Genomic DNA, 52,735 nt, shown 5'->3' on the forward strand with positions numbered 1-52,735 from the left:
CGAATCCCCGGGGCCCTCGGCCGTTTCGTCGTGGCCGGTCGTCAGCCGCTCAGCAGCTCAGCCGCCGACGGTGTAGCTCTTGGCCGCGTCCGACATCTCCGCGTCGCGGACCACCTTCATGCCTCCCGTGGCGCTCTTGTCGGGCTGGAGGACGACCGTCTGGCGCGAGGAGGGCTGCTTCGGGTCGGTGAAGTCGTGCGTGGTGCCGAAGCCCGAGTCGTACGCGTCGATCTTCAGCAGCGCCTCCCCGACGCCCTCGCGGGTGAGGTCCTTCGCCGAGCACGCCTTCTTCAGGGCCTCGCCGAAGACCGACGCGGCCGTCCAGCCGGCCACCACGCCGTTGTCCAGCGCGTCCGAGGGGTACGCCGCCTTGTAGTCCGCGACGAGCTTCTTCGCGGCGGCGGAGTCGGTGCCGATGGGCTGGGTGGGTGAGGCCACGTAGTAGTTCTTCGCCAGCGCGGGGCCGGCCTGGGTGGCGAGGAGCTGCGGCGAGAACGCCGAGTTGTTGCCGATGATCGGCGCCTGGAGCTTGACGGCCGCCGCGACTCCGACGAACGAGGCCGCCTGGCGCGGTCCCGCGCTGATGACGACGCCCTTGACGCCGGCCTTCTTGAGCGCGGCGACCTGCGCCGTCATGTCGTTGTCGGTCGGCTTGATCTTCTGCTCCACGACGGTGAGCCCGGCCTCCTCGGCGGCGTACTCGGCCCCCGCGAGAGCGTTCTCGCCGTAGTCGCCCTCGAAGTACACGTGGCCGAGCTTGTCGCCCTTCTTGAGTCCCTTCTCCTTCATCAGGAAGTCGACGGCGTTGATCGTCTCGACGTCGTACGTGTTGCCGACGACCCGGATGTACGGGCTGCCCAGCAGCGAGGCGGACCACGCCTGCGGGATGACGAGGCCCTTGTCCTGGCCGTCGACGCGCTGCTTCACGGCGGCGACGAAGGGCGAGCCGATGAACTGGGCGAAGCCGAGCACCTGCGGCGACAGCTCCGTGTAGCCGGAGACGGCCTTCTGCGGGTCGTAGCCGTGGTCGCGCACGACCAGTTCTATCTTCCGGCCGCAGACGCCGCCGTCGGCGTTGGCCTGCTTCACGTACAGCTGCTGGGCCTGGGTGACGCTCTTGCCGAGCGAGGCGTAGACGCCGGTCATGTCGGTCAGCGCACCGAGCTTGATCGTCTTGTCCGTGACGCCCTGCCCGGTCTTGACGCCGCCGGCGTCCGGCTTGTCGCCGCCGCCGGAGTCCTTCGCCTTCGAGCTGCATCCGGCCGCCGTCAGCGCGAGCAGGGCCGCGAGTGCGGCGGCGGTGGTTCTGGTGACCTGGGTACGCGTGGTCATCGTTACTCCCCTGAGGTTGTCGACTTGCGCCGGAGGGATGGCCGCACCAGGCCGCCCGGCAGGAAGAGCACCACCGCGACAACGGCGGCGCCGTAGAGGTACCGCGACGCCTCGCCCGGTGCGACCCCGCCCGTACCGGGGGCGGAGACCAGGGGCAGGGCGTCGCTGTACCGGGTGAGGAGCTGAGGCAGCAGGGAGACGAACACGGCTCCCACCACCGCTCCCGCGACCGAGCCGAGACCGCCGATGACGATCATGGCGAGATATTCGAGGGACAGGATCATGCCGAAGTACTCCGGCACGGTCCGCTGGAAGACCAGCGCGAGCAGGACGCCCGCCAGGCCCGCGTACATGGAGGAGAGCACGAACACCCCGGCGCGGTAGCGGGCCACCGGCACCCCCATGACCCCGGCGGCGATGCGGTGGTCGCGGATGGCGTTCATGGCCCGTCCGGGCCGCCCGCGCAGCACGCCGCGGGCGAAGAGGGCACAGCCGGCCAGCGCGAGCAGGCCGACGTACCAGAGCTTCTCGGCGGAGCCGAAGGGCACGGCGGCCACCAGCAGCTCCGACTCGTCGAAGGTGACGCCGAACAGGCTCAGCGGCGGGACGTCGCGGCCGTTGAAGCCGCCGGTCAGGCCGTGGGCGTTGAACAGCACGTGCTGGCCGATGAAGATCAGCGCGAGCGTCGCGATGCCGAGGTACGCGCCCTGGAGCCGTCCGGCGATGGGGCTGAACAGTCCGCCGGCGACGCCCGCGAGCGCCACGGCGAGCACGGCCGCGAGCCAGCTGGGCAGGTTCAGGCCGGTGAGCGTGCCGGTGGAGTCCCCGGCGAGGACGCAGTATCCGTACGCGCCGACGGCGAGGAAGAAGGCGTGGCCCATGGAGAGCTGGCCGGTCGAGCCGGTCAGCAGGTTGAGGCCGATGGCGCCGATGGCGGCGGCCATCGCGAAGAGGCCCGCCTGGAGCCAGAAGCGCTCCAGGTAGAAGGGCAGCGCGAGGAGCAGGACCGCTCCGGCGGTCCACAGTGCGAGGCGGCGGATCCGCTTGGCCGGGTCAGACACGGGCCAGCTCCTTCGTGCCGAAGAGGCCGGCCGGGCGGACCAGCAGCACGGCGACCATCACGAGGTACGGGGCCAGGTCGCCGATGCCGCGGCCCAGGAAGGTCAGGTCGCCCTGGTAGCCGGTGGCCAGCGACTCGGTGATGCCGACGAGGAGGCCGCCGACGAGCGCTCCGGTGGTGGAGTCGAGTCCGCCCAGGATCGCGGCGGGGAACGCCTTCAGCGCGGCGAGCGAGGTGGAGCGTTCCAGCCCCGGCGTCGGGAAGACCGTCAGGAACAGCGCGGCGACGGCGGCCAGTGCGCCCGCCACCGCCCAGGCGCCGAGCGAGACCCGGCCCAGGCGTACGCCCATCAGCGCTGCGGTCTCGGAGTTCTCCGCGGCGGCGCGCATCGCCACTCCCCAGGAGGTGAAGCGGAAGGCGAGCAGGAAGGCGGTGAGGAGCAGGCCCGCGGCGACGAACGCGGCGATCCGGGTGTGCGCGATGCTCACGCCGCCGACGGTGAGGACGGCGTCGCCCCAGGGGTCGCCCAGGGCGAGGACGTCGGTGCCGATGCGGCGGGTCAGCTCGGTCGTGAGCAGGATGTCGACGCCGATGGTCACGATGGCCAGCACACTGTGGTTCGAGCCCCGGTAGCGGCGCATCACCAGGAACTCGACGCCCGCGCCGACGGCGGCGGCGCCGCCGATGCCGGCGAGCAGGGCGAGCCAGAAGCCGATGTCGTCGTGGAGCACGGCGGTGACGTAGCCGCCGGCGAGCAGCAGCGAGGCGTGGGCGAAGTTGACGACCTCGGTGGCGCGGAAGATCACCACGAAGCCGAGGGCGATCAGGGCGTAGACGGAACCGATCGAGATCCCGTTCAGGAGCAGTTCGGCGAAGGTGGTCATGAGGTGGCCTCCTCTCCCAGGTAGGCGCGGACGACGGCGGGGTCGGACTGGACGGACGCGGGCGTTCCGTCGGCGATCAGCCGCCCGAAGTCGAGGACGGTCACGGAGTCGGCGAGCCGCATCACGACCCCCATGTCGTGCTCGACCAGCACGATGGAGATGCCGAGGCTGTCGCGTACGCCCGCGACGACGGCGGCGGTGGCCCGGCGCTCGCCGGCGGTCATGCCGGCGACCGGTTCGTCGAGGAGCAGCAGCTTGGGCTCCATGCACAGGGCGCGGGCCAGCTCGGCGAGCTTCTGCTGCCCGTACGGGAGCGACCCCGCGGGGCGGGCGAGCTGGTCCTCAAGCCCCACGAACGCGGCGATCTCCCTTACGCGTTCGCGGTGCCTGGCCTCCTCGCGGCCGGCGGACGGCAGCCGCAGGCCCGCCGCCACGAAACCGGTGCGGGTGAGCCGGTGGCGGCCGAGCATCAGGCTGTCCTCGACGGTGGCTCCGGGCGGCAGGGCGAGGTTCTGGAACGTCCTGGCGACACCGAGGTCCGCGATGCGGTGGGGCGGCAGGCCGGTCAGTTCCCGGTCGCCGAAGCGGACGCTGCCGGAGGTGGCCCGGTACACGCCGGAGAGGACGTTGAAGGTGGTGGACTTGCCGGCGCCGTTGGGTCCGATGACGGCGTGCACGGTGCCGGGCCGTACGGTGAAGCCGATCGCGTCCAGGGCGGTGAGTCCGGCGAACCGCACGGTCAGGTCGCGCACTTCCAGTGCCGGGGCTTCGGTGCTCATCGCTCCTCCCAGACACCGAGTGTGCGGTGGGCCGCCACGGCCTCGGAGGCGTCGGCCGCGGCGTCCTCGTCGACGACGCCCAGGTAGCGGCGGCGTACCTCGTCGGAGGCGGCCAGCTCGTCGGCGGGTCCCGACAGGACGACCTCGCCGACGTCGAGGACGTAGGCGTGCGAGGCGAGGCGCAGGGCGATGGCGGCGTTCTGTTCGACGAGCAGTACGGCCGTGCCCTGGGCGTTGATCTCGGTGATGGTCTCCGCGATCCGCTGGGCCATCAGCGGGGCGAGCCCCAGCGAGGGCTCGTCCAGGAGCAGCAGTTTCGGACCTGCCATCAGGGCCCTGGCCACCGCGAGCATCTGCTGCTCGCCGCCGGAGAGCAGCCCCGCACGCTGTCCGGCGCGGTCGGCGAGGACCGGGAACAGCTCGTGGACGCGGCGCAGGGCCGCGGCCTGGGCAGCGCGGTCGCCGGTGGAGCCGAGCGCCCCGGCGCGCAGGTTGTCGGCCACCGTCATCCGGGCGAACACCTGCCGCCCTTCCGGCACTTGGCACAGCCCGGCCGCCACCACCCGGTCGGGAGACAGGCCCGTGAGCGGCCGGCCGCCGAAGGCGACGGTGCCTCCGGTGACCGCTCCGCCGTGGAACGACAGTGTGCGGGAGACAGCGCGCAGGAGCGTGGACTTGCCCGCTCCGTTGCTGCCCAGTACGGCGACGACGGATCCTTCGGGCAGCGTCAGCGACACGTGCCGCAGCGCCCTCACGGGTCCGTACCCCGCCGAAAGATCCCGTATTTCCAGTGCGGCGCCCGCCATGGCACCCCTTCCTCGGGCCGTTCGATGGGGCTCACCTCAACACCGGCGCACGGGTGGCGTCCACGGTTGGCGGCAGAACCGCTGCCGGTGACCACCCGCGCCCGGCACCGGTTGTGCACGCGCACAACACCGCGTGTCAGGGGGGTGTCGGGACGGCCCGGCGCATGGCACGCTCTCGCCCCATGGGAGGCCGCAGAGTACGCACGGGACACGACTGGGCAGTATTGACGGAGGCATGTGCGGCGCTGCTCGACCGGCTGCCGGATCTGGTGGACCGGCACGCGCGGGACCTGGACGCGCACTCTCCGCTCTACACGCGCGTCCTGTCGCCGGACCAGCACTGGCAGGAGATCGAGCGGGCGATGCGGATCGGCGTCGAGGCGATATCGGCGCCGAAGTCGCAGCCGCGCCGGGATCTGGAGTACGCGGAGTGGACGGGGCGGCGGCGGGCCCAGCAGGGCTTTCCGCTGGAGCTGCTCGTGCACTCGTACCGCCAGGCGGGCTATCTGATCTGGGACGCGCTGCTGGAGGGGGTGGAGGGGTCGGACGGGGCCGAGGCATCCGAGGAAGCGGAGGCGCAGGAGTCGGGAGGTCCGGCGGGGGCCGCCGGGCCGCCGGGGCGTGACCCGGAGAAGCTGGCGGTGCTGATGCGGGCGGCCACGACGGTGTTCGCCGCGGTGGACGCGCAGACGGCGATCGCCTCGGAGGCGTACCGGGCGACCGAGGCGGAGCTGCGCCAGCGTACGGACGAACGGCTCCAGGCGCTGCTCGACGCCCTGCTGGAGGGCGAGGACTCGCCGGCCCTCGCGGCCCGCGCGGCGGCCGGCCTCGACCTGCCGGAGCAGGGGTGGTACGCGGTGGTGGTGCTGCGGCTGGAGCGGCGGGACGGGCGCGAGCCGTTTCACCGGCGCATCCAGGGCGCCGGGATGCGGTTCATCTGGCGGATGCGCACGGACTGCGAGGTGGGCGTCGTCGCGCTGGGCGAGGAGACGCTGGACGCGCTGTCGGAGCTGCTCGCCGGGCGCTGTCCGGGGCCCGGCGGGATCAGCCCGGTGGTGGAGGGCCTGGCCGGCCTGGGCCGGGCGCGGCGGCTCGCCGACCTGGCGCTGCGGACGTGCGCGCCGGACGCGACGGGGATCGTACGGCTCGACGAGCGGATGCCGACGGCGCTGGTGGTCAGTCAGCCGGAGCTGGCGCGGCGGCTGGTGGCGGACGTGTTCGGCGACCTGATGGGTCTCGACCCGGCGGACCGGGCGGTGCTGCTGGAGACGCTGGACGCGTGGCTGGAGTGCGAGGGGTCCGCGGGGCGGACCGCCGGCCGGCTGTACTGCCACCGCAACACGGTGTTCAACCGGCTGCGGAGGCTGGAGCAGCTGACGTCCCGCTCCCTGTCACGCCCGCGCGACCTGATCGAGATGACCCTGGCCCTGGACGCGTTCCGGCTTTCGGGCACGTGAGCGGCTGCGCCCGGGGGCGTTCGCCGCACGCCGGGACCGCGGGGGCTCCGCCCCGGGCCCCGCTCCTCGCCCGCCGGAGGTGGCGGCGTCGCCGGGCGGGACGGGGGTGCCGCGCGGGGGCCGGAGACCGGACGGCGCTCCGCGGCCGGCGCGGAGGGCTGCCGGGGCGGTGGGCAATCCGGCGCCCGGAGCCGGTGGTCCGGACCGGTGCGCGGAGGTGCGGGGTGACGCCCCCGTGGGGACGCCCGCCGCCCGTCGGGGTCAGGTGATCTCAGGTCAGGTCAGGTCAGGAAGTCGTGGGCGATCTTCTCCGCCACGCGTTCCAGCAGCGGTCCCGCCTCCGCCATCGAACGGGCCGGGTCCGGCTCCAGGTCCGCCAGGGCGTACGCCCTGCGGATGCCGGCCCCGCCGAGGGCCTCCGGGGGCAGAGCCAGGCGGCCGCAGACCGCGATGACCTCGATGTTCTTCGCGCGCGCCGCCGCCGCCACACCCGCCGGCGCCTTCCCGTGCAGGGTCTGCGCGTCGAGGGAGCCCTCACCGGTGATCACCAGGGTCGCGCGGGACAGTGCCTCGTCGAAGCCGAGCACGTCCAGCATGACCTCGATGCCGGGCCGGAAGCTCGCCCCGAGGGCGATCAGGGCCCCGTAACCGATGCCGCCCGCCGCGCCCGCGCCGGGCGAGTCCGCGGGCTCGGGGCCGAGTACGGACGCGTAGTGCGCCAGCGCCGCGTCGAGCGTGGCCACGTCCTCCTCGCTCGCGCCCTTCTGCGGGCCGTACACCGCCGCCGCGCCCTTCGGGCCGGTCAGCGGGTTGTCGACGTCGCTGGCCAGGACCAGGTCCACGTCGGCCAGCCGGGGGTCCAGGCCGGACAGGTCGGCCGTGGCCAGGTCGCCGAGCGCCCCGCCACCGGGCCCGACGGGCTCGCCGGCCGCGTCCAGGAACCGCGCGCCGAGCGCCGCCAGCATGCCCGCGCCGCCGTCGGTGGTGGCGCTGCCGCCGACGCCGAAGACGATCGTGCGGGCGCCCGCGTCGAGGGCGGCCCTCAGCAGTTCGCCGGAGCCGTACGTCGTCGCGGTCAGCGGCGCGAAGACGCCGTCGGGGAGGTGCTGGAGGCCGGACGCCTCCGCCATCTCGACCACGGCGGTGCCCTCGCGCAGCGCGAACGCCGCCGTGAGCTGCTCGCCGAGCGGTCCGGTGACCCGTACCTCCCGGCGCTCGAAACCGGCCGCCACCGCCGCGGCCACCGTGCCGTCGCCGCCGTCGGCGACAGGCAGTGCCTCGACGCCCACGTCGGGGACGACCCGCCGCAGCCCGGCCGTCACCCGCTCCGCGACCTGCACGGCCGTGAGCGAACCCTTGAACTTGTCCGCCGCGACGAGCACGCGGGCGGTCTCAGTTACTGCTCCGTCCGTCACCTTGCTATCCCTTGCTTTCGAACAGGCAGTCGCGCCGCCCCGACCATATCCGCAGGAAGGGCCCCCTGCCCATGGGCGTCCAGCGCGGCAGGGTCCCCGAACGGCGCGCCAAGCCTGTTTGTCATCTTTTGACGCCCATAGTGAGGCGTCACGCGCGTCGGCCGGATCGAACAGTTCCGCGACCCCTTGTCTCGCATATCAGTGAAAACCGTCTAAACCTCCCATAGTCGACCAGGGGAAGCGGGTAGATCCGACGCATGACGCCACACAGCACGCGCACGGCCGACCGGATCCTCGGCGGCTGGCTGGGCCGGATCGCCGGGAACATGCTCGGCAAGCCCGTGGAGCGCGGCGACTACTGGACGCGGGCCCGCATCGACCGCTACCTGCGGCTGACCGGCGCGCTCCCGCTCACCGACTACCTGCCCGAGCCCCCGCCCGGTACGGACGGCTTCGAACTGCGCCCCGAATGGCGGCACTGCGTGCGCGGCCGGATCAGCGGCAGCTGCCGGGACGACGACGTCGACTACGCGATCCTCGGTCTGCACCTGCTGGAGACCCACGGTTTCGCCTTCACCACCGAGGAGGTCGGCGAACTGTGGCTGCTGCGCCTGCCGTTTCTGCAGACCTTCACCGCCGAGCGGGCGACGTACCGCAATCTGACGAACGGGCTCAGGCCGCCGCTGACCGCCACCTTCGAAAACCCGTACCAGGAGTGGATCGGCGCACTCATCCGCGCCGACATCTTCGGCTGGACCAGTCCGGGCGACCCGCAGCGGGCGGCCGCGCTGGCCCGGCGGGACGCCGCGCTCTCGCACACCGGCAACGGGGTGTACGGCGCGATGTGGGCGGCCGCCCTGGTCGCCGCCGCGTTCACGGCGTCCGGGCCGCGCGCCGCGCTGGAGGCGGCGCTGGAGCCCGTACCGGCGAGCAGCCGCCTCGCCCGTACGGTCCGCCACACGCTCGCCCTGCACGCGGCCGGGGCGGCCTGGGAGGACACGCTCACCGCGATGGACGAGGAGACGGGCCGGCTCGGCTGGATCCACGTCGTCCCGAACGCCGCCGTCATCACGGCCGGACTGCTGTACGGCGACGGCGACTTCACCCGGACGCTGGCCCTGACCGTGCGCGGCGGCCTGGACACCGACTCCAACGGCGCGACGGCGGGCTCGGTGGCCGGCGTGCTGTACGGGGCGGCCGGTATCGGCCGCCAGTGGACCGAGCCGCTGGAGGACACCGTGCGCAGCGCGGTGTTCGGGTTCGACGGCGTACGGATCACCGAACTGGCCCACCGTACGGCGCGGCTGGTGCTCGGCTGAATCGCGCCTGTCCGGCGGGCCGCGCGGCCCCTACGGTCTGTTGACCCGATGCCGTCACCCGGTGTTGCGCCGCGGTGCACCGGGCGGACGACGGCACGGCGCAGCATGTCGGCGTCCCCCTCCCCGGCCCACCCGGGCCCCACTCTTCGCCCCGCTCCCGACCGTTTGAGTCCCGCTCCCTTCCTCGACGAGACCTGGAGAGCCCATGCGCACCTTCACCCGTGGAGTCCTGACCGCCCTCGCCGCCGGCGCCCTGGTGGCCCAGAGCGCCGTCGCGGCGGAAGCGGAGGGGCCGGGGAGCGGACGCCTGCCCACCGAGATAAGGGGTGGGGCCTGGAAGGCCGGGCACGTGCAGGGCGTCGCGGTGGACCGCCACAAGGGGTTCATGTACTTCTCCTTCACCAACCTCCTCGTCAAGACCGATTTGCGCGGCAATCCGGTGGGGTCCGTATCGGGATTCACCGGACATCTCGGCGATCTGGACTACAACGTGAAGGACGGGAGGGTCTACGGCTCGCTGGAGTACAAGGCGGCGAAGGCGTTCTACATCGCCATCCTCGACGTGGACCGGATCGACCGCATGGGCATGGACGCGCGGACCACCGACGTCGTGTCGACGGTGCACCTCCAGGAGGTCGTCGACGACTACACGGCCGACATGAACGGCGACGGGAAGTTCGACGGCGACACCGCGAACACGCCCGACCACCGCTACGGGTGCAGCGGCATCGACGGGGTCGCCTTCGGTCCGGAGTTCGACCGCAGCAGCCGCACCAAGCGCGGCAAGCAGGTCCTGACGGTCGCCTACGGCATCTACTCGAACGTCAAGCGGCAGGACAACGACCACCAGGTCCTCCTCCAGTACGACGTGCGCAAGTGGCACAAGCTCGAGCGCCCGCTGCCGGAGAGCGCGCCGCACACCAGCGGCCCTTCGGACGTCGACGGCAAGTACTTCGTACGGACCGGCAACACCCGGTACGGCGTGCAGAACCTGGAGTACGACGCGCACTCGGGCAACTGGCTGATGGCCGTCTACAAGGGCGCCAAGCCGCAGTTCCCGAACTACTCGCTCTTCGTCGCCGACGGTTCCAGGCGCCCGGTCGCCGGGCCCGTCACGGGGCAGCCCGTGCCCGAGCGGGGCGAACTCCTGCCGCTGCTGCGCAAGGGACTGCGCCACGAGGCGTCCGGCACGTACGGATGGGAGTCCGGCGGGCAGTACGGGCTGGTCTCGCTCGGCGACGGGCGGTACTACCTCGTCGAGGCGGGGACGGTGGTGGAGGACGGGGTGACCAAGCAGACGGCGCGGGCGGTCCTGCACCGCTGGACGGGCGGAACCCCGAACCCGTTCACGCCGGTCGCCCACTAGCCGCTCGTACCGCCGACGGCGGCCGGGCGGCCGCCGTCGGGGGTGCACCGGCTCAGCGGCGGAGCAGCTCGCACACGAAGTCCTCCTGGACCGCGCGCATGCGCGCCACGAGCTCCGGTGTGGTGCTCTGGCCGAGCTGCGTGTTGAGGGAGAACGTCAGGGACCGCTTGCCGTCGGGGGTGGCGGCGGCGAACTGGGTGTAGCCGAGGATCGTGCCGGTGTGGCCGTGCACCACGCCGCAGCGGGTCTCGTACCGGAACAGGGCCAGTCCGGCCCTGTTGCGGCCGGGGCCGGGGTTGACGGAGGAGCCCGCGACCCATTTCGTCTGCTGCTCGCGGGTCTTCTGCGAGAAGAGCGCACCGCCCGCGTAGGCGCGCATGAAGGCGTTCAGGTCGTTCGGGGTGGAGACCATTCCGCCCGATGCCCACACGGCCGACATGCTGAGAGCGGTGCTGACGTCCTCGGGCCGCTGTCCCTGCTCGATGTCGTACCCGTGCAGGTAGGGGCGCGGGAGTGCGTACCCGCTGGGAAGGCTGGTGTTGCGCAGGCCCAGGGGGCGGAAGACCAGCCGGTCGAGGAGTTCCTCGTACGGACGGCCCGTCACGGCCTCCGCCATCAGGGCCACCGCGATGTTGTCGGAGTTGGAATACCGGTAGCGGGAACCGGGGGCGAAGCGCAGGGGTTCGTCCGCGACGAAGTCCAGCAGCCGGCGCGAGTCCATCTCCTGGCGCGGGTCCGCCGACAGCCGCTCCACGAACTCCGGGGCCTCGCTGAAGTCCGGCAGGCCGCTGGTGTGCTGGAGCAGCTGGCGGAGCGTCACCTTGTGCCAGGCGCGGGGCAGGGCGGGCAGCCGCTTGCCGATCGTGTCGTTCAGCCGCAGCTTCCCGCGGTCCACGAGCCGCAGCGAGACCGCCCCGCTGAACGCCTTGGCCACGCTGGCCAGCCGCATGTGGTCGCCGGCCCGCGGCGGCCGTCCGGACTCGACGTCCGCCACGCCGGCCCGGTACACCTTCACGTCCTTGCCCCGCTGGAGCAGGACGACGGCGCCGGGCGGGCCGTCGGGCGGCCCCACCAGCCCCTCCAGGGCCGCGCGCAGCGCGCTGTCGCCCCGCCGGTCGTCCCGCCGGTCGTCGGCCAGCGCCGGCCCGGGCCCGGCGACGAGACCGAGTACGCACGCCCCGGCCGCGACCAGGGCGGCGGTCGTCCGGTGCCCCGGACGGACGGGTCTGACACGGTGGATGGGTGTTGCGCGCATGCCGGCGTACCTCCTGAAGTGGACCGCTCCCGGCGCCCGCCGGGTCGCTCACGGCCAGCATCGGGCGGCCCTCGCGGTGACGCCGCGCCAGGTAGGCCATCTGGCCCGGCTCCCCGTTCGCGCGCCGCCCGCCCGTACGGCCGCCGGCTAGAAGAGCTGGTCCGCCGCGCCCGTCCCGCCCGCCTCGAACGCCAGCAGCCTGCGCTTGCGGTCCAGGCCGCCGCCGTAGCCCGTGAGGCTTCCGGCCGCGCCGACGACCCGGTGGCACGGCACGATGATGCCGACCGGGTTCCTGCCGTTGGCGAGGCCGACGGCCCGGGACGCCGCCGGGTTGCCCAGGCGCTCGGCCAGTTCGCCGTACGTCCAGGTCTCGCCGTACGGGATCAGCCGGAGCTGCACCCAGACGCTGCGCTGGAACGGTGTGCCGTCGAGGGCCAGCTCCAGGTCGAACTCCCGCAGCTCCCCCGCGAAGTACGCGTCGAGCTGCCGCACGGCCTCCCGCAGGATCCCGGGTGCGCGGTCCCCGAAGGACTCCTCCGGCGGCCGGTGGCGCTGCTCCGTCATGTACAGGCCGGACAGCCTGCCGTCGGTCGCGACCAGCGTCAGCGGACCGTACGGACTGTCGACGACACAGTGCTGCCGTGTCCTGTCGCGTGTCTTCGCGTGCATGTGCGTGCTCCTCATACCGGCAGGTTGTTGATCGGGTGGGCGTCGGTCGCCCACAGGTACTGGACGGCGTAGGCCCGCCACGGCCGCCAGGCCGCCGCCCGCGCCGTGAGCGCCGCCGGGGTCGACGGCAGCCCCAGCTCCCGCGCGGCCCGCCGGACGCCGAGATCGGTCGGCAGGAACGCGTCCGGGTCGCCGAGCGCCCGCATCGCGATCACCTCGACCGTCCAGGGGCCGAAGCCGGGCAGCGCCATGAGCTGGGCGCGGGCCCGCTCCCAGTCGCTGTCGAAGCCGAGTCGGAGAGTGCCGTCGGCGAGCGCGGCGACCAGCGTCGTCAGGGTGGTGCGGCGGGTGCGCGGCAGGGCGAGCGACGCGGGGTCGAGGGCGGCCAGCCGGGCGGGGTCGGGGAAGAGGTGGGTGAGCCCGCCGGCCGGATCGTCGACCGGTGTGCCGTGGGCGGTGACCAGGCGGGCCGCGTGGGTGCGGGCCGCCGCGGTCGAGACCTGCTGGCCGAGGACCGCGCGTACGGCGAACTCCGCCGCGTCGGTCGTGCGCGGCACCCGGCGTCCGGGGGCCTTGTCGACGAGCGGGGCGAGCAGCGGGTCGGCGCGCAGCCGGTCGTCGACGGCGACGGGGTCGGCGTCGAGGTCGAGCAGCCGGCGGCAGCGGCTGATGGCGATGGTCAGGTCGCGCAGGTCGGTGAGGGACAGCAGGCAGCCGATGTGGTCGGGGCGTGGGGTGAGGGCGGCGATTCCGTGCCCGTACGGCAGGGCGAGCGTGCGCCGGTACGCCCCGTCGCGCCACTCCTCGACGCCGGGGACGGCGGTCGCGGCGAGGTGGCCGAAGAGGTTGGCGGGATTGAGCGGGGCGCGGAACGGCAGGCGCAGGGAGATGGCGCCGGGGACCGGCCGCTGCTTCCCGGCGCGGCCGCGCAGTTCGCTGGGTGAGAGGGCGAAGACCTCGCGGACGGTGTCGTTGAAGGTGCGCACCGACGAGAAGCCGGCGGCGAACGCCACGTCCGCCATGGACAGCGGGGTCGTCTCGATCAGCAGGCGGGCGGTCTGGGCGCGCTGGGCCCGGGCCAGGGCGAGCGGGCCGGCGCCCAGCTCGGCGAGGAGCTGGCGTTCGATCTGCCGGGTGCTGTAGCCGAGGCGTGCGGCGAGCCCGGGGACGCCTTCGCGGTCGACGACGCCGTCGCCGATCAGGCGCATGGCGCGGGCGACGACGTCGGCGCGGGCGTTCCACTCCGGTGAGCCGGGGCTGGTGTCGGGCCGGCACCGCTTGCAGGCCCGGAAGCCGGCCTGCTGGCAGGCGGCCGCGCTGGGGTAGAAGGTCATGTTGGCGACCTTGGGCGGCACGACCGGGCAACTGGGGCGGCAGTAGATCCGGGTGGTCAGGACTGCGGTGAAGAACCAGCCGTCGAAGCGCGAGTCCTTGGACTGGACGGCGCGCACGCAGCGCTCGGTGTCGGTGTGCATGCCTCAAGCATCGGGGAGTCCGGGGCCCGGGGCTGGCGAGAATCCGACATCAAGGTGCCGCTGCCAGTGCCGTTTCGAACGCCTTGTACGCGGCTTCGTCGAACAGTACGAACCGCACCTCCGCCACGCACCCGCCGGCGGCCTCCCGTACCGTGCGGACGGCGACGCGCGCGCCGTCGTCCATCGGCCACCGGTACACGCCGGTGGAGATGGCGGGGAACGCCACACTCACCGCGCCCAGCTCTTCGGCCCCGCGCAGTGCTTCCCGGTAGCAGGAGGCGAGGAGCTCCGACCGGTCCTGGTCGGGCTGCCACACCGGGCCCACGGTGTGGATGACCCAGCGGGCGTTCAGCCGGCCCGCCGTGGTCGCGACCGCGCGCCCGGTCGGCAGTCCCTTCCCGTACCGGGAGGCGCGCAGACGGCGGCAGTCGGCCAGGACGGCGGGGCCGCCCTTGCGGTGGATGGCGCCGTCGACTCCGCCGCCGCCGAGGAGCGACGAGTTGGCGGCGTTCACGACGGCGTCGACGTGCTGTTCGGTGATGTCACCGCGTACGAGGGTGATGGTCGTCATGGGTCTGTCCTCCCTTCCCGTGGTCTTCTCAGGCCGCGCGCAGCCGCCGCCAGACCGCCTTGGCCGCGTTGTGCCCCGACATGCCGTGCACACCGGGGCCCGGCGGCGTCGCGGAAGAGCAGATGAAGACCGCCGGGTGCGGTGTCGCGTACGGGAAGAGGGACAGCTTCGGCCGCAGCAGGAGCTGGAGTCCCGTCGCGGCGCCGCACGCGATGTCGCCGCCGACGTAGTTGGCGTTGCGGGCGGCCAGCTGCGGCGGTCCTGCGGTGGCCCGGGCGATCACCCGGTCGCGGAAACCGGGCGCGAAACGTTCGATCTGCCGCTCGACCGCCTCCGTGAGGTCGCCCTCCCAGGCGTGCGGGACGTGGCCGTACGCCCAGAAGACGTGCTTGCCCTCGGGGGCCCGGGACGGGTCGACGAGGCTCGGCTGGGCCGTGATGAGGAACGGCGTCCGCGGAGCCGTGCCGCCCGACGCCTCGTTCAGCGCGGTGGAGATCTCGCCGCTGCTCGGGCCGATCTGGACGGTGCCGGCCCGCCGGGCGTCCTCGGCGGTCCAGGGCACGGGGCCGTCCAGCGCGTAATCGATCTTGAACACGCTCGCGCCGTACCGGTACTTCTCGTACGCCCGCCCCAGGCCGGCGATCCGGGCCAGCGCGGTGGGCGAGGTGTCGAAGACGTACGCGCGCGCGGGCGGCAGGTCGTCCAGGCGCTTGACCTCGAAGCCGGTGTGGACGACGCCGCCGAGGTCGCGCAGGTACGCCGCGAGGGCGTCGGAGATCGACTGGGAACCGCCCCGCGGCATCGGCCAGCCGCCGGCGTGCGCGGCCAGGGCGAAGACGAGCCCGACCGCGCTCGTCGCGACCCCGCCCAGGGGCGCCATGACGTGCGCGACGAGCCCGGCGAACAGCGCCCGCGCCTTGTCGTCCTTGAACCGGCGCATCAGCCAGGTGCTGGGCGGCAGTCCGTCGAGCCCGAACCGGGCGAGGGTCAGGGGGTCACGCGGCAGGGCGCTGTAGGGCAGCGACATGAAGTCCCGCGCCAGCGTGTCCCACTTGGCCACGTAGGGCGCGACCAGCCGCCGGTACGCGCCGGCGTCCCGGGCGCCGAACGACGCGGCGGTCTCGGCGACCGACCGGGACAGCACGGCGGCGGTGCCGTCGTGCCACGGGTGGGCCATGGGCAGTTCCGCGTGCAGCCACTCCAGCCCGTACCGGTCGAGCGGCATGGCGTTGAAGGCGGGGGACCCGGCGCCGAGCGGGTGCACGGCGGAACAGGGGTCGTGCCGGAAGCCGGGCAGCGTGAGCTCCTCGGTCCTGGCGCCGCCCCCCACAGTGTCCAGCGCCTCGAACACCTGCACCGAGAAGCCCCGGAGGGCGAGTTCGACGGCGGCGGTCAGTCCGTTGGGTCCCGCCCCCACGACGACGGCATCGAGCATCGACGGCACCTTCGGACTCCTTCGTCAGCCGATCGCCAAGGGTCTCAGGATATTCCCGGCCCACGGTGTCCGGACGGCGGGAGGGGCGGGTGGCCGGAAGTACGCGCCCACCCCGCCGCGCCCACCCCGGCGTTACGCCGCCCCGCCGCCCAGCAGGGCGGCCACCCGCGCCGCCGTGGCCGCGTCCCGGGCGGCCGTGAACGGCAGCGCGTTGCCGCCCGCCAGCCGGAACCGCTCCCCCGCCACGGTGGTGTGCGCGCCGCCCGCCTCCTCGACGAGCAGCAGCCCCGCCGCGTGGTCCCACGCCAGCTCCCAGCTGAAGGCCACGGCGTCGAGATCGCCCCTGGCCACCGCCAGGTACTCCAGGCCGGCCGACCCGCAGGGCCGCGCCTCGACGCCCGGTGTGTTCAGCCCGAGCAGCGCCCTCTTCTGGTCCTCCGTGGTGAAGTCCGGGTGGGAGGTGGCGATCCGCAGCGTCGCGCACGAGCCCGGCACACCGGCCCGCAGGGCCGCGCCGTTCAGCCGGGCGCCGCCGCCGCGCACCGCGACGGCCATCACGTCGAGCACCGGCGCGTACGTCCACGAGGCGAGGACCTCCCCCCGGTGCGCCAGGGCCACCAGCGTGCAGAATCCCGCCTCGCCGCGCACGAACTGCCGGGTCCCGTCCACCGGGTCGACGATCCACACGGGCGCGTCGCCGCGCAGCGCCTCGTACACCGAGGGGTCCTCGTGGACCGCCTCCTCCCCCACGACCACGGATCCGGGCAGCAGCCGGGTCAGGGACGCGGTGAGATGCTCCTCGGCCTGCCGGTCGGCGGTCGTTACCAGGTCGTGCGGCCCGGTCTTCTCGACGATCTCGTGCGCGGCGAGCTGCCGGTACCGGGGGACGATCTCGGCGGCGGCCGCCTTGCGGACGGCCTCTTCGACGTCGGACAACTTGTCATCGATCATGTCTCCAGCAAAGCACGCCGCGCTGACAACGCGGGCAACCCCCGGTGCCGCCGGTGTCCGGCCGCGTAACCCCGCGTTCCCCCGGGGTTCGCGGCGGCGGACAGCACACGGGTGAGCGGGCCGCGCGCGATGGCGTACGGCCGGTGCGCGGGCCGCGCGCGATGACGTAAGGCCGGTGAGCGGGCCGCGCGCGATCACGCACCGCCGGTGGGCGCTTCGGCATATGCCCGGGGAGAAACGCTTTTTCGGTTCCCGAACGGGTGACTGCCCCGCGTCAGGCCCGGGGAATCACGCACCGGCTCTCCATAGTCGGGGCCATGGCGCGCCGGGGAGGTCCCCCGGCGCGGCCCTGGTCCGCCGGAACCCCGGGCATCGCACTCCACCCTCCGCGGACCGTGTCGGACGGCCGGGCGAGCCGGCGGTCCCGTAACGGAAGGCCGTGTCATGGACCGGATCGTGGAGGCGAGGATCCACCCCGCCATCGGCGTCGCGCGCGTCGGCAACAGTACGGAAGCCCCCTTCGTCGGCCCGGAGTCACCGGACCAGGAGCCCGCGAAGCCCGGTGCGTACAAGGACGCGAGTGGGGCGATCAGACGCCAGGCGGCGCGCTTTCGGGTGTACGGCTACAACTCCGCGGGAGCGGTCGTACGGGAACTGAAACCGGGTGAGGCCGGGGTGTCCGAGATCGAGTGGACGGTCCACCTCGCCAACAAGAAGGCCGCCTGGTACCAGTTCCACGTGCCGCTCGACATCTGCGAGGCCGACCGGCTGACCGCGGCGCAGTACGGGCGGCGGAACGCCGTCGTGACGGGTGCGGAACGCGCCAAGCTCGTCAACGACCCGGGGAGCCGGACGGTACGCGGTTCGCAGGCCGAGACGGAGAGGTTCGACACCGGAAAGATCATGGGCAAGGCGGTGTACCTCGGCGAGATCTCCACCCACCGCGACGGGCGCCTGCTGGTGCTCGGCGGCAGGGGCGTCTCCGCCTCGTACGACAACAGGGGGATCACTGGTGTCGCGAACAACGACACCTGGTACGACGACGTCTCCGACGGACCCGTGACCGCGAAGGTGCGCGTCGACGGCACGGAGATCGAGGCGGCCTCCGCCTGGGTCGTGGTCGGCCCGCCGCACTACGCGCCCGGTGTGAAAACCGTCCGGACGCTGTACGACCTGCTGCTCGACGTCTTCGTGCGGGACGGGGCACTGCACCGCCCGCGGAAGGTCTCGTTCGAGGACCACGTCGAGCCCCTCCTGCGCCGCTTCTGCGACCTCCAGTGGGTCAACCAGGGCTTCGCCACGCAGTTCGGCTGGAACGGCCCGCACCACTTCCTGTCACCGGCGATGCGCAAACGGCTCGCCGATCCCTCCCGCCGCACCAGAGAACTGCGCCGCCAGGTGTACGTCGCCCTGCGCGACTACAACCGCGACGGCATGTCGCCCGTGCCGTGGCCGTGGCTCTACGGCGACGCGATGGCCGACAGGCCGGACTCGGTGCGCCAGAACCTGACCCTGTCCCCCCTCCAGGACTGGTTGCTCGAACGCTGGGCCGACGGCGAGTTCGAGGCCGGCTCACCGAGCACCCGCTACGCGAAGGTGGAGGACGCTCCCGTCGGCGAGCAGCCGGCGCTGCTGGACCGGGCCGCGCTGGAGAGCTGCGCCGCCGACGCCTTCCATCCCGGCTGCGAGGTCACGTGGCCGGTCCGGCACAGGACCATGTACACCGCGCCCTTCCGCATCCTGCGCCGTCCCCCGGGCACACAGGAGCCGGACTACGGGAACCGGCTCACCCCGCAGGCGGCGCTCGCCAAGAACGGGCCGCTGTACGCCCAGGGCCCCGGGGACCTCACCCGGTGGATGGCCGCGCCCTGGCAGACCGACACGGCCAGTTGCCGCTCCGGCTACGAGTCGGCCCGCCTCGGCCCCCGCTACAGCCCCTACCTGCCCACCTTCTGGCCGGCCCAGGTCCCCAACCAGGTACTGAAACTGGACGACTTCGAGAAGCTCACGCAGCCGCCGGCCGCCGGGGGCGACGACAGCGCCCGGGAAGAGGCGTTCGACCGGCGCGCGGTATGGCTGCGCGGCCTCAGCGGCAGCAGCATGAACCAGCAGCTCCAGCAGATGATCAGGGACTGGTCGAAGCTCGGCATCGTCGAGGTCCGCGCCTACCCGCTGAACGACGGCAAGTTCCCCGCCCGCATGCAGGTGGAGTCCCGCCCGCAGGCGCCGCTCGACGCGGCGGCGGACACGTCCAACCTCGTCAACCTCCAGGTGCCCCAGGCCGGTCTGCCGCTCCTGGCCGGCCAGGACGGCACCTGGACCGCGGCCATGCCTGACGCCGGAGCGCTCGAGGAGGCGCTGGTGAACCGGGCCGTCAAGGAGACGGCGGAGGCGACCGGCTACGGCGAGCACGAGATCGCCGCCGGTTACCTCGAACGGCTCGACCCCTTCCACGACGCCCTGTGAGCGCCGTACCGGCCCGCCCCTACGACGTCGTCGTCGCGGGCGGCGGCCCCGCCGGCTGCGCCGCGGCGCTGGCCCTCGCCCGGGCGGGACGTACCGTCCTGCTGGCGGACGCCGGCACGGGGCCGCCGAAGGTCGGGGAGGCGCTGGTGCCCGCGGCGCGGACGCTGCTCACCGACCTCGGCGTCGCCGACCGCGTCCCCGGTCCCGGGCACCTGCCGGGTTACGGCACGCTCTCCGCCTGGGGTTCGGCCGGGCTGGCGGCGGTGGACTTCATCAACGACCCGTACGGCCACGGCTGGCACCTGGACCGGACGCTGTTCGACCGGCAGCTGCGCGACGCCGCCCGGGCGGCGGGGGCCGAGGTCGCCGAGGGTACGGCCGTACGCCGGCCGGTGAGGCGACCGGACGGCGACTGGTGGGCGGCCCTTTCGGAACGCTCCGGCGGCGGGCGCGCGGTGCGGTGCCGCTGGCTGATCGACGCGACCGGGCGGCGCGCGGCCATCGCCGTCCGGCACGGGGCGCGCCGGCACTCCGGCGACCGGCTGGCCGCCGTCCATGTGACGCTGGCTCCCGCCCCGCACGGCGGCGAGTCCTGCTCACTGGTCGAGTCGTCCCGGGACGGATGGTGGTACACGGCCCCGCTGCCCTCCCGGCGACGGCTGATCGCCTACTTCACCGACACCGACCTGCCCGGCGCACCGCTCGACGCACACGACTTCGCCGCGCGGCTGCGGACGACCCGGCACGTGGCGGGCCGGGCCGAACGGCACGGAGCCGGGCCCGTCCCACCGTTCCCGGTCCGCCGGGCGCCGGCACACAGCGCCCACCTCGACCCCGTGTACTCCGACGGCTGGACCGCCGTGGGGGACGCGGCCGTCGCCTTCGACCCGCTCTCGTCCCAGGGCATCCTGACCGCCCTCTACACCGGGATGTCCGGGGGCCGGGCGGTCGACGCCCGCCTGCGCCACGGCGACGACTCCGCTCTCGCCGCCTACGCGGAGCGGGTCACGGCAGCGCGCATCGCGTACCTGCGCAACCACCGCCACGTGCACGCCATGGAGACCCGCTGGACCCACCGCCCGTTCTGGGCCCGGCGGCTCTGACCGCGGCAGCGGCCCCGGGCGCGGGCGGCCGGGGCCGGGGAGGGGTGGCGGCCGCGCTCAGGAGGTGAGCGCCGGGATGATCTCGGCGCCGTACGCGTCGATCGTCTCCTCGCGCGCGTCGTGCATGTCGTAGACGGCGAACTGGTCCACGCCGAGCGCCCGCAGCGCCTTGAGCTTCTCGATGTGCGCCTCGGGCGGCCCCAGCAGGCAGAAGCGGTCGACGATCTCGTCGGGCACGAAGGCGGTGTCCGGGTTCCCGGCCCGCCCGTGGTGACTGTAGTCGTAGCCCTGGCGCTGTCTGACGTACTCCGTCAGAGCCTCCGGCACCAGGCCCGAGTGCTCGCCGTAGCGGGCGACCAGGTCCGCGACGTGGTTGCCGACCATGCCGCCGAACCACCGGCACTGGTCCCTGGCGTGGGTGAGGTTGTCGCCGACGTACGCCGGGGCCGCCACGCAGATCGTGATCGACGCCGGGTCGCGCCCCGCGTCCGAGGCGGCGGTGCGCACCGCCGCGATCATCCACTCCGTCAGGAACGGGTCCGCGAGCTGGAGGATGAAACCGTCGGCCTTCCGCCCGGCCAGTTCCAGCGCCTTGGGCCCGTACGCCGCCATCCACACCGGCAGCCGGCCGTCGCGCACCCACGGCAGGCGCAGCCGTTTCCCGTCCACCTCCGCCTCCCGCCCCTCGGCCAGGTCGCGGATGACGCCGATCGCCTCGCCGAGCCGGGCCAGGGTGTTGGGTCTGCGGCCCGCCACGCGCATCGCGGAGTCGCCGCGGCCGATGCCGCACACCGTCCTGTTGCCGTACATCTCGTTGAGGGTGGCGAAGGTCGACGCGGTGACCTCCCAGGTGCGGGTGCCGGGGTTGGTGACCATCGGTCCGACGACGAGGTGTTCGGTGTGTTCGAGGATGCGGCTGTAGATGACGAAGGGTTCCTGCCACAGCACGGCGGAGTCGAAGGTCCAGCCGTAGCGGAAGCCGTTGCGCTCCGCGCGCCGCATCAGGCCGACGACCGCCGACGCGGGCGGGTCTGTCTGCAGGACGAGTCCGAAGTCCATGTCGTGGACCTCCCGGTTGTTCAGGGTCAGTTCAGGTTCTGACACGTGGATCGGGGCGTGTAGATGCCGTGTCCCGCCCGGCCGGTGAACTCCCGCTTGTCGATCACGAGTTCGCCGCGCGAGAGCACCGTCTCCACCCGGCCGGTGACGCGCTTGCCCTCGTAGGCCGAGTAGTCGACGTTCATGTGGTGCGTCTCGGCCGACAGGGTCTGCTCGACGTGCGGGTCGTAGACGACCACGTCGGCGTCGGAGCCCGGCGCGATCGTCCCCTTCTTCGGGTAGAGGCCGAACATGCGTGCCGGGGTCGCGCAGGCGATCTCGATCCACCGGCGGCGCGAGATGTGCCCGTCGACGACGGCCTGGTGGAGGAGGTCCATGCGGTTCTCGACACCCGGCAGCCCGTTGGGGATCTTCGAGAAGTCTCCCCGGCCGAGCTCCTTCTGCCCCGAGAAGCAGAAGGGGCAGTGGTCGGTCGAGACGACCTGGAGGTCGTTGGTCCGCAGGCCCCGCCAGAGCGCGGCCTGGTGCTCCCGCGGGCGCAGCGGCGTACTGCACACGTACTTGGCGCCCTCGAAGCCCGGCTCCGCGAGGTTGTCGGTGGACAGGAAGAGGTACTGGGGGCAGGTCTCGCCGAAGACGTTCAGCCCCTTGTCGCGGGCGGCGGCGATCTCCGCGACGGCCTCCTCGGCCGACACGTGCACGACGTACAGCGGGGCGTCCGCGACGCGCGCGAGCTGGATCGCGCGGTGGGTCGCCTCGGCCTCCAGGAGTACCTTGCGGACCTCGCCGTGGTGGCGGGGGTCGGTGCGGCCCTCGGCCAGCGCCTGCTCGACGAGGACGTCGATCGCGATGCCGTTCTCCGCGTGCATCATGATCAGTCCGCCGTTGCCGGCCGCGCGCTGCATCGCCCGCAGGATCTGTCCGTCGTCGCTGTAGAAGACGCCCGGGTAGGCCATGAACAGCTTGAAGGAGGTGACCCCCTCCCCCACGAGCAGGTCCATCTCCTTGAGCGAGTGCTCGTTGACGTCGGAGAGGATCATGTGGAAGGCGTAGTCGATCGCGCACTTGCCGTCGGCCTTCGCGTACCAGGCGTCGAGCCCCTCCCGTACGGCGTGCCCGACGCTCTGCACCGCGAAGTCGATGATGGTCGTCGTGCCGCCCCAGGCGGCCGCCCGGGTGCCCGTCTCGAAGGTGTCGGAGGCGAAGGTGCCGCCGAAGGGCAGCTCCATGTGCGTGTGCGCGTCGACGCCGCCCGGGACGACGTACTTCCCGGTGGCGTCGATGGTGCGGTCCGCGGTCCAGGCCCCCGCGGCGCCGCTGCCGTGGGCGGCGAGGGCGGCGATGCGCCCGTCCTCGACGAGCACGTCGGCGTGGACTTCGTCGGAGGCCGTGATGACGAGCCCTCCGCGGACAACAGTACGGTTCACGATTACTGCCCCTTCCCGGGCAGCAGGACCGGACGCCCGCGCAGCCGGGGGACCCGCCGCCTGTCGAACTTGCACCGTGCTCGGTCTACACCCGTAGAACCGCGTGTGCAGGAGACCGTAGAAGCATGTCACCCACCGTGGCAATACCGTGGCTGTTAATCACCGGTGACGAATGTGTCGCTCGTGCGGCCGGGACCGTTCCGCGTCCCGCGCGGGTCCGTACCGGACGCACGGGCGCCCACGGCCGGTGCCGGACCGCCGCCGCGACGGGCGCCCCTGCCGACGTGCCGGAGGGCTCGTATCCGGCCGGCGGGTACTCGCGGTACACGGCCGACGCGGCGCGGAAGTGCTCGGCCGGCCCCCGCGTGACGGGCCGAGCCGCCCCGGGGGCCCGCCGGGCCGGGCGGTCCGGGGTGCTCCGGGAGGCGGCCCGGCCACGCGGTCAGCGGCTCACTGGGCGGCGTTCCGCAGGGCCTTCTCCAGGATGCGGGCACCCTCCTCCGCCTCCGTGACGTTCAGCGTCAGGGGCGGGGCGATGCGCAGTACGGCGGTGTTGTGGCCGCCGCCCTTGCCGATCAGCAGTCCGCCCTCGCGTGCGGCCTCCAGTACCGCCGCCGCCGTCTCGGGCGCCGCCTCGTCCGTGCCGGGCTTGACCAGTTCGACGGCCGCCATCAGGCCCCGGCCGCGCACCTCCCGTACGGACGGGACGCCGGCGGTGACCGCGCGGAGCCGCTCCAGCAGGAGGCCGCCGACACGCCGGGCGTTGTCCTGGAGGTGGTGCTCCAGGAGGTAGTTGAGGTTGGCGAGGCCGGCCGCCATCGTGATCGGGCTGCCGCCGAACGTGGAGATGGAGTTGGCGTCGAGGCAGTTCATGACCTCGGCCCGGGCGACGACACCGCCGATGGACATGCCGTTGCCGATGCCCTTGGCGAAGGTGAGGATGTCCGGCGGCCCGTTCTGGCCGTGCGCCTGCCACCCCCAGAAGTGTTCGCCCGTCCGCCCCCAGCCGGTCTGCACCTCGTCGGTGATCCACAGGATGCCGTGCCGGTCGAGGACTTCGCGGAACGCGGCGTACAGCCCGTCGGGCGGGGAGGTGAAGCCGCCGACGCCCTGCACGGGTTCGGCGATGAGGGCGGCGACCTGGCCGCGCGTCTGGCCGAGGAGGTCTTCCAGGTCGGCGACGCACGCCTCGATGAACTGGGCGTCGGACAGTTGCGCGTACGGGCCCCTGGAGCGCACCCCCCCGTGGACGTACAGCGTCTGGAGCGGCGAGAGGCTGGTCGTGGACCAGGTGCTGTTGCCGGTGACGGACACGGCGGAGAACGACCGGCCGTGGTAGCTGTTGCGCATCGCCAGGATCTGGTTGGAACGGCGGTACGTCGTGGCCAGCAGGAGGGCGGTGTCGTTGGCCTCGGTGCCGGACGTGGTGAAGAAGACGCGCGCCTGCGGGATGCCGGAGAGCGTGGCGACGCGTTCCGCCAGCTCGACCATGGGGCGGTTGAGGTAGAGGGTGGAGGAGTGGATCAGGCGGCCGGCCTGCTCGCTCACGGCCTTCGCGACCTCGGGGAGCGCGTGGGCGGTCATCGTGGTGAGGATGCCGCCGAAGAAGTCCAGGTACCGCTTGCCGTCGGCGTCGTAGACGTACCGGCCCTCGCCGTGCGTGATCTCGATCGGCTCCCGGTAGTACAGGGACACCCAGTCGGGGATCACGGCCCGGTGGCGGCCGAGCAGGTTGTTCACGTGGTGGGTCACGGGTTCACCAGTCCTTCGTACGCGTCGGGACGGCGATCCCGGTAGAACGCCCACTGCTGACGCACTTGCTCAATGACGTCGAAGTCCAGGTCCCGGACGACGAGTTCCTCCTCCTTGTCACCGGCCGTCGGGCCGACGAACTGGCCCCGCGGGTCGACGAAGTAGCTGGTGCCGTAGAAGTCGTTGTCGCCGTACTCCTCCTGGCCCACGCGGTTGATGGCGGCGACGAAGTACTCGTTGGCGACGGCGGCGGCGGGCTGTTCGAGCTGCCAGAGGTGGGAGGACAGGCCCCGGTGGGTGGCGGAGGGGTTGTAGACGATCTGCGCCCCGTTGAGGCCCAGTTGGCGCCAGCCCTCCGGGAAGTGGCGGTCGTAGCAGATGTAGACGCCGACCTTGCCGACGGCCGTGTCGAAGACCGGCCAGCCCAGGTTGCCCGGCTTGAAGTAGAACTTCTCCCAGAAGCCCTTGACCTGGGGGATGTGGTGCTTGCGGTACTTGCCGAGGTAGCTGCCGTCGGCGTCGATCACGGCGGCCGTGTTGTAGTAGAAGCCGGACTGCTCGACCTCGAAGACGGGCACGACGACGACCATGCCGGTCTCGCGGGCGAGGTCCCGCATGCGGCGCACGGTGGGACCGTCGGGGACCGGCTCGGCCCACCGATAGTGCTCGGCGTCCTGCACCTGGCAGAAGTACGGGGCGTTGAAGACCTCCTGGAACCCTATGATCTTCGCGCCCTGCCGGGCCGCCTCGCGGGCGTGCTCCTCGTGCTTGGCGATCATGGATTCGGTGTCGCCGGTCCAGGTCGCCTGGACGAGGGCGGCGCGTACGACGTTGGCCATGACTTGTCTCCTTCAACGGGACGTCAGAGACCTTCTACGCCCGTAGATTCGGGACGTAGAGGGATGAACGTAAGCCCCGGCGGGGAGTGGGGCAAGACCATCGTCGTCAACCCGCAGAGTCGATCACGTTTCGCACCCGGGGGAGTGACACGGGAGGGGCGCGATGTTCACGCGCCGCCCTCCGTCACGGCGTGGCGCCCGCCACGCGCAGGGCGTGGACGAGGTCCCGGTGCAGGCTCCGCGACACCTGCCGCGCCGCGTCGAGCAGCAGCGGGGCGAGGCGGCCGGGGTCGGTCCTGGCGACCTGGGCGGCGTCCTCCGGCGTACGAACGCGCACGAACGCGGCGGCGAGCGCGCGGACTTCGCGTGCGCGGCCGCCCTCCTCGTCCAGGGTGAGCAGCGCGGCCGCGACCTCGGGGGCGGGGCGTGCGACGCCCTGCCGCAGCAGGTTCCTCGCGTCCTCGGCGAGGCCCGCGCCTTCGAGCGCCGCCGCCACGGCGGCCACGCGGCCGGGCGGCAGCGACGCGGCCTCCCACAGCAGGGTGGCCCAGTCGGCGCCGAGTCCGGCCCCGTGCAGAGCACCGGCGAGCACCGGCAGGCGGGCGGCCGGCCACCCGGCGGCCTCGCAGAGCAGCACGTACGCCTCGCCGCCGCTCCCCCGCGCCCGCAGGCGTACGAGCGAGGCGACGGTCTCGGTGACGACGCGCCGGTCCTCGGCGAGCGCGGCGGCGTCCGCGACGACGACGGGAGGCGCCTCCTCGACCCCGGCGTACCGGGCCCCCCGGGGCGCCGCGGCCCGCACGGGAGGCGCCGCAGGCAGGGCGGAGCCGGCGCCGCCGCCGCCCGTGTCGAGCCCGGCGTACCGGGCGCCCCGGGGCCGCCGCTCGGGGGCCGGGGTCCGGGTCTCGTGGCCTGCCTCGTTCTGGTTCTGTGCCGCTGATCCGTCCCCGGGGCGCGCCCACACCTCGGGACGGCCCGGCGTCCGGAACCAGCCCGCGCGCACCGCGTCGCCCGGGTCCGGGGAAGGCGCGGGGCGGGGGAAGGAGGACTCCCCACGGCCGTCGTCCGACCGGGGCGCGACCGCCCCGCTGGTTCCGGCGGACCACGGCCCGGCTGCATCACGGGCGTCTGCACCCCGCGACCCCGTCGCGTTACGGGCGTCTGCCGCCCCCGGCCCAGCCGCCTGACGACCGTCGTCGGACCGGGGCCCGCCCGCCCCACCGGCTCCCGGGGACCACGGCCTGGCCGCCTCACGGGCGTCTGCCGCCCCGGACTCCATCGCCCGGCGGGGATCTCCCGCCCCGTGCCCCGTCGTATCGGGGGCGTCTGTAGACCCCGGCCCGGTCGACCCACCGTCCTCCGCGTGCCCCGCGCCCGTCGTATCCGCGCGGAACCAGGAGACCGGGGCCGGGGGGCGGTCACCGGGGGGCGGTGTGTCCAGGGCCGAAAGGCGCGCGGTCAGTTCCGCGCAGCGGGCCGTGGCGCGCGCGTGGTCGTCGCGCGCCCACGCCAGCTCGGCTTCGAGCCCCGGCCCACCCGCCGAGTCCCGCAGGCGGCGCGTCAGATCCCGCTCGCGCTCCGCCGCGTACGCCTCCTCGCGCCGCATCGCACCGAGCCGTTCCACCAGCGTCGCGCGCCCGCCCGGCCGCCGGTCCCGCGCCGCTGCCGCCGCCCCGTGCAGCGCTCTCGCCCGCACGGCCTCGCGCTCGGCGGCGGCCGTTCCGTGTCCGGTGGCCAGGTCCTGGAGCAGGGCCTCCAGTACGTCCCGGGGCGGCAGTTCGGTCCCGTCGAGGCAGGCGCGCATCCCCTCGGGGTCGCGCCGCCAGAAGACGCCGCACCAGCCGGCCCCCGTGTCGACGAGCGCCGTCAGTTCGCGCAGCCAGCGCGCGAACGCCTCGCTCTCCGCCGGGAGTTGCCCCACCGTCATCGCCGCCCCGTCCCCGCCACGCCGTCGTCGCCGCCCTGGAACCCTTCGGTCCGCAGGCATTCGACCGCAGTCGTGTTACGGGACGGCTACGGGGAGTTTTCCCCTGGGGCGCGGATCGCTCCGCCCGCCGCCGCCCGGATCAGAGGCTGATGGCGATCCCCACGTGCGGGCGCTTGCCGAGCCTGACGACGGCCGCCGGTATGTCCGTGAGCCAGAACTGCCAGGTGTACTTGCGCGCCAGCAGCTTGCGGGCCTTGCGCAGCCCGTCCGCGTCGAGCAGCCGCGCGGTTCCCTCGGCGGAGGGCGCGCCGTCGCTGACGCGTCCGCGCACGTCGCACGCCGTCACGACGACGCGCTTGTCGTTGCGGATGCGCTTGACCTTCCAGGAGTCGGCCCTGGTCCACACGTAGAGTTCGGCGCCGTCGGAGGCGGCCCACACCGGGGTGGCGACCCCCGTGCCGTTCTTGCGGAAGGTGGTCAGGCTGACGTACGGGCTGCGGCCGAGTGCGGCGAGCGGATCAGGGTCGGAAGTCATGCCGACGAGGCTACGTCGTACGCGCCGGGCACGTGGAGGCCGTCGGGCGGGCAACGTCCGGCCCGGCGGACCCGAACGCGCGCCGGGACGCGGGGCCCGCCTGCCGACGGTGGTACGAGGCGGTGGCCGGCCCCTCCCCGCTTCCCGGTGTAGGCCACACGGGCCGCGCCTCGCCCGGCATCCCGCTGCCGCCCCGAGCGCGGCCCGTGGGAACCCACTCGGCCGCGCTCAGCCGCACGGAAGGGCGCCGGAGCCGCGCCGTCCGACGCTGCGCACGGGCCCCGGCACGGTCCGGCGCAGGGGCCGTTCCCCGGGCCGCGGGATTCGGGGTACGGCCCCCGCCGGACTACCGCCCGCCGCCGGCCGGGCGCACCACCATCGCGGAACCGCCGCCCCGCCGCTCGCGCTCGGCCGCCGCGAGCCACCGCCCGTCCGGCAGCCGCTGCACACCCGTCGCCGCCCCGATCTCCGGATTCAGCTTGAAGACGTGCCCGATCGCCTCGAGTTCGTCACGCAGCGGACGGTCGTTCCACAGCCCCGGTTCGAGCTCGGTCGTCGCCGCGTTGCGCTGGCTCGCGCGCGGCGCCGCGATCGCGTCGACCAGCGGCAGCCCGCGGTCCAGGTGCCCCGTCAGGGTCTGGAGCACCGTCGTGATGATGGTCGCGCCGCCCGGTGAGCCGAGCGCCAGGAGCGGTCGCCCCTCCTCCAGGACGATCGTCGGGGACATCGAGGAGCGCGGTCGCTTGCCGGGACCCGGCAGGTTCGGGTCGTGGACCGCCGGGTTGGCCGGGGCGAAGGAGAAGTCCGTCAGCTCGTTGTTGAGGAGGAAGCCCCGCCCGGGGACGGTGATGCCGCTGCCGCCCGTCGACTCGATGGTGAGGGTGTACGCGACGACGTTGCCCCACTTGTCGGCGGTCGTCAGGTGCGTCGTGTTCTCGCCCTCGTACGTCGTCGGGGCGGCCGTGCCCGCCGCGCCGCAGCCGCCGCCCGGCTCGCGCGGGTCACCCGGCGCGAGCGGGCTCACCAGCACCGCGTCGTCGCGCACCAGGCACTCCCGCGAGTCCGCGAACCGCTGCGACAGCAGGCCCTGCACCGGCACGTCCTCGAAGGCCGGGTCGCCGACCCACCGCCCCCGGTCCGCGAACGCGATCCGGCTCGCCTCGATGAAGCGGTGCAGGTACCGCGCCTTCGATGCGGCTTCGGGCGAGAGGTCGGTGCGCTCCAGGATGTTGAGCGCCTCTCCCACCGTCGTACCGCCGGAGGACGACGGCGCCATGCCGTACACGTCGAGCCCCTGGTACGAGACCTTCGTCGGCGCCTGAACGCGCGTGCCGTACGTCCGCAGGTCCTTCCCCGTCAGATCGCCGGCCCGCACCACCCGCGTCGCGCCGGGGCGGACGGGAGGCTTGCGGACCGTACGGACGATGTCGCGGGCGATGCCGCCCCGATACAGCTCCCCGACGCCGCCCCGCCCCAGCTCGCGGTACGTACGCGCCAGGTCGGGGTTCTTGATGCGCGAGCCCACCACCGGCAGTTGCCCACCCGGCAGGAACAGTTCGGCCGTGTCCGGGAAGTCCCGGAACCGCGCCTCGTTCGCCGCGGTCTGCGACCGGAAGGTGGAGTCGACGGTGAAGCCTTCGCGCGCCAGCTTCTCCGCCGGGGCGAGGAGCGTGCGCAGCGGCTTGGTGCCCCACTTCCCGAGCACCGTGTCCCAGGTGGCGGGGGTGCCGGGCGTGCCGACGCTCAGCCCGCTCGTCATCGCCTGGTCGAAGGGGATCGGTTTGCCGTTCTCCAGGAAGAGGGACTCGTCCGCGCTCAGCGGCGCGGTCTCGCGGCCGTCGACCGTGCGTACCGCCCCGGACCTGGCGTCGTAGTGGACGAAGTAGCCGCCGCCCCCGATGCCCGCCGAGTACGGCTCGGTCACACCGAGCGCCGCCGCCGTCGCCACGGCCGCGTCGACCGCGTTGCCGCCTCGCCGCAGGACCTCGATGCCCGCGGCGGACGCGTCGGCGTCGACGCTGGCGACCGCTCCCCCGTACCCGGCCGCGACCGGTGTCTTGACCAGTGGCGGCGGGGACGTCGCGGACGCTTCGGCGGAGACGGCGGACGGGGCGGTGGCCCCCACCGAGACCATCACCGCCGCGGCGGCCCAGAACGACAGCACTCGTACCGTGGAGCGGCGCATGCGTACCTCCAGTCAACACGTGTCCGCGCAGCGTAACTTCAGGGCGCCGCGTGCGTCAGGACCCCCTCGAACACCGGTGCGCCGTGGCGCTAGCATGCCGCCCCATGACCGAAGACGTGCGCAACATCGTGCTGGGCGTGTTGGCGGCCGGGATCAGCGCCTCGATCGGCTGGCTCGCCCGTACGTATCTGTGGCGGCGCAAGCTGCGCCGCAAGCAGGCCTTCCTCGGGATGCCCGCCAACTCGGAGGCGCTGCTCGTGGTGAACCGCGAGGTGGGCGGCGAGGGCGTGCACCGGTTCGACGTCTTCGCGCTGCTGGAGCTCGCGGCCGTCGTGAAGGACTGCGGGGCGCACGCGCAGATCCTCTCCCACGACATGGCGCAGCAGGGCTTCGGCGAGCGCACGGAGTTCTGCCTGGGCGGCCCCGCGTCGAACCGGCGCATGGCGGCGCACCTGCACAGCCTGCTGCCCGGTGTCCGGGTGAACACCGACGCGGAGCCGGGGCCCGACCGGGGCGCCTTCCAGATAGGTGGCGAGCGCTACCGCCTGGAGCCCGGCGTGGCCGAGTACGTGCTGCTGGCGCGGCTGACCGCCGGGCAGGACGCCAGGCCGGTGTTCCTCTTCTGCGGGCAGCGGGCCATCACCAACCAGGCCGCCACCCGCTACCTCGCCCGCAACCACGCGAAGCTGGCCCGCAAGCACGGCAACGGCTCGTTTTGCCTGCTGCTGAAGGTGATCAACACCGAGGCGTACGGACCCGACGTGGTGGAGCTCGTCGCGGACGTGACGCGCGCCGCGCACAGCCCGGTCCCGGCGACCCCGCGCCCCTCCCACCGCGCGGTGGGGTAGCGCCGTACGCCACGGTCCGCGCGCGGCGGTCCGAGACCTCCCTCCCGGCCCGCGCCGACCGGGCATGCGCTGTGCCGCCGGTCACACCCACCGGCCACCGGCCGCCGGCAGGGCCGTGAACGCCGCCGCCATGGGCCATCGGTCCTTTCCTTCTGCGGCATTTGTCACAGTCGGTTTGGGCGAATTTCCAGTCATTCGCGCAACCACTCCCTGTTCAATCGACTCTTCGGGACGACAGACATCGCACCGGAGGTTTTCCAGATGATCCGCTCGAGCCCCACGCGCCACCCCGCCCGTCACCGCACGCGCGCCCTGCTGGCCGGCGCCGCGACGCTGACCGTCGCGCTCACCGCCTGCTCCGCCGGAGGGGCCGGCCGGGCCGACGCGGCCGGCCGGTCCGGAAAGGCCCCCGAGATCTCGGTGGACCTGCGCGGGAAGCACGCCGAGGCCGGCGAACCGGTGCGGGTGAAGATCGCCGGCGGCAGCCTCGGCAGCGTCACCGTGCGCGACGCCCGGGGCGGGGAGCTCACCGGCACGGTCTCCGAGGACGGCAAGTCCTGGACCTCACGGCGCGGCGCCGCGCCCGGCACGACGTACTCCGTCCGGGCCGAGGACGAGAACGGCGCCGACGCGCGGACCCGGTTCACCACGACGGCCCCCGACAAGGTCAACAAGCTCGGCCTCACGCCCGGCAACGAGGCCACGGTCGGCGTCGCCCAGCCCCTGTCGGTCGTCTTCGACCACCCCGTGAAGAACAAGGCCGCGGTCGAGAAGCGGCTGCGGGTGACCACCTCGAACGGCACCGAGGGCTCCTGGGGCTGGCTCCGCGACTTCTCCGGCAGGGACCGCGTCGACTGGCGCCCCAAGGAGTACTGGAAGTCCGGCACGCGGGTCTCCCTCGATGCGGACCTGAAGGGCGTCGACTCGGGCGCCGCCGGAGGCTGGTTCGTACGTGACTACTCCACGCACTTCACCGTCGGCGAGCGGCAGATCGTCAAGGTCGACCTCGACCGGCACCGCCTGCGGCTGACCCGCGACGGGCAGACGGTGAAGGACGTGCCGATGTCGGCCGGCACTCCCGGCGGCGACAAGGCCTCGTGGCGCGGCACGGCCGTGCTGATGGCCAAGGAGGGCACCATCAACATGCGCTCCGAGACCGTGGGCCTCGGCGACGCGTACGACAAGATGGTCGACTCCTCGATGCGGCTGACCTGGTCGGGGATGTACGCGCACGCCGCGCCCTGGAACAAGGCGTACCTCGGCAAGGCCAACAAGAGTTCCGGATGCGTCGGGATGAGCGACGAGGACGCCGCCTGGATCTACCGCCACGTCCACGTCGGCGACCCGTTCGAGATGACCGGTGACGACGCGAAGGGCACGGTCGCGGCCAACAACGGCTACGGCGAGTGGAACCTCTCCTGGGCCGAGTGGCAGACGAAGAGCGCCCTGGGCTGACACCGCGTCCAATAATTGTTACCCCGACGTAACTTACCGGGGAGTTACCAACGGTAAGAGCTGGAGGTTACCGTCGGGTCACTTTGCACTGACACGAGTGAGGAGTGACCCGTGAGACACCCCCACATGTCCCTGCGCGGCACTACGGCCGGCGCCGCGACCGCCGCCGTACTGCTCGCCGGGACCGCCACAGGCGTGGCTCCCACGGCCCTGGCCGCCGAACCCGCCCAGCCGTCCGCGACCGCCGGCGCTCTCCCCGGCGTACGGTTCGTGGACATCGCGGGAGACGGCGGCACCGTACTCAAGGCCAACGTCTTCACCCCGGCCGGCGCCGACGGCAGCCGCACCTACCCGGTGATCGTCCTGCCGACCAGCTGGGCCATGCCGCAGATCGAGTACGTCGCCCAGGCCAAGAAGCTCGCCGACTCCGGCTACGTCGTGGTCAGTTACAACTCGCGCGGCTTCTGGCAGTCCGGCGGCGAGATCGAGGTCGCCGGGCCGCCGGACATCGCCGACGCCTCCAAGGTCGTCGACTGGGCGCTCGCCAACACCCCCGCCGACCCGGCGCGGGTGGGCATGGCCGGCGTGTCGTACGGCGCGGGCATCAGCCTCCTCGCCGCCGCGCACGACAAGCGGATCAAGGCGGTCGTCGCCCTGAGCGGCTGGGCCGACCTCATCGACTCCATCTACAGCGGCCGTACGCAGCACCAGCAGGCCGCCGGGCTGCTCAGCGGCGCCGGGTACCTCACCGGCCGGCCGAGCGCCGAACTCCAGCAGACGATGAAGGACTTCCTCGGCTCCAACCTGGACAAGGAGCAGGACATGATCGAGTGGGGGCGCAAGCGCTCCCCCGCCGCCTACCTGGACAAGATCAACGAGAACGGCTCGGCGATCATGCTGGGCAACGCGTGGGGAGACACCATCTTCCCGCCGAACCAGTACGCGGACTTCTACGAGAAGCTCACCGGCCCCAAGCGCCTGGAGCTGCGCCCCGGCGACCACGCCACCTCCGAGGCCACCGGCCTCCTCGGCCTTCCCAACGACGTGTGGACGAACGCGCAGCGCTGGTTCGACCACCACCTGAACGGCGCGGCGAACGGCGTCGACGGCGAGCAGCCCGTCCAGCTCAAGTCCCGTTCCACCGGGGCGTACGAGGGCTATCCCGACTGGAAGTCGGTCGGCGCGACCCAGCGGAAGATCGCCATGGGCGGCAGCAGGACCATCCACACGAACGTCGACTCGGGGGCCAACGGCGGGACCGTCCTGCTGTCCAACGCGCTCGACCAGTTCCTGAAGCTGCCGCCGATGGCCTCCGTACCGCTGCTGCCGCGCAGCTACGCGTCGGTCTGGCAGTCGGAGCGGTACGCCGAGGCGCAGCACGTGCGCGGCACCGCCCGGATCCACACCACGGTCTCCAGCACCAAGGAGAGCGGCACCCTCGTCGCCTACCTCTACGACGTGGGCCCGCTCGGCCTCGGCAAGCTGGTCAGCAACGCGCCGTACACCTTCCACGGCCGGACGCCGGGCAAGCCGTTCGCCGTCGACCTGGAGCTGTTCTCCACGGCCTACGACGTCCCGGCCGGCCACCGGCTCGCGCTGGTGATCGACACCGTCGACCCGCTCTACATCGAACACAACCCGTCCGGCGCGCAGCTGACCTTCTCGTCGCCCGAGTCCGACCCGTCCTACGTGTCGGTCCCACTGCGCGACAAGTGATCTCCGGCTGCTGCCGGGCAGGCATGCCCTCGCAGATCCAACGCACGCCCGGCAGCAGCATGCACGTCCCGACGCGGGTCGGCGATCTCACCGCACCACGGGGGTGAACGGCACAGCGTAGTCGAGATTCGACGCGAGCGGTCTGCCGAAGGGGAGGCACTCCTCAGGGGTGCAGGTTGCCGTAGTGCTTGTTGACGTCACGCAGCTCGATCAACGGATCGACGGCCATACGCAGCCCTACCCACTCTCAGCCTGTGTCGGGGTCAGCGCAAAGTATCCAGCCGGACAAGGGACTTCGCACCCGACACGCGCGCGCCGGACACAAGGCGCCCTAAAGAGTTCGGGCGGTCACAGCTCGGAGGCCTCGGCGTACACCTGGGACAGCTCGGGCGCCCCGTTGACCGCCCAGTCGAGACCGGACTCCACCACGTTGATCTCGCGGCCGGAGGCCAGCCGGACCACCGGCTGGCCGCTGGGCCACAGCTGCCAGGCGGCCCCCGGGACCGTGCGCACGATCACGGTCCCGAGGTAGAGGCCAGCGTCGTTGCCCAGCCAGGGCAGCTCCTCCGGGTCCTCCCGCCAGAGCGGGGTGAGCTGGTCGAGGGCCTCCAACGAGGCCGGGGAGTCGTCCAGTTCGAGACCGGCATCCCCTGCCCGGACACGCAACAGCTCGCATTCGGCGAGCAGTTCCGCCAGACCTTTCGTGTCGCTGTCTCCGCCCGCGTCGCCGAGTGCGATCACGGCCGTACCGCGCGCCGCACCACGGCGCTTGAGCCAGTTGTCCAGGAAAGGGATGTTCTTCATATCGCTCAGCCTCGCATTCGTCCCGCCATGTTCACCACAGGCGCGCGGAGACCTGTTCCGGCCCGCGGCGGTCAGACATCGAGATCGACGACGACCGGTGCGTGGTCCGACGCGCCCTTGCCCTTGCGCTCCTCACGGTCGACGTAGCTGTCCTTGACCGCCGCGGCGAAGGGGGCGTTGCCGTAGACGAGGTCGATGCGCATGCCCTTGTTCTTCGGGAAGCCCAGCAGGCGGTAGTCCCAGTAGGTGTACGGCCGGTCGTACTTGAGCGGGCGCGGCACCACGTCGGAGAGCCCGGTGTCGCGCAGCGCGGCGAGGGCCGCACGCTCGGCGGGGGTGACGTGCGTGGACTCCACGAAGAGCGACGGGTCCCAGACGTCCTCGTCGGTCGGGGCGATGTTGAAGTCCCCGAGGACCGCGAAGGGCCGCTCGCCCGCGGCGTCGTCGGCCACGGCCTTCTGGAGCGCCTCCAGCCAGCGCAGCTTGTAGGCGTAGTGGTCGTGGGCGACCTCGCGGCCGTTCGGCACGTACACCGACCAGACGCGGACCGGGCCGCAGGTCGCGGAGATCGCCCGCGGCTCCTGCACGCCCTCGTAGTCGGGTCCGCCGGGCAGGCCGACGACGACGTCCTCCAGGCCGATCTTCGAGATCACGGCCACGCCGTTCCAGCGGCCCGTGGCGTTGACCGCGCACGCGTAGCCGAGGTCGCGCAGCTCCGCGGCCGGGAAGCCCTCGGAGGTGGTCTTGGCCTCCTGGAGGCACAGCACGTCGGTGCCGGTGCTCTCCAGCCACGCCAGCAGGCGGGGCAGCCGGGCGGTGATCGAGTTGACGTTCCAGGTCGCGATACGCATGTACGACAGCCTATCGGCGGGGTCCGACAACGGCTCCCGGTCACAGCTCGGTCGAGTCTCCGGGGGCCAGCCGGCCGTGGTCCGTGCCGCCGAGACCACCGATCTGGCGGTCGTAGATCGGCCGGGCGAGATCGGTCAGCAGGGCGTCGTGGATGTCGATGGCGCGCCGCGGCTTCACCTCGCGCACGTAGTCGATGACCTCGGAGATCTTCGACCACGGGGCCATCACCGGCAGCATCAGCGTCTCGACGGGCTGCCCGGGGACGGTGAGCGCGTCGCCCGGGTGGAAGACGGAACCGTCCACGAGGTAGCCGACGTTGGTGATCCGCGGGATGTCCGGGTGGATGACGGCGTGCAGCTCGCCGTGGACCTGCACGTCGAAGCCGGCCGCCGAGAAGGCGTCGCCGTGGCCGACGGTGTGCACCCGGCCGGGGAAGGCGGCGGAGAGCTGGTCGGCGACGCTGCGCAGCGTCCAGATCTCGGCCGCCGGACTGGCCTCCAGAGCGGCCCGCAGCCGGTCCTCGGCGAAGTGGTCGGGGTGCTCGTGCGTCACCAGGACGACGTCGGCGCCGACCGCCGCGTCCTGTTCGCTGAAGCCGCCGGGGTCGACGACGAGCGTCCGCCCGTCCTTCTCCAGCCGGACGCAGGCATGGGACATCTTGGTGAGCTTCACGGGCACATCCTCCTCGCCGTCGTTCTCCCCGCCGTCATCCTCCCCGCCGCCGTTCCGCTACGCCTGCGGAGTCGTCTCCTCCTGGATGACCGCACGGGCCACCTTGAAGGCCGCGTTCGCCGCCGGGACGCCGCAGTAGACGGCCGTCTGGATCAGTACTTCCTTGATCTCGGCCGGGGTCAGGCCGTTGCGCAGCGCGGCCCTGGTGTGGAAGGCCAGCTCGTCCAGGTGGCCGCCGGCGACCAGCGCGGTCAGGGTGACACAGCTGCGGGTACGCCGGTCCAGTCCGTCCCGCGTCCACACCTCGCCCCACGCGTAGCGGGTGATCAGCTCCTGGAAGTCGCCGGTGAAGGCGTCGGCGTCGCCGAGCGCGCGGTCCACGTGGGCGTCGCCCAGGACCTCGCGGCGGACCTTGAGCCCGGCCTCGTACGGGTCGGGCCGGCCGCCCTGCTCCGGTACGGCGACGGGCTGCGCCGCCGCGCCGATCTCGCCCACCGGGCTGATGGGCGCGGAGATCGCCGGCATGACGGGCGGGGCCTGGATCGCCTGCATGCCGGTCGTCGAGGCGGGCGCGGGCTGCCAGGCGGTGGAGAAGTGGCGTACGAGCAGGTCGGTGACGGCGGCGGGCTGCTCGACCGGGGCCAGGTGCGAGGCGCCGGGGACCAGTGCGAGGCGGGCGTCCGGGATGCCGGCGACCAGGGTCCGGGCCTCGGCGGGCCCGGTGACCTGGTCCTCGGAGCCGACGAGAACGAGGGTCGGTACGCCTATGCGCCGCAGGTCGACGCGGATGTCGAAGGCGGCCAGCGCCTCGCAGGCGGCGATGTAGCAGCCGGGGTCGGTGGTGCGGACCATCTGCACGGCCCACTCCACGATGGCGGGCTGCGCGGCGGCGAATAGGTGGGTGAACCAGCGGGCGGGCGCGGAGGCCGCCATGGGCTCCAGGCCGTTCGTCCGTACGATCACCCCGCGCTGGCGGAACTCGTCGGCGGTGCCGAAGCGGGGCGAGGCGGCGACCAGGGCCAGCGAGGCGACCCGTTCCGGGTGGCGCAGCGCCAGCTCCGCGCCGATCGCGCCGCCGATGGAGCAGCCGGCGTAGCCGAAGCGCTGCACGCCGAGGCTGTCGAGGGTCGCCAGCAGGCGTTCGGCGAGTTCGTTGACGGAGCTGGCGGGGTGGGCGGGAGCGCCGCCGTGACCGGGCAGGTCGTACCGGAAGACGCGCCACTGGCGGGTCAGGTCCGGTATCTGCCGGTCCCACATGTGCCAGGTGGTGCCCAGCGAGGGGCCGAGGATCAGGACCGGGGCGTCCTCGGGGCCGTCGAACCGGTACTGCAAGGGCTGCACAATCTGCGGGGGCTTCTGTTCGGTCTCGTCGCTCACTCGCTCCAGGTTAGCGATCCGGCGGGCGGCCTCGTCCCACGGGGGTCGGCGGGCGCCGGTGGATCAGGGCGTGGCGGTGGAGACGACGTACACGAAGGGGTGCGCCGGGTCGGTGTCGTCGACGGTGATGTCGAGGGTCGGCTGCGGGTTCTTCTGGTCGACCGTGGTGCCGTACCAGGTCCGGGCCGGGTCGAGGGTCCAGCCGGCGATCTTGGCGTCCCGGTCGCTGATGGTGATGCGGCCCTTCTTGAGCGCGGTGCGGTCGATTCCGAGGTCGTTGAGGAACCAGTCGAGGTCCGGCGGGATGGTCCGGAACTGGACGTACAGCCGGCTGGTCCTCCAGTTGTTCGTCTCGTAGAACGCGACCTCGGTGCCCGCGTTCGGCACGGGGACGTCGTAGATGCGGCGCGTCATGCGGGACGGGAAGCCCTCGGTGAGGCCGGTGGCGGAGGCCACCTTCGCCTTGTCCTTGCCGCTGTCGCGGCTCTGCTCGGCGGAGATCAGCAGGTAGCCCGCGGGGATGCCGATGAGCAGGACGATGATGACCGCCGTCAGCCAGCGGCGGAGGATCATGTGCCGGCGGTCTTCGGGGGGCGTGGCCGCAGCGTCCGGTGACGGCGACGGGTGGGGCACGGACGGGGTCATCACTGGGGTCCCTGGGTGGTGGAGCGGATGGCCTGGGCGTAGCGCTCGTAGCGTTCGTAACGCTCCAGACGGCGGCGGTTGGCGCGGCGGAAGCGGCGGGCGACGAGCCGGGCGAGGTCGGCGGCGCCGACCATGCCGGCCTCCGGGCCGAGCTGGGCCTTGGCGATACGGGCCTCGGGGCGGTAGCCGCGGCCGGTGAGGTGGCGCCTGAAGGCGTCGCGGGCCGGGCCGATGAGGAGGTCGTCCGCGGCGCTGACGCCGCCGCCGATGACGAAGCAGGAGGGGTCCAGCGCGGCGGCGAGGTTGGCGATGCCGACGCCGAGCCACTGGCCGATGTCCTGGAGCAGCTCGACGCACATGGCGTCGCCCTCGCGGGCCAGCTCGGTGATGAGCGGGCCGGTGATCTCGGGGACGTTGCCCTTGACCCGGTCGATGATGTTGTACGCGACCGGGGAGTCGGCGGCGGCGAGCTCGCGGGCCTCGCGCACCAGCGCGTTGCCGGAGCTGTACTGCTCCCAGCAGCCGCGGTTGCCGCACGGGCAGCGGTGGCCGCCGGGCACGACCTGCATGTGGCCGAACTCGCCGGCGACACCGTACTTGCCGCGCTTGACCTGGCCGTCCTCCAGGATCGCGCCGCCGATGCCGGTGCCGAGCGTGATCATGACGAGGTGTTCCTCGCCGCGTCCGGCGCCGAACCGCCACTCCGCCCAGGCGGCGGTGTTGGCGTCGTTGTCGACCAGCACGGGCACGGCGAGACGGGCTGACACGGCGTCGCGCAGGGGTTCGTTGCGCCAGGCCAAGTGGGGGGCGAAGAGCACGGTGGAGCGGTCGGCGTCGACCCAGCCGGCCGCCCCGATGCCCACGGCGTGCACGTCGTGGCGGTCGGAGAGGTCGAGGACCAGCTCGACGATGGTGTCCTCGACGACCTTGGGGCTCTTGGACTTGTCCGGCGTCTCGGTGCGGATCTTCTCCAGGATGACGCCGTCGGCGTCGACGACGCCGGCCATCACCTTCGTGCCGCCGATGTCGATCCCGACGGTGGGCACCCGGGGCGCGCTGAGGTGCGAGCGCCGCTCACGGGTGCCGACGGTCCGCAGGACGGTGGCGCGGGCGGAGCCGCGGTGCGCGAAGTCTCGGTACGTGCTCATGTCCCCTGCGGGGTCGTGGGGGCGGTGGCGGTCATTGGGCCGATTCTGCCATCCGGCGGGGCGGGGTGCGGTGCGGCGCCGCTGCGCGGGGCTTGCCCCTGATCTCCCTTTCCGCGCCGGGGCGCCGCCCCGGATCCCGGCCCTCGCACGCCGGACGGGCCGGTGGGCGCGGGGCGGGGCAGGCAGGGCGGGACCGTGCTCCGCGCGGCGGCTAACGCTCCAGTTCGTGGCTGAGTTGGTCGAGTTCGCTGCCGCCCGCCATCTCGCGCGTCAGGTCGTCCAGGGTGATCTCGTCGCGGGTGTGGCTGCCGGACATCGCGCCCCGCTTGAGGAGGACGAAACGGTCGCCGACGAGGTACGCGTGGTGCGGGTTGTGCGTGATGAGGACAACACCCAGGCCGGCGTCGCGCGCCGCCGCCACGTACTTCAGCACGACGCCGGACTGCTTCACGCCGAGCGCGGCGGTCGGCTCGTCGAGCACCAGCACCTTCGCGCCGAAGTGGACGGCGCGCGCGATGGCCACGCACTGGCGCTCGCCGCCCGAGAGGGTGCCGATGGGCTGGTCGACGTCGCGCAGGTCGATGCCCATGCGCAGCAGCTCGGAACGGGTGGTGCGGCGCATCAGGTCGACGTCGAGGCGCTTGAAGGGGCCGGCGCCCTTCGTCGGCTCGGAGCCGAGGAAGAAGTTCCGCCAGACCGGCATCAGGGGTACGACGGCGAGGTCCTGGTAGACGGTCGCGATGCCCCGGTCGAGGGCGTCGCGCGGATTGGCGAGCCGGGTCTCCTCGCCCTCGATCGCGAAGGTCCCCGCGTCGTGCTGGTGCAGACCCGCGACGATCTTGATGAGGGTGGACTTGCCGGCCCCGTTGTCGCCCAGTACGCAGCTGATCTCGCCCGCGTGCACTTCGAGGGAGACGCCCTCCAGGGCTTTGATGTTGCCGTAGAACTTGCTGACGTCGCGCAGCTCGACCAGGGGGGTCGTGGACTGAGGGGTCACCGGGTCGCCTCCGCGCGCTTGCGTACCCATGCGTTGAGCAGGGTGGCCAGAAGGAGCATCGCTCCCAGGAAGAACTTGAACCAGTCGGGGTCCCACTCCGCGTACACGATGCCCTTGCTGGTCATGCCGAAGATGAAGGCGCCGACCGCGGAGCCGATCGCCGAGCCGTAGCCGCCGGTGATCAGGCAGCCGCCGATGACCGCCGCGATGATGTAGATCAGCTCGTTGCCGACGCCCTCGCCGGACTGCACCACGTCGAAGGAGAAGAGCAGGTGCTGGCCGGAGATCCAGGCGCCGACGGAGACGCCCATGTAGAGCCCGACGCGGGTCTTGTTGACCGGCACGCCCACCGCGCGGGCCGCCTCGGTCCCGCCGCCGACGGCGAAGATCCAGTTGCCGGCGCGGGTGCGCAGCAGGATCCAGGTCGCGACGGCCACGAGGGCCAGCCACCACAGGACGGTGACCTTGAGGTTCACGCCGCCGACGGTGACCTGGGAGGCGAAGAGCGCCTTGGCGGACTCGAAGCCCTCCATGTCGGCGATGCTCTTCGTGGAGACCGTTCCGCTGATCATCTTGGTGAGGCCGAGATTGAGGCCGGTCAGCATCAGGAACGTGCCGAGCGTGATGATGAAGCTCGGCAGTTTCGTACGGGTCAGCATGACGCCGTTGAACACGCCGACGGCCAGCGTCACCAGGAGCGAGACGAGGACGCCGACCCAGATGTTGGCCGTCATCTGGTAGCTGAACATCGAGGAGACCAGCGCGGAGCTGGTCACGAGCACACCGGCCGACAGGTCGAACTCGCCGCCGATCATCAGCAGCGCCACGGGCACGGCCATGATGCCGATGACCGACGCGGCGTACAGCACCGTGCCGAAGCTGGAGGCGCGCAGGAAGCTGTCCGCCACGATCGCGAAGAAGAGGAAGACGGCGACGGCGCCGACGACCGAGCCGAGCTCGGGGCGGCCGAGCAGCTTGCGCAGCGGCGAGGTCCTCAGCAGCCGTTCGTCGGCCGCCGGCCCGGGGCCCGGGGCCGGCGCCTGCGCCGGTGCGGTCGCGGTCATCGGGTCCCCCGCTTCGTGTACGCCTCCAGTTCGGCGGCGTCCTTCTTGGTGATGATCTCGGGTCCGGTGAGGACCGGCCGGCCGCCGCCGAGCACGTCGGCGTTGTACTTGTGGAGCCACAGCAGGTCGACGGCCTCGTACCCCTGGAGGTAGGGCTGCTGGTCGACGGCGAAGCCGAGGGTGTCGTTGCGCAGGGCGGCGGCGACCTGGGCGTTGAGGTCGAAGGTGTCGATCTCCGCCTTGCTGCCGGCCTGCTCCTTCGCCTTGACGGCGGCGTCCGCGAAGGGCGCGCCGAGGGTCACGACGGCGTCGATGTCCTTGTCCGACTGGAGCTTCGCCTCGATGGACGCCTGTACGTCCGGCATGTTCGTGCCGTCGACGTAGAGGTTCTGCATCTCGCCGTCGAAGGTCTCCCCGGCGCCGGCGCAGCGCTGCTCGTGGCCGACGTTGCCCTGCTCGTGCAGGACGCACAGCGCCTTCTTCCGCCCCCGCTTGCCGAGCTCCTCGCCGACGGCCTCGCCGGCGATCGTCTCGTCCTGCCCGATGTGGGTGAGCGCCCCGAACTTCTTCGACTCGGCGGAGCCCGAGTTGACGGTGATCACCGGGATGCCGGCCCTGGTGGCCTTGGCGACGACGGCCTTCATGGCGTCGGGCTTGGCGAGGGTGACGATGAGCCCGTCGACCTTCTTGTCGATGTACGAGTCGACGAGCTGGGCCTGCTGCTGGCCCTCGTCGCTGTGGGCGTACAGGAACTTGATGTTGTCCTTCGCGGCGGCCTGCTTCGCGCCGCTCTGCACGATGTCCCAGAAGGTGTCGCCGTCGCCCGAGTGGGTGACCATGCCGACGGTCCAGCGGGGGGTGCCCAGCGCGGCCCGGCCCTGCGCGGCGGCCTGCTCGGCCCGCTCCTCGGCGCGCTTCCCGCCCGTGCTGCTGCATCCCGCGAGGGACGCTCCGAGCACCGCCGCCAGCACCGCGCCCAGCGCGCGTACCCCTGTCCGAACCCTTGCCACGACGCCGTGCCCTTCTCGTACTCCTCGGTGCGGCCGGGGATCACGCAGTCCGTCCCCGGCCGACCAAGTATCGGTTACGGGTGTTCGCACCGTATTCACCGGGTTCCGCGGGCCGTGTACTTCTCCAGGGCCGGGACGTCCTTCTCCGTGACCAGGGCCGGTCCGGTCAGGACGGGTTTGGTGCCGCCGAGGACGTTGCCGTTGGTCCGGTGGAGCCACAGTCCGTCGACGGCGAGGTAGCCCTGGAGGTAGGGCTGCTGGTCGACGGCGAAGCCGATCTCCTTGGCCTTGAGGCGCCGGACCACCTCGGCGTTGAGGTCGAACGTGTTCACCTCGGCCGTGCTGCCCGCGCCCGCCTTCGCCTTGACACTGGCGGCCGCGAAGGGCGCGCCGAGGGTGACGACGGTGTCGATGTCCTTGGCCGACTGGAGCTTCGCCTCGATGGAGGACGTCGATCCGGGCATGTCGGTGCCCTGCACGTTGAGGTTCTCGACCGTCCCCTCGAAGGTCTTCTTCACACCGGCGCAGCGCGCTTCGAGCGAGACGTTGCCCTGTTCGTGGATGACGCAGAGCGCCTTCTTCCTGCCCCGCTTGTTGAGCTCCTCGCCGACGGCCTCGCCGGCGACGGTCTCCTCCTGGCCGATGTGGCTGAGCGCGCCGGTCGCCCGCGAGTGCTCCCCGCCGGAGTTGATCGTGACGACGGGTATGCCGGCCGCGACGGCCTTCTCGACGGACGCCTTGACCGCTTCGGGCTTGGCGAGGGTGACCACGATGCCGTCGACCTTCTTGGCGACGTACGAGTCGATGAGCTGCGCCTGCTCCTTGCCCTCCTTGTCGGCGGCGTACAGGAACTCGACGTTGTCCTTGGCGGCGGCCTGCTTCGCCCCGCTCTGCACGATGTCCCAGAAGGTGTCGCCCTCCCCGGAGTGCGTCACCATGGCGATCTTCAGGCGTGGGGTGGAGACGGTCTTCCCGCCTCCGCCGCCGTCGCCGTTCTTCTCCTCGGACTTCTTGCCGCCCCCGGAGCTGCACCCGGCCGTGAGGGCGAGGGCGCATGCGGCGAGGACGGCCGCTGCCTTGCGATGGGTACGCATCGTGGGTTCCGCCTTGTCTCCCGGCCGCCCCGTTGCGGCTGGAGGAGTTCTAGCGGCGTACGCGACACCCCGTCAAGACTTTGTCCGAACATTCTTACGCGGGTGCGGTCTCACGGCCTGACGAGAAGCTGGAACTCGAAGGCGTACCGCGAGGCCCGGTAGATGTGCGAGCCGAACTCGACCGCCCGCCCCGTGTCGTCGAACGTCGTCCGCTGCATCGTCAGCAGCGGCGCCCCCATCGCCTCGGACAGCTGGCGCGCCTCGTCGGCCCCGGCCGCCCGCGCGCCGACGGACTGGCGCGCGCTGTGCAGCGTGATGCCGGCGGCGCGCATCATCCGGTACAGGCCGGTGGCTTCGAGGTGCTCGGTGTCGAGGGACAGCAGCCCGGTGGGCAGGTGGTTGCGCAGGACGGCCATGGGCTCGTTGTGCGCGAGGCGCAGCCGCTCCACCAGGTGCACGTCGCTGCCCTCCGCCACGCCGAGCGCCGCCGCGACCTCCGCGGTCGCCGGTTCGAGGGTGTTGCGCAGGACCGAGGTGGCGGGGAGCTGGCCCGCGGCTTCGAGGTCGTCGTACAGACTGCTCAGTTCGAGCGGGCGCTTGACCTGGCTGTGCACGACCTGGGTGCCGACGCCGCGCCGGCGGACCAGCAGGCCCTTGTCGACGAGCGACTGGATGGCCTGGCGGACGGTGGGGCGGGACAGCCCGAGCCGGCCCGCCAGTTCGATCTCGTTGCCGAGGAGGCTTCCCGGGGAGAGCCGGCCCTTCTCGATCGCCGCCTCCAGCTGCTGGGACAGCTGGAAGTACAGCGGAACCGGGCTGTTGCGGTCCACGCCGAGCTGGAGGGCGATGGTGGGGTCAGCGGCGGGTTTCGACACGCCCAAGAGCGTAACCCCAGGTAATGACTACTGGAAGTCCTGTAGTCAGGTTGTCAGGACATACCCTTGACAGAGCGGCGTGGACGGCCACACTTTGGGGCATGCGCATCGGACTCATCGGCACCGGCCGTATCGGTTCCTTCCACGCTGACGTGCTCAGCCGCCATCGCGAAGTGGGCGCCCTGCTCGTGGCGGACACCGACGCCGCGCGGGCCGCGTCGGTCGCCACCCGGATCGGCGCCACCGCCGCCCCCTCGGTCGACGAGATCTTCGCCTGGGGCGTCGACGCCGTCGTGATCGCCTCCGCCACCTCGGCGCACGCGGAACTGATCGGGCGGGCGGCGCGCGCCGGCCTGCCGACCTTCTGCGAGAAGCCGATCGCCCTCGACCTGGCGGGGACGCTGGGCGCCCTGCGGGAGGTCGCGGCGGCGGGGACGGCCCTCCAGCTCGGCTTCATGCGCCGCTTCGACGCCGGGTACACCACGGCCCGCGAGCTCGTGCGCTCCGGCGCCCTCGGCCGGCTGCACACCGTACGGGCGGCGACCTCCGACCCCGCGCCGCCGCCCGCGGCGTACCTGCCGCTGTCCGGCGGGCTCTTCCGGGACTGCCTGGTCCACGACTTCGACATACTGCGCTGGGTGACCGGCCGCGAGGTCGTCGAGGTGTACGCCGCCGGGTCCGACGCGGGGCCGCCGATGTTCCGGGAGGCGGGCGACGTGGACACCGCGGCGGCCCTGCTCACCCTGGACGACGGCACGCTGGCCACCGCGACCGCCACGCGCTGCAACGGCGCCGGTTACGACGTACGGATGGAACTGGCCGGCGAGCTGGACCAGGTGTCCGTCGGCCTCGACGACCGTACGCCGATCACCTCCACCGAGCCGAAGGGACCGCCGGCCTGCCAGCGGCCGTGGCCCGGCTTCCTGGAGCGGTTCGCCCCGGCGTACGAGGCGGAGCTCGACGCGTTCGTACGGCTCGCGCTCGGCGAACGGGACAATCCCTGCGACGGCGGGGAGGCGCTGCACGCGCTGCGGATCGCGGAGGCGTGCGAGCTGTCCCGCCGGGAGCGGCGCCCGGTGCGGATGGACGAGATCCCCGCGTCATGACGCTCAAGGCGGAGGACGGCGCGGCGCTCTGGGCGCGCGGATCCGGCGAGGGCGACCCGCTGATCCTGTGCCACGGCGGCCCCGGGCTGTGGGACACCTTCGAGGACGTGAGCCGGCTGCTCGTGGACCGGGGGTTCGCCGTCCACCGCTGGGACCAGCGCGGCTGCGGGCGTTCCGAGCGGCGGGGCCCGTACTCGGTGGCGCGCTCGGTGGCCGATCTGGACGCCGTGCGCAGGCACTTCGGGCTCGACGCCGTGACCCTGCTCGGCCATTCCTGGGGCGCACGGCTGGCCCTGCACTACGCGCTCGCGCATCCCGGGCGGGTGACGCGGCTGGTGTACGTCTCGGGCACCGGCATCGGGCCGGACTCCGGCTGGCACCCGGAGTTCGTCGGGAACCTGCGCGCGGCGATCGGCGAACGGCTGCCCCGCTGGGAGGAGCTGCGGTCCCTGGAGCGGCGCACCGAGGCCGAGGAGCGCGAGATGTGGGTGCTCCAGTGGTCGGCGGACTTCCCGGGGCCGGACCGGCAGCGGGCACTGCGGCTGGCCGAGCGGATGGCCACGCCGTGGCTCGGCGTCAACCACACCTGCCACGCCGAGATCGGCGCCGAGACCGCGACCATGAGCGAGCACCAGCTCCACGCCGCCTGCGGGGGCCTGCGGATGCCGGTCCTGATCGTGGACGGCGAACGGGACATACGGCCGCGCGACGCCGTCGACTCGCTGGAGCAGTCCCTGCCGCACGTGACGCGGGTGACGCTCGCGGGGGCCGGGCACCTGCCGTGGGCGGAGTGCCCGGCGGAGTTCGCCGACGCGGTCGCCGCGGCCGGCTGACCGCCGCCGGTCGCCGGCCACCGGTCACCCGTCACCCGTCACCCGTCGCCCGTCGTCCGTCGTCGAAGTAAAGAACACTTGACTTCATGTCATGACTGCTTGACACTCCACAGTGTCAGGTTTTCTTTACATGGGGAGTGAGTGAGCGCGTGGCGTTCGAAGAGAAACGGGCCTGGAGCATGGTCCTGGTCACCGTGGTGTCGTACGCGGTGTACCTGGCCGTCGTCCTGGGCCGGCCGGCGGACGGGCCCCTCACCGAGAGGCCCTATGTGTCCGCGCTGCTGTGGACGGTCGGGGCGGCGATCGCCGCGTCCGTCGTCCTCCACACCGTGCTGGCGGCGTTCTCCCCCGAGGACGCCGGCACCCGGGACCAGCGCGACCGCGAGATCCACCGCTTCGGCGAGCACATCGGCCAGTCGTTCGTCGTGATCGGCGGTGTGGCCGGGCTCGCCCTCGCCATGGCGGGCCTCGACCAGTTCTGGATCGCCAACGCGATCTACCTGGCGTTCGTCCTGTCGGCGCTGCTCGGCTCGGCGACGAAGATCGTCTCGTACCGGCTGGGCTTCCACCCGTGGTGAAACCGACCAGGGTCACCAACGCGATCCGCGCCCTGCGCTTCACCCACGGCGAGATGACGCAGGCCGAGCTCGCCGGCCGCATCGGCGTCTCGCGCCAGACCGTCATCGCCATCGAACAGGGCCGCTACTCCCCCTCTCTGGAGATGGCTTTCCAGATCGCCCGGGTGTTCGGGGTCCCGCTCGACGAAGTGTTCCAGTACCCACACAGCGACCCGGGAGAGACTCCATGAAGGCGATGACCCAAGCCGTGTACGGACCGTCCTCGGTCCTGCGCCTGGAAGAGATGGCACCGCCCGTGCCCGGCGCCGGCGAGGTGCTCGTACGGGTCCGCGCCGCGTCCGTCGACCCGGGGGTCTGGCACCTCATGGCGGGAAAGCCGTATCTGATACGCGCCATGGGGTTCGGCCTGCGGGCGCCCAAGTCCCCCGTGCTGGGTGAGGGGTTCGCGGGCAGTGTGGAGGCGGTGGGAGCCGGAGTCACCCGCTTCCGGCCGGGCGACGAGGTGTACGGGGCGTGTGGCGGCTCGTTCGCCGAGTACGCCTGCGCCAAGGAGGCGAACATCGCCCGTACGCCGGCGAACCTCGGCTTCGCGCAAGCGGCCGCCGTACCCGTCTCCGCGTGCACCGCGCTCCAGGCCGTGCGGGACGCCGGGCGGCTGGCCGCCGGGCAGCGGGTCCTCGTCATCGGAGCGGCGGGCGGTGTCGGCCACTTCGCCGTACAGCTCGCCAAGGTCTTCGGGGCCCATGTCACCGCCGTCTGCGGGCCCGGCAAGGCGGACCTGGTCCGGTCACTCGGCGCCGACGAGGTCGTCGACTACACCCGCGAGGACCCCGTCGACGGCTCCCGCCACTACGACCTCGTCCTCGACACGGCGGGCAACCGCCCGCTGTCGGCGCTCCGCCGGGCCCTCACCCCGCGCGGCACCCTCGTCATCATCGGCGGCGAGGGCGGCGGCGACTGGATCGGCGGCAACGGCCGGCAGTTGCTCGCCCTGCTCATCTCGCCGTTCAGCCGGCACCGGCTGCGCGGGCTGGCGGTCATGAACCTGGCCCACGACGACCTGCGGCTCCTCGCGGAACTCGCCGAGGCCGGCTCGGTGACACCGGTGATCGACCGGGCCTACACGCTCGCCGGCGTTCCCGAGGCGATCGACCGGCTGATGGAGGGCCACGCCCGGGGCAAGCTCGTCGTCGAGCTGTGACGGCGCGCGGGCGTACGCCGGGCAGCCCGCGGGCGGCCCCCGCGACCCGCGTTCACCACCGCACCGGCAGGCGCCGTACGCCCCGCATGAGCAGCCCGGGCAGCCAGTCCAGCGGTCCGTCGTCCGGGGCCGCCGCCAGGCCGGGGCAGCGTTCGAGGAGTGCCCGGACCGCGATACGCGCCTCCATGCGGGCCAGCGGCGCCCCCAGGCAGAAATGCGGGCCGTGGCCGAAGGCGAGGTGCCCCGGCCCCTTGCCCGCGGCGGCGGTGCGCGTGATGTCGAAGCGGTCCGGATCGGGGAAACGGGCGGGGTCGCGGTCGCCGGCCGCGAGCGAGACCAGGACCGGGTCGCCGGCCGGGATGACGAGGCCGCCGATCTCGACCGGCTCGCGGGCGAAGCGGAAGGTGGCGTTCTCCACCGGTCCGTCGTAGCGCAGCATCTCTTCGACCGCGCTGTCGACGAGAGCGGGGTCGGCGCGCAGGGCGGCCAGTTGGTCCGGGTGCGACAGGAGGGCCCGTACGCCGTTGGAGATCAGGTTGACGGTCGTCTCGTGGCCGGCGATGAGCAGCAGGAAGGCCATGCCGATGAGTTCGTCGGCCGTGAGCCGGTCCCCGTCCTCGGCCTGCGTCCTGATCAGCGCGCTCAGCAGGTCGTCGCCGGGGGCGGAAGCGCGCTTGTCCTCGACGAGTTCGGCGAGGTAGGCACCCATGGCCCGTACGGCCTCGCCCTCCGCGTCGGCTCCCGTCGGCGCGACGATCTCGTTGGACCAGGCGCGGAAGGAGGCCCGGTCCAGGTCGGGCACGCCGAGGAGTTCGCAGATGACGGTCATGGGCAGCGGGAAGGCGAGCGCCTCGACGAGATCGGCCGTGCGGCTCTCCCCGGACGTCATGGCGTCCAGCAGTTCGTCGGTGACGTGCTGGATCCGGGGGCGCAGCGCCTCGATCCGGCGGGGGGTGAACTCCCCGGCGACGAGTTTGCGCAGCCGCGTGTGATGGGGCGGATCGGTTTCCAGCATGTTCGCGTTGAGCGGTTCGGCGCCCGCCTGCCACAGGTCCGAGGTGCGCCAGTCCTTGCTCAGACGCGGGTCGGCGAGGGCCCGGCGGGCCTCGTCGTGGCCGACTATCAGCCACACCCGGTCGACCTCGGCGGTCCGTATCAGGTGGGCGGGACCGGCCTCGCGCAGTTTCGCGTAGTACGGGTAGGGGTTCGCGGCCAACTCCTCGGCATGACCCCTGAGATCGACGACTGTCATGCTTCGGATCCCCTCCGCTGTGTCCGCCGGACGCTGCCCCGTCAGCCTACGTCGCCGTCCCTGTCGAGGAGGCCCGCGTCGTGCGCGAGCAGCGCGATCCGGACACGGTTGTCGCGGCCCGGCCCGGCCCGGCCCGGACGTGGGCGTAGGTCCTCACGGTGGGGACGCTCGTGCGGAGCGCCGCGGCGATCTCCGCGTTCGACCCGCCCCGGCCGGCGGCGACCGCCACCTCCCGTTCCTGGGCGGCGAGTTGGCCGGTCCGCCGCGCCGCCGCCCGCCGGCGGGGGTCGGCGCAGGACCCGGCGACCATCGTGCCGGCCGTCGTGGGGGTGGCCGTCATGGTGGCGTCGGACCGTGTCCGCCGGGCCTGACCTCGGGCGACGCCGGCCGGGCCGCGCCGCGGCCCCAGGCGGTGCCGGCCAGGACGAGTACGCCGCCCGCGAGGCCCCAGGCGCCCAGGCGTTCGCCGCCGATGGCGATGCCCGCGGCGGCGGCCCACAGCGGCTCCGTGCCGAGGAGGAGGCTGACGCGGGACGGGGAGGTCCGGCGTACGGCCCACATCTGCGTGAAGAAGGCGAACAGCGTGCAGAAGACGGAGAGGAAGACCAGGCCCGCCCACTCGCGCGGGCCGAAGCCCGCCGCCACCGTCCACGGCGACGGGCCCGTGCCGGGGGCGGCGGCCAGGACGGCGAACACCGCCAGCGCGGCTCCGAGCTGCACCGTCGTCAGTGACAGCGAGTCGGCGCCCCGGACGGACTTCGCCCGGGCCATGGCGAGCACGTGTGCGGTGCGGGCGAGGGCCGCGAGCAGCATCAGCAGGTCGCCGGGCGAGGGCGTCGTGAAGCCGCCGCCCTGCGTCAGCAGGACCACTCCGGCCACCGAGAGCCCCGCCGCGCCGAGGAACGCCCGGGGCGGCCGGGTGCGGGTCGCCACGGCCTCGGCGAGCGGCGTGAAGATCATGGTGAGGCTGATGATGAGCCCGGCGTTGGTCGCGGAGGTGTGCACGACGCCGTACGTCTCGAGGAGGAAGATCACGCTCAGTACGAGCCCGAGCGTCCCGGCCCCGCGCCACTGCGCGGCCGTGAGCGCGCGCAGTCCGCGCAGGCCGGCGACGACGAGTACGGGCAGGACGACGGCGAAGCGCAGCACCAGGACGGCGACGACGGTGTGCGCCGTCGTGATGCCCTTCGCCGCGAGGTAGCTCGCGCCCCAGACGACGGCGACCAGCAGGACGGGGACGTCGGTGAGCCACGCCGCCCGGCCCGGCGGCGACGCGGACGCGGCGGGCGGGACGGCGGACGCGGATACGGATGTGCCGGATGCGGTTGCGGCGGTCGGTGATGACGCTGCGGCCACGGCGCGGTCTCCCCCCGGAGTCGGCGGTGTGGAGACTTCGGCGGCTCGCACGCGGAACGATCACCGTACCCGCGCGGTCCTCACTCGTCGAGCAGGAAAGTGCCGTACGACGGCCGGCCCGCGGACCGGTAGGTGTGGATCGCGATGCCCGACTCGGTGGTGGTGCTGCCGGTCAGCTCGAACGACGTCGGCAGCCCGCCGTCCTCGAACAGCCGCTGTCCCGCGCCCAGGACGACGGGGTAGAAGAGCAGGTTGTACTCGTCGATCAGGTCATGGCGCATCAGGGACCTGGCGAGCGCCCCACTGCCGTGGATCTGGAGTTCCCGGCCCGGTTCCTCCTTCAGCCGGGCGACCTCCGCCGCGACGTCGCCGGACAGGATCGTGGAGTTGTTCCAGCCGGCCTTGTCCAGGGTGTGCGACGCCACGTACTTCGGCAGGCTGTTCAGGCGGCCCGCGACCGGGTCGTTCTCGTCGGTGACCTTCGGCCAGTGGGCGGCGAAGATCTCGTACGTGCGCCGGCCGAGCAGGAACGCGTCGACGCGGTCGAACACGCCGTCGATGAAGCGGCCCATGCCCTCGTCGGCGAAGGGCACCAGCCAGCCGCCGTGCCGGAACCCGCCGCTGGTGTCCTCCTCGGGCCCGCCCGGGGCCTGCATGACGCCGTCGAGCGTGAGGAACGTGGTGAGCGTGATCTTCATGGTGCGAGCCCTTCCTGCGACGTGTCACCCGTCTCGTTTACGTGTCACCCGTTCTGACTCCACGCTCGCACGGAACTCATCGGCCGGCCGCAGGGCGCCGTCCGTTTGCCGCCAGCGCCCGCCGCCCGCCGCCGGTTTCCTTGAATCCGTAACCACTTCGGGCGCGCACAGCGGCCACGGAACGGAAGAAGAGGCAGTCGACATGGCTCCACTGGACGGCAGGACGGCTCTGGTCACGGGCGGCAGCCGCGGCATCGGCGCGGCGATCGCGCTGCGGCTCGCACGGGACGGCGCGGATGTGGCGATCACCTACGTGCGGGACGAGGCCGGGGCCCACGAGGTGGTCCAGAAGATCGAGTCGGCGGGGCGGCGCGGCGTCGCGCTGCGGGCCGACGCGGCGGACCCGGCGGCCGTCACCGGGGCGGTGGGGCGGGCGGTGGACGCACTCGGCCGGCTCGACATCCTGGTCAACAACGCGGGGGTGGGCGTGCTCGGCCCGATCGACACCCTGACGCTCGCCGACGTGGACCGGGTGCTGGCGGTGAACGTACGGGCGGTCTTCCTCGCCTCGCAGGCCGCCGCCGCCGCGATGGAAAGCGGCGGCCGGATCGTCTCCCTCGGCAGTTGCATGGCCCAGCGGGTGCCGGGCCCCGGCGGAACGCTGTACTCCATGAGCAAGGCCGCGCTGATCGGACTGAACAGGGCGCTGGCGCGGGAGCTGGGCGGCCGGGGCATCACGGCCAACCTCGTCCACCCGGGGCCGACCGACACGGACATGAACCCGGCGGACGGCCCGTACGCCGCGCCGCAGAGCGAGTTGACGGCCCTCGGCCGCTTCGGCACCGCGGACGAGGTCGCCGCGACGGTCGCGTTCCTGGCCAGCGAGGACGCGGCGTACATGACGGGCTCTGAGGTGGTGGTCGACGGCGGCCACGCGGCATAGGCCCGCCGGAGAGGGGGCGGAGTGTGGGGCGGGGGGGGGCGGGGGCCGGGGGGCCCCCCGCCCCCCCCCCGGGGGGGGGGGGGCCCCCCCGGCGCCCCCCCCCCCCCGGTGGCCCGTCTATTATTAAAAAAAAAAAACCCACCC

Annotated in this window: 48 protein-coding genes; 14 read left to right on the plus strand and 34 right to left on the minus strand. The window is 72.9% G+C overall.

Features of this window, described 5'->3' with window-relative positions:
* Window positions 1-57 precede the first annotated feature (57 nt).
* From ACWGH0_RS04890 to ACWGH0_RS04910, 5 genes are read right to left on the minus strand one after another with little or no spacing between them, the layout of a single operon-like run.
* Window positions 58-1,332, minus strand: coding sequence for an ABC transporter substrate-binding protein (locus tag ACWGH0_RS04890; RefSeq protein ID WP_453402713.1), 1,275 nt, complete (start codon window positions 1,330-1,332; stop codon window positions 58-60).
* A 2-nt stretch (window positions 1,333-1,334) separates the two neighbouring features.
* Window positions 1,335-2,393, minus strand: a complete 1,059-nt coding sequence (locus tag ACWGH0_RS04895; RefSeq protein WP_453402714.1) for a branched-chain amino acid ABC transporter permease — start codon at window positions 2,391-2,393, stop codon at window positions 1,335-1,337.
* Window positions 2,386-3,276 (minus strand): branched-chain amino acid ABC transporter permease, encoded by an 891-nt coding sequence (locus ACWGH0_RS04900; protein WP_453402715.1) that lies wholly within the window; start codon window positions 3,274-3,276, stop codon window positions 2,386-2,388. Before ACWGH0_RS04900 ends, ACWGH0_RS04895 begins: the two co-directional genes overlap by 8 nt.
* Window positions 3,273-4,055, minus strand: coding sequence for an ABC transporter ATP-binding protein (locus tag ACWGH0_RS04905; protein WP_453402716.1), 783 nt, complete (start codon window positions 4,053-4,055; stop codon window positions 3,273-3,275). Before ACWGH0_RS04905 ends, ACWGH0_RS04900 begins: the two co-directional genes overlap by 4 nt.
* Complete coding sequence (locus ACWGH0_RS04910; RefSeq protein ID WP_453402717.1) at window positions 4,052-4,861, minus strand: ABC transporter ATP-binding protein; 810 nt, start codon at window positions 4,859-4,861, stop codon at window positions 4,052-4,054. The genes ACWGH0_RS04905 and ACWGH0_RS04910 overlap by 4 nt, the downstream gene beginning before the upstream one ends.
* A 182-nt stretch (window positions 4,862-5,043) precedes the next feature.
* Between ACWGH0_RS04910 and ACWGH0_RS04915 the strand changes: the two genes are divergently transcribed.
* On the plus strand, window positions 5,044-6,318 hold the full coding sequence (locus ACWGH0_RS04915; protein WP_453402718.1) for a PucR family transcriptional regulator: 1,275 nt from the start codon (window positions 5,044-5,046) through the stop codon (window positions 6,316-6,318).
* 281 nt (window positions 6,319-6,599) lie between these two features.
* On the opposite strand, the gene ACWGH0_RS04920 is transcribed toward ACWGH0_RS04915, so the two are convergent.
* Window positions 6,600-7,733, minus strand: coding sequence for a glycerate kinase (locus ACWGH0_RS04920; protein WP_453402719.1), 1,134 nt, complete (start codon window positions 7,731-7,733; stop codon window positions 6,600-6,602).
* A gap of 257 nt (window positions 7,734-7,990) precedes the next feature.
* Between ACWGH0_RS04920 and ACWGH0_RS04925 the strand changes: the two genes are divergently transcribed.
* Window positions 7,991-9,052: an ADP-ribosylglycohydrolase family protein gene (locus ACWGH0_RS04925; RefSeq protein ID WP_453402720.1), complete on the plus strand. Its 1,062-nt coding sequence runs from the start codon at window positions 7,991-7,993 to the stop codon at window positions 9,050-9,052.
* A 205-nt stretch (window positions 9,053-9,257) separates the two neighbouring features.
* Window positions 9,258-10,418, plus strand: a complete 1,161-nt coding sequence (locus ACWGH0_RS04930) for a hypothetical protein (RefSeq protein ID WP_453402721.1) — start codon at window positions 9,258-9,260, stop codon at window positions 10,416-10,418.
* A 52-nt stretch (window positions 10,419-10,470) separates the two neighbouring features.
* Here the strand turns inward: ACWGH0_RS04930 and ACWGH0_RS04935 are convergent, their stop codons facing one another.
* The 6 genes from ACWGH0_RS04935 to ACWGH0_RS04960 all read right to left on the minus strand — a co-directional run bounded on the left by ACWGH0_RS04935 (window position 10,471) and on the right by ACWGH0_RS04960 (window position 16,774).
* Window positions 10,471-11,673 (minus strand): serine hydrolase domain-containing protein, encoded by a 1,203-nt coding sequence (locus ACWGH0_RS04935; RefSeq protein ID WP_453402722.1) that lies wholly within the window; start codon window positions 11,671-11,673, stop codon window positions 10,471-10,473.
* Window positions 11,674-11,820: 147 nt separating this feature from the next.
* Window positions 11,821-12,342, minus strand: coding sequence for a methylated-DNA--[protein]-cysteine S-methyltransferase (locus ACWGH0_RS04940; RefSeq protein WP_453402723.1), 522 nt, complete (start codon window positions 12,340-12,342; stop codon window positions 11,821-11,823).
* 11 nt (window positions 12,343-12,353) lie between these two features.
* A complete protein-coding gene (locus tag ACWGH0_RS04945; RefSeq protein ID WP_453402724.1) occupies window positions 12,354-13,817 on the minus strand; it encodes an AlkA N-terminal domain-containing protein in 1,464 nt (487 codons plus the stop codon).
* Window positions 13,818-13,866: 49 nt separating this feature from the next.
* Window positions 13,867-14,388 (minus strand): O-acetyl-ADP-ribose deacetylase, encoded by a 522-nt coding sequence (locus ACWGH0_RS04950; protein ID WP_453402725.1) that lies wholly within the window; start codon window positions 14,386-14,388, stop codon window positions 13,867-13,869.
* 28 nt (window positions 14,389-14,416) lie between these two features.
* Window positions 14,417-15,832, minus strand: coding sequence for a phytoene desaturase family protein (locus tag ACWGH0_RS04955; RefSeq protein ID WP_453402726.1), 1,416 nt, complete (start codon window positions 15,830-15,832; stop codon window positions 14,417-14,419).
* A gap of 123 nt (window positions 15,833-15,955) precedes the next feature.
* On the minus strand, window positions 15,956-16,774 hold the full coding sequence (locus ACWGH0_RS04960) for an inositol monophosphatase family protein (RefSeq protein WP_453402727.1): 819 nt from the start codon (window positions 16,772-16,774) through the stop codon (window positions 15,956-15,958).
* A gap of 444 nt (window positions 16,775-17,218) precedes the next feature.
* On the opposite strand from ACWGH0_RS04960, the gene ACWGH0_RS04965 reads away from it, so the two are divergent.
* Both ACWGH0_RS04965 and ACWGH0_RS04970 read left to right on the plus strand, forming a co-directional pair.
* The gene (locus ACWGH0_RS04965; RefSeq protein ID WP_453402728.1) at window positions 17,219-19,240 is read left to right on the plus strand and encodes a LodA/GoxA family CTQ-dependent oxidase; all 2,022 of its coding nucleotides are present in this window, start codon (window positions 17,219-17,221) and stop codon (window positions 19,238-19,240) included.
* Window positions 19,237-20,343 carry an NAD(P)/FAD-dependent oxidoreductase gene (locus ACWGH0_RS04970; RefSeq protein WP_453402729.1) on the plus strand — a complete coding sequence of 369 codons (1,107 nt, stop codon included), beginning with the start codon at window positions 19,237-19,239 and terminating at the stop codon, window positions 20,341-20,343. The genes ACWGH0_RS04965 and ACWGH0_RS04970 overlap by 4 nt, the downstream gene beginning before the upstream one ends.
* A 57-nt stretch (window positions 20,344-20,400) precedes the next feature.
* Here ACWGH0_RS04970 and ACWGH0_RS04975 read toward each other — a convergent pair whose 3' ends face one another.
* The 7 genes from ACWGH0_RS04975 to ggt all read right to left on the minus strand — a co-directional run bounded on the left by ACWGH0_RS04975 (window position 20,401) and on the right by ggt (window position 30,067).
* Entirely contained in the window at window positions 20,401-21,402 is a 1,002-nt protein-coding gene (locus ACWGH0_RS04975) for a TIGR03842 family LLM class F420-dependent oxidoreductase (protein WP_453402858.1), read from the minus strand.
* 26 nt (window positions 21,403-21,428) lie between these two features.
* A complete protein-coding gene (gene hydA, locus ACWGH0_RS04980) occupies window positions 21,429-22,832 on the minus strand; it encodes a dihydropyrimidinase (RefSeq protein ID WP_453402859.1) in 1,404 nt (467 codons plus the stop codon).
* A 447-nt stretch (window positions 22,833-23,279) separates the two neighbouring features.
* Window positions 23,280-24,569 carry an aspartate aminotransferase family protein gene (locus ACWGH0_RS04985; RefSeq protein ID WP_453402860.1) on the minus strand — a complete coding sequence of 430 codons (1,290 nt, stop codon included), beginning with the start codon at window positions 24,567-24,569 and terminating at the stop codon, window positions 23,280-23,282.
* Between the two features lie 8 nt (window positions 24,570-24,577).
* A complete protein-coding gene (locus ACWGH0_RS04990; protein ID WP_453402730.1) occupies window positions 24,578-25,420 on the minus strand; it encodes a nitrilase-related carbon-nitrogen hydrolase in 843 nt (280 codons plus the stop codon).
* 184 nt (window positions 25,421-25,604) lie between these two features.
* Window positions 25,605-27,347 carry a hypothetical protein gene (locus ACWGH0_RS04995; protein ID WP_453402731.1) on the minus strand — a complete coding sequence of 581 codons (1,743 nt, stop codon included), beginning with the start codon at window positions 27,345-27,347 and terminating at the stop codon, window positions 25,605-25,607.
* A 139-nt stretch (window positions 27,348-27,486) separates the two neighbouring features.
* On the minus strand, window positions 27,487-27,882 hold the full coding sequence (locus tag ACWGH0_RS05000; protein ID WP_453402732.1) for a PPOX class F420-dependent oxidoreductase: 396 nt from the start codon (window positions 27,880-27,882) through the stop codon (window positions 27,487-27,489).
* 346 nt (window positions 27,883-28,228) lie between these two features.
* Window positions 28,229-30,067, minus strand: coding sequence for a gamma-glutamyltransferase (gene ggt / locus ACWGH0_RS05005; protein WP_453402733.1), 1,839 nt, complete (start codon window positions 30,065-30,067; stop codon window positions 28,229-28,231).
* Between the two features lie 104 nt (window positions 30,068-30,171).
* Between ggt and ACWGH0_RS05010 the strand changes: the two genes are divergently transcribed.
* The 3 genes from ACWGH0_RS05010 (at window position 30,172) to ACWGH0_RS05020 (ending at window position 34,086) form a co-directional block, all read left to right on the plus strand.
* Complete coding sequence (locus tag ACWGH0_RS05010; protein WP_453402734.1) at window positions 30,172-30,915, plus strand: hypothetical protein; 744 nt, start codon at window positions 30,172-30,174, stop codon at window positions 30,913-30,915.
* Window positions 30,916-31,176: 261 nt separating this feature from the next.
* Window positions 31,177-32,370, plus strand: a complete 1,194-nt coding sequence (locus tag ACWGH0_RS05015) for a L,D-transpeptidase (RefSeq protein ID WP_453402735.1) — start codon at window positions 31,177-31,179, stop codon at window positions 32,368-32,370.
* 126 nt (window positions 32,371-32,496) lie between these two features.
* Window positions 32,497-34,086, plus strand: coding sequence for a CocE/NonD family hydrolase (locus tag ACWGH0_RS05020; protein ID WP_453402861.1), 1,590 nt, complete (start codon window positions 32,497-32,499; stop codon window positions 34,084-34,086).
* A gap of 348 nt (window positions 34,087-34,434) precedes the next feature.
* On the opposite strand, the gene ACWGH0_RS05025 is transcribed toward ACWGH0_RS05020, so the two are convergent.
* The 11 genes from ACWGH0_RS05025 to ACWGH0_RS05075 all read right to left on the minus strand — a co-directional run bounded on the left by ACWGH0_RS05025 (window position 34,435) and on the right by ACWGH0_RS05075 (window position 44,579).
* The gene (locus ACWGH0_RS05025; RefSeq protein WP_453402736.1) at window positions 34,435-34,890 is read right to left on the minus strand and encodes a DUF6278 family protein; all 456 of its coding nucleotides are present in this window, start codon (window positions 34,888-34,890) and stop codon (window positions 34,435-34,437) included.
* 71 nt (window positions 34,891-34,961) lie between these two features.
* Entirely contained in the window at window positions 34,962-35,741 is a 780-nt protein-coding gene (locus ACWGH0_RS05030) for an exodeoxyribonuclease III (RefSeq protein WP_453402737.1), read from the minus strand.
* A gap of 40 nt (window positions 35,742-35,781) precedes the next feature.
* Window positions 35,782-36,399 (minus strand): MBL fold metallo-hydrolase, encoded by a 618-nt coding sequence (locus ACWGH0_RS05035; protein WP_453402862.1) that lies wholly within the window; start codon window positions 36,397-36,399, stop codon window positions 35,782-35,784.
* A 72-nt stretch (window positions 36,400-36,471) separates the two neighbouring features.
* Window positions 36,472-37,791 carry a bifunctional 3-oxoadipate enol-lactonase/4-carboxymuconolactone decarboxylase PcaDC gene (pcaDC, locus tag ACWGH0_RS05040; protein WP_453402738.1) on the minus strand — a complete coding sequence of 440 codons (1,320 nt, stop codon included), beginning with the start codon at window positions 37,789-37,791 and terminating at the stop codon, window positions 36,472-36,474.
* Between the two features lie 63 nt (window positions 37,792-37,854).
* A complete protein-coding gene (locus ACWGH0_RS05045) occupies window positions 37,855-38,436 on the minus strand; it encodes a hypothetical protein (protein ID WP_453402739.1) in 582 nt (193 codons plus the stop codon).
* Window positions 38,436-39,584 carry an ROK family glucokinase gene (locus ACWGH0_RS05050; RefSeq protein ID WP_453402740.1) on the minus strand — a complete coding sequence of 383 codons (1,149 nt, stop codon included), beginning with the start codon at window positions 39,582-39,584 and terminating at the stop codon, window positions 38,436-38,438. The genes ACWGH0_RS05045 and ACWGH0_RS05050 overlap by 1 nt, the downstream gene beginning before the upstream one ends.
* Window positions 39,585-39,795: 211 nt before the next feature.
* On the minus strand, window positions 39,796-40,611 hold the full coding sequence (locus ACWGH0_RS05055) for an ATP-binding cassette domain-containing protein (protein ID WP_453402741.1): 816 nt from the start codon (window positions 40,609-40,611) through the stop codon (window positions 39,796-39,798).
* On the minus strand, window positions 40,578-41,645 hold the full coding sequence (locus ACWGH0_RS05060; RefSeq protein WP_453402742.1) for an ABC transporter permease: 1,068 nt from the start codon (window positions 41,643-41,645) through the stop codon (window positions 40,578-40,580). Before ACWGH0_RS05060 ends, ACWGH0_RS05055 begins: the two co-directional genes overlap by 34 nt.
* On the minus strand, window positions 41,642-42,655 hold the full coding sequence (locus ACWGH0_RS05065; RefSeq protein ID WP_453402743.1) for a sugar ABC transporter substrate-binding protein: 1,014 nt from the start codon (window positions 42,653-42,655) through the stop codon (window positions 41,642-41,644). The genes ACWGH0_RS05060 and ACWGH0_RS05065 overlap by 4 nt, the downstream gene beginning before the upstream one ends.
* 95 nt (window positions 42,656-42,750) lie before the next feature.
* Complete coding sequence (locus ACWGH0_RS05070) at window positions 42,751-43,749, minus strand: sugar ABC transporter substrate-binding protein (protein ID WP_453402744.1); 999 nt, start codon at window positions 43,747-43,749, stop codon at window positions 42,751-42,753.
* Window positions 43,750-43,859: 110 nt separating this feature from the next.
* Window positions 43,860-44,579, minus strand: coding sequence for a GntR family transcriptional regulator (locus tag ACWGH0_RS05075; protein WP_453402863.1), 720 nt, complete (start codon window positions 44,577-44,579; stop codon window positions 43,860-43,862).
* A 146-nt stretch (window positions 44,580-44,725) separates the two neighbouring features.
* On the opposite strand from ACWGH0_RS05075, the gene ACWGH0_RS05080 reads away from it, so the two are divergent.
* The 5 genes from ACWGH0_RS05080 (at window position 44,726) to ACWGH0_RS05100 (ending at window position 48,342) form a co-directional block, all read left to right on the plus strand.
* Window positions 44,726-45,730, plus strand: coding sequence for a Gfo/Idh/MocA family protein (locus tag ACWGH0_RS05080; protein ID WP_453402745.1), 1,005 nt, complete (start codon window positions 44,726-44,728; stop codon window positions 45,728-45,730).
* Window positions 45,727-46,563: an alpha/beta fold hydrolase gene (locus tag ACWGH0_RS05085; protein WP_453402746.1), complete on the plus strand. Its 837-nt coding sequence runs from the start codon at window positions 45,727-45,729 to the stop codon at window positions 46,561-46,563. The genes ACWGH0_RS05080 and ACWGH0_RS05085 overlap by 4 nt, the downstream gene beginning before the upstream one ends.
* A gap of 149 nt (window positions 46,564-46,712) precedes the next feature.
* A complete protein-coding gene (locus ACWGH0_RS05090; RefSeq protein WP_453402747.1) occupies window positions 46,713-47,141 on the plus strand; it encodes a hypothetical protein in 429 nt (142 codons plus the stop codon).
* A complete protein-coding gene (locus ACWGH0_RS05095) occupies window positions 47,135-47,371 on the plus strand; it encodes a helix-turn-helix transcriptional regulator (RefSeq protein ID WP_453402748.1) in 237 nt (78 codons plus the stop codon). Before ACWGH0_RS05090 ends, ACWGH0_RS05095 begins: the two co-directional genes overlap by 7 nt.
* A complete protein-coding gene (locus ACWGH0_RS05100) occupies window positions 47,368-48,342 on the plus strand; it encodes an NAD(P)-dependent alcohol dehydrogenase (protein WP_453402749.1) in 975 nt (324 codons plus the stop codon). The genes ACWGH0_RS05095 and ACWGH0_RS05100 overlap by 4 nt, the downstream gene beginning before the upstream one ends.
* 52 nt (window positions 48,343-48,394) lie before the next feature.
* On the opposite strand, the gene ACWGH0_RS05105 is transcribed toward ACWGH0_RS05100, so the two are convergent.
* The 4 genes from ACWGH0_RS05105 to ACWGH0_RS05120 form a co-directional block, all read right to left on the minus strand.
* On the minus strand, window positions 48,395-49,594 hold the full coding sequence (locus tag ACWGH0_RS05105; protein WP_453402750.1) for a cytochrome P450 family protein: 1,200 nt from the start codon (window positions 49,592-49,594) through the stop codon (window positions 48,395-48,397).
* A 46-nt stretch (window positions 49,595-49,640) separates the two neighbouring features.
* Window positions 49,641-49,934, minus strand: coding sequence for a hypothetical protein (locus tag ACWGH0_RS05110; RefSeq protein WP_453402751.1), 294 nt, complete (start codon window positions 49,932-49,934; stop codon window positions 49,641-49,643).
* Window positions 49,931-50,950 carry a DMT family transporter gene (locus ACWGH0_RS05115; protein ID WP_453402752.1) on the minus strand — a complete coding sequence of 340 codons (1,020 nt, stop codon included), beginning with the start codon at window positions 50,948-50,950 and terminating at the stop codon, window positions 49,931-49,933. The genes ACWGH0_RS05110 and ACWGH0_RS05115 overlap by 4 nt, the downstream gene beginning before the upstream one ends.
* 80 nt (window positions 50,951-51,030) lie before the next feature.
* On the minus strand, window positions 51,031-51,648 hold the full coding sequence (locus ACWGH0_RS05120) for a dihydrofolate reductase family protein (protein WP_453402753.1): 618 nt from the start codon (window positions 51,646-51,648) through the stop codon (window positions 51,031-51,033).
* A 202-nt stretch (window positions 51,649-51,850) separates the two neighbouring features.
* Here ACWGH0_RS05120 and ACWGH0_RS05125 point away from each other — a divergent pair, with 202 nt between their 5' ends.
* Window positions 51,851-52,591: an SDR family NAD(P)-dependent oxidoreductase gene (locus ACWGH0_RS05125; RefSeq protein ID WP_453402754.1), complete on the plus strand. Its 741-nt coding sequence runs from the start codon at window positions 51,851-51,853 to the stop codon at window positions 52,589-52,591.
* Window positions 52,592-52,735 lie beyond the last annotated feature (144 nt).

It is taken from the genome of Streptomyces sp. NPDC054887 (assembly GCF_053610585.1).

Bases quoted from the DNA above. Each gene is read 5' to 3' on its own strand.
- ACWGH0_RS04900 (WP_453402715.1), bottom strand. From the start codon at position 3,276: ATGACCACCTTCGCCGAACTGCTCCTGAACGGGATCTCGATCGGTTCC.
- ACWGH0_RS05125 (WP_453402754.1), top strand. From the start codon at position 51,851: ATGGCTCCACTGGACGGCAGGACGGCTCTGGTCACGGGCGGCAGCCGC.
- ACWGH0_RS05105 (WP_453402750.1), bottom strand. From the start codon at position 49,594: ATGACAGTCGTCGATCTCAGGGGTCATGCCGAGGAGTTGGCCGCGAAC.
- ACWGH0_RS04925 (WP_453402720.1), top strand. From the start codon at position 7,991: ATGACGCCACACAGCACGCGCACGGCCGACCGGATCCTCGGCGGCTGG.
- ACWGH0_RS04940 (WP_453402723.1), bottom strand. From the start codon at position 12,342: ATGCACGCGAAGACACGCGACAGGACACGGCAGCACTGTGTCGTCGAC.
- ACWGH0_RS04910 (WP_453402717.1), bottom strand. From the start codon at position 4,861: ATGGCGGGCGCCGCACTGGAAATACGGGATCTTTCGGCGGGGTACGGA.
- ACWGH0_RS04935 (WP_453402722.1), bottom strand. From the start codon at position 11,673: ATGCGCGCAACACCCATCCACCGTGTCAGACCCGTCCGTCCGGGGCAC.
- ACWGH0_RS05035 (WP_453402862.1), bottom strand. From the start codon at position 36,399: ATGTCCCATGCCTGCGTCCGGCTGGAGAAGGACGGGCGGACGCTCGTC.
- ACWGH0_RS05020 (WP_453402861.1), top strand. From the start codon at position 32,497: ATGTCCCTGCGCGGCACTACGGCCGGCGCCGCGACCGCCGCCGTACTG.
- ACWGH0_RS04945 (WP_453402724.1), bottom strand. From the start codon at position 13,817: ATGCACACCGACACCGAGCGCTGCGTGCGCGCCGTCCAGTCCAAGGAC.
- ACWGH0_RS05080 (WP_453402745.1), top strand. From the start codon at position 44,726: ATGCGCATCGGACTCATCGGCACCGGCCGTATCGGTTCCTTCCACGCT.
- ACWGH0_RS04905 (WP_453402716.1), bottom strand. From the start codon at position 4,055: ATGAGCACCGAAGCCCCGGCACTGGAAGTGCGCGACCTGACCGTGCGG.
- ACWGH0_RS04890 (WP_453402713.1), bottom strand. From the start codon at position 1,332: ATGACCACGCGTACCCAGGTCACCAGAACCACCGCCGCCGCACTCGCG.
- ACWGH0_RS05025 (WP_453402736.1), bottom strand. From the start codon at position 34,890: ATGAAGAACATCCCTTTCCTGGACAACTGGCTCAAGCGCCGTGGTGCG.
- ACWGH0_RS05010 (WP_453402734.1), top strand. From the start codon at position 30,172: ATGACCGAAGACGTGCGCAACATCGTGCTGGGCGTGTTGGCGGCCGGG.
- ACWGH0_RS04950 (WP_453402725.1), bottom strand. From the start codon at position 14,388: ATGACGACCATCACCCTCGTACGCGGTGACATCACCGAACAGCACGTC.
- ACWGH0_RS05120 (WP_453402753.1), bottom strand. From the start codon at position 51,648: ATGAAGATCACGCTCACCACGTTCCTCACGCTCGACGGCGTCATGCAG.
- ACWGH0_RS05015 (WP_453402735.1), top strand. From the start codon at position 31,177: ATGATCCGCTCGAGCCCCACGCGCCACCCCGCCCGTCACCGCACGCGC.
- ACWGH0_RS04995 (WP_453402731.1), bottom strand. From the start codon at position 27,347: ATGACGGTGGGGCAACTCCCGGCGGAGAGCGAGGCGTTCGCGCGCTGG.
- ACWGH0_RS04915 (WP_453402718.1), top strand. From the start codon at position 5,044: ATGGGAGGCCGCAGAGTACGCACGGGACACGACTGGGCAGTATTGACG.
- ACWGH0_RS05060 (WP_453402742.1), bottom strand. From the start codon at position 41,645: ATGACCGCGACCGCACCGGCGCAGGCGCCGGCCCCGGGCCCCGGGCCG.
- ACWGH0_RS05070 (WP_453402744.1), bottom strand. From the start codon at position 43,749: ATGCGTACCCATCGCAAGGCAGCGGCCGTCCTCGCCGCATGCGCCCTC.
- ACWGH0_RS04990 (WP_453402730.1), bottom strand. From the start codon at position 25,420: ATGGCCAACGTCGTACGCGCCGCCCTCGTCCAGGCGACCTGGACCGGC.
- ACWGH0_RS04930 (WP_453402721.1), top strand. From the start codon at position 9,258: ATGCGCACCTTCACCCGTGGAGTCCTGACCGCCCTCGCCGCCGGCGCC.
- ACWGH0_RS05000 (WP_453402732.1), bottom strand. From the start codon at position 27,882: ATGACTTCCGACCCTGATCCGCTCGCCGCACTCGGCCGCAGCCCGTAC.
- ACWGH0_RS04965 (WP_453402728.1), top strand. From the start codon at position 17,219: ATGGACCGGATCGTGGAGGCGAGGATCCACCCCGCCATCGGCGTCGCG.
- ACWGH0_RS04960 (WP_453402727.1), bottom strand. From the start codon at position 16,774: ATGATCGATGACAAGTTGTCCGACGTCGAAGAGGCCGTCCGCAAGGCG.
- ACWGH0_RS05045 (WP_453402739.1), bottom strand. From the start codon at position 38,436: ATGACCCCGTCCGTGCCCCACCCGTCGCCGTCACCGGACGCTGCGGCC.
- ACWGH0_RS05100 (WP_453402749.1), top strand. From the start codon at position 47,368: ATGAAGGCGATGACCCAAGCCGTGTACGGACCGTCCTCGGTCCTGCGC.
- ACWGH0_RS05110 (WP_453402751.1), bottom strand. From the start codon at position 49,934: ATGACGGCCACCCCCACGACGGCCGGCACGATGGTCGCCGGGTCCTGC.
- ggt (WP_453402733.1), bottom strand. From the start codon at position 30,067: ATGCGCCGCTCCACGGTACGAGTGCTGTCGTTCTGGGCCGCCGCGGCG.
- ACWGH0_RS05030 (WP_453402737.1), bottom strand. From the start codon at position 35,741: ATGCGTATCGCGACCTGGAACGTCAACTCGATCACCGCCCGGCTGCCC.
- ACWGH0_RS04975 (WP_453402858.1), bottom strand. From the start codon at position 21,402: ATGGACTTCGGACTCGTCCTGCAGACAGACCCGCCCGCGTCGGCGGTC.
- ACWGH0_RS05050 (WP_453402740.1), bottom strand. From the start codon at position 39,584: ATGAGCACGTACCGAGACTTCGCGCACCGCGGCTCCGCCCGCGCCACC.
- ACWGH0_RS05055 (WP_453402741.1), bottom strand. From the start codon at position 40,611: ATGGGTACGCAAGCGCGCGGAGGCGACCCGGTGACCCCTCAGTCCACG.
- ACWGH0_RS05085 (WP_453402746.1), top strand. From the start codon at position 45,727: ATGACGCTCAAGGCGGAGGACGGCGCGGCGCTCTGGGCGCGCGGATCC.